The sequence below is a fragment of the Micromonospora lacuserhaii genome, from assembly GCF_036902735.1.
Lineage (GTDB): Bacteria > Actinomycetota > Actinomycetes > Mycobacteriales > Micromonosporaceae > Micromonospora.
In genome coordinates this window covers 55,714-111,031 of sequence record NZ_JBAKHO010000006.1, presented here as the reverse complement: position 1 = coordinate 111,031, position 55,318 = coordinate 55,714, and the positions used below count along the sequence as shown (strand labels likewise).

Below are 55,318 nucleotides of genomic sequence, written 5' to 3'. Positions count from 1 at the left end.
GCCGCAGCCGCGCCCGCACCGACATGCCGTCGTCGCCGCCGCCGCGGTCGACGCCGACCAGGCGTGCCGTCACGTCGGCCACCCGGATCGTCTCCCCGGTGCGGAGGGTCCGCTCGGTATCCCGCCCGTACGCCGCGGACCCGGCGACGCCCACCGCCACCAGGGCGATCCCGGCGTGCGCGACCAGCCCGGCCAGCCGGCTCGGTCGCCGGTGCGGTCCCGGCTGGCGCAGCCGATCGGGCACCTCGCGGGCCAGGCCGACGAGCACGAACGCGGCCGCGCCGAACGCGGTGAGCGCCGGCAGGCCGGGTCGGCTGAGCAGCCCCACCGCCGCCACGGTGGCCAGGGCGACGCCACCGGGCAGCACGAGTCGGCGCGCCGCCGCCGCCCGATCCCGGACCCGCAGCGCTGGGGTCATGCCCATCACCAGCAGCACCACCACCGCCAGCGGCACCGCCGTACGCTGGTAGTAGTCCGGTCCGACCGAGACGCGTGCCGCGCCGAGCGGGCCGGAGAGCAGCGGGAAGATCGTGCCGATCAGCACCGCCGCGGCGATCGTCACCAGGAGCACGCCGTTGATCAGCACCGCCGTTCCCCTGGACAGCACCGGTGGACGGGCGACCGGTCCGGGCGGCCGCCGTCCGGCCAGGACGGTCGCCCCGACGACCGCCAGCAGCACGAAGCCGAGCAGCATCGGGCCCAGCGGTGAGTCGGTGAAGCCGTGCACGCTGGACACCGCGCCGGACCGGGTGAGGAAGGTACCGAGCAGCACCAGCAGGAAGCTCGCGCAGGCCAGCGTGGTGGGCCAGCCGGCCCGTTCGGCGGCGCGTGCCAGGGTGGTGTGCAGGAACGCGGTGGCGGTCAGCCAGGGCAGCAGGGAGGCGTTCTCCACCGGGTCCCACGCCCAGTAGCCGCCCCAGCCCAGCACCGCGTACGACCACCACGCGCCCAGCCCGATGCCGGCGGTCAGCGCGGCCCAGGCCACCAGCGCCCACGGCCGGGCGGCCCGCAGCCAGCCGCGCCCGTCGGGCCCGGCCAGCGGCGCGGCCAGCGCGAAGGCGAACGGCACGACCAGGCCGATGTAGCCGGCGTAGAGCAGCGGCGGGTGCACCCCCATGGCCGGGTGCTGCTGCAGCAACGGGTTGGGCCCCGGGCCGTCGGCAGGTGTTGGGCTCACCACCCGGAACGGGTTCGCGGCGAAGCTGGACAGGGCGAAGAAGAACAACGTGACCACGCTGACGACGACCATCGCGTACCCGTGCAGCCGGGCCGGATACCTGCGCCGGGCCAGCAGCGCCGCGTACCCGGCGAGGACCAGCAGCCAGAGCAGCAGCGACCCGTCCAGCGCGGACCAGAGACTGGTGACCGTGTAGTACAGCGGCACCCGGCGTCCGCCGTTTTCCGCGACGAACCGGACGCTGAAGTCGTGCCGGACCAGGGCCGCCTCCAGTACGCCGCAGGCGAGAGCGGCGGTCGCCAGGGTCACGGCGGTGCCGAGGCGGGCGGGCCGGGCGGGCGCGGCGAACAGAGCCACCCGCAGCCAGAGCAGCGCGGTGAGGGTGGCACCGGCCAACCCGACCGTCAGGCTCACGGTGCCGAGGTCAGCGAGCATCGACCGGGCCCGGGGAGGTGGACGGGCGGTACTCGTTGCCGTGGCGGACCACGACGTGGTCCGAGCGGAACACGCCGTCCGCCGACAGGGTGCCCTCAACGACCGCCCCCTCGCCTTCCCGGAACGTCTCCGGGGGCACGCCGCGCTGCTCGACGGTGATCTCGTGACCGCCCTCGGCGAGGCGGAACATCACCAGTTCGCCGCTGCGGCGAAGCGACCCGGGCACCACGTCGCCGCCGAGGCGTATCCGCTCCCGGGTAGCGGCTGGGTCCGCGAGCACCTCGCCCGGCGTGCGGTAGTAGGTCAGGGTGTCGCGCAGCGCGCTCGTGACCAGCAGCGCGCCCACGGCGAGCAGCACGGCGACGACGGCGGCCCGGCCCGCCAGGCGACGGGTCATCCGATCCGGACCGGGACGCTGTCCGGCGCGGGGCGGGCCTGGGCGGCCAGCCGGCGTTCCAGCCGAACCACCCGGTGCAGCAGGACGCAGAGCGCGGCGAGCGTCGCCGCAGCCACGGCGAGCAGCAGCGCGAGACCCATCCGGGGATCGATCGGTGGGCGTTGCGGGGCAAGCACGGTGGCTTGCTGGTGCAGCGAGCGCCACCAAACCACGGAGAAGTGCACCACGGGAACGAGCAGGAAGCCGCCCGTACCGACGAGCGCCGCCGGTCGCGCCACCCGGTGGTCACCGCCGTTGCGCGCCCCGGCCCGCCCGCCCACCGCCGGCCGCAGGGCCAGGTAGCCGGCGTACGCGAGCAGCAGGAGGGCCGTGCTGACCAGCCGGGGATCCCAGGCCCACCAGGTTCCCCAGACCAGGTGCCCCCAGAGTGAACCCGTCGCGATCGCCACGGCGGTCAGGGCCACCCCGATCTCGGCGCCGGCGCGGGCGAACCGGTCCCAGCGCAGGTCGCCCCCGATGAGGTACGCGCCGCTGGCGGCCAGCACGACGGCGAACGCGGCGTAGGCCACCCAGGCGGCGGGAACGTGCAGGTACATCAGGCGCTGCGCCTGGCCCTGCACCTCGTCCGGGGGTGCCAGCCATCCGCCGGCCACCACCGCCGCTGCGGCGAGGCCGCCGGCGAACCAGGCCATCGTCCGGCGTCCGGCGGCCGCTTCGGCGGTGTCCGCGACGAGGTCCACGCTGGAGGCGCGCATGATCTTCCTGTCCAGGCCTGGGGCGCTTGTGGATGGAGTGGTATGCGCCTTCACCATAGAGACACCTGAAGGGCAGATCCGCATATTCACCAGAAACCGTCTGATAACCCCCAGAGGCCCCTAAGGTCGCTGATGGTGGACAGCACAGCGGAGACGACCTCGAGCGCGGCCGGGCGGCACCGCCGGCCGCGTCCGATGCTCACGGCGCTGTACGGCCTGCTCCTGCTCGCCGGGTGCGCCGGCGACACTCCGTCGGCGCTGAATCCCGCTGGGACCGGGGCGGCCGGGGTCGCGGGCCTCTGGTGGCTCTTGTTCTGGATCTCCACGGGGGTGTTCGTCGAGGTCATGGTGCTGCTGACCTGGGCGCTGGTCTTCCGGCGGGGCAACGCCCGGGTGCGGCACGGGCAACCCGTGCGCTTCGTCACGATCGCCGGTGCCGGGCTGCCTTTCGTCATCCTCGTCGCCGTCTACGCGGTAGGCCTGCGTGACCTCGCGGCGCTCGGTCACGGTCCCGGTCCGAACGCCCCCATCGTGGAGGTGACCGGCCACAAGTGGTGGTGGGAGGTGCGTTACCCGGGGGCGTCCGGCGCCACCGCCAACGAGGTCCACATCCCGGTGGGCGAGCGTGTCAGGGTGCGCCTGCGCACCGACGACGTGCTGCACAGCTTCTGGGTGCCGCAGCTCATGCCGAAAACGGATCTGATCGCCGGTGAGACCCGGGAGACCTGGTTGCAGGCGGAGCGCGCCGGCAGCTACCGGGGCCAGTGTGCCGAGTACTGCGGCACCCAGCACGCCCACATGGCCTTCCTGGTCGTCGCGCAACCCCGCGCCGACTTCGACGCGTGGCTGGCCCGCCTGAACGCCCCGGCGCGCGAGCCCCGGACCGAGGCCGAACGGCGCGGCCAGTTGGCGTTCACGCAGGGCACCTGCGCCGCCTGCCACGCGGTGCGGGGTACCAGCGCGCAGGGGCAGGTGGGGCCGGATCTGTCTAACCTCGGCTCCCGGTGGAGCATCGGCGCCGGGGCGGTGCCCAACACCGCCGGGCACCTCGGCGGCTGGATCGCCAACTCGCAGACCGTCAAGCCCGGCAACGCCATGCCCCCGCAGCCGGTCGACGCCACCCAGATGCCCGACCTCATCACCTATCTGCGATCGCTCGAGTAGGCGCGCTGATGTCCGCGACCATCACACCGCCGTCCGGCATCAGCCGCGAGGAGCTGACGCGGCTGACGGAACAGTGGGCCGAGCCCCCCTCGCTGCGGGCCTGGTTCAGCACCGTCGACCACAAGAGGATCGGCCGCCGCTACCTGGTCACCGCCGGGTTCTTCTTCGTCCTGGCCGGGCTCAGCGCACTGGTCATGCGGACCCAGCTCGCCCGACCCGAGGCGGGGGTCGTGTCGCCCCAGGAGTACAACCAGCTCTTCACCATGCACGGCACGGCCATGATCTTCCTGTTCGCCACGCCGATGCTGTTCGGCTTCGGCAACTTCCTCGTCCCGCTCATGATCGGCTCCCGGGACATGGCGTTCCCGAGGTTGAACGCGTTCGGCTACTGGGTCTTCCTCTTCGCCGGGCTGTTCATGTGGGCGAGTCTGCCGTTCGGTGCGGCGCCGAACAACGGCTGGTTCGCCTACGTGCCGCTCAGCGGAGAGCAGCACAACCCCGGCCTGCACATGGACGTCTACGCGCTCGGACTGCTCTTCCTCGGCATCTCCACCACCTCCGGGGCGATCAACTTCATCGTCACCTCCCTCAAGTTGCGCGCTTCCGGGATGTCGCTCAACCGGGTGCCGCTGTTCGTCTGGGCGATCGTGGCCACCGCATTCATGGTGATCTTCGCGCTGCCGGCGTTGAACCTGGACAACGCCATGCTCTTCCTCGACCGCCGGTTCGGCACCCACTTCTTCGACCCGGACGCCGGTGGGAACGTGCTGCTCTGGCAGCACCTGTTCTGGATCTTCGGACACCCCGATGTCTACATCATCGTGCTGCCCGCGCTGGGCATCGTCTCCGCGGTGCTGCCCGCGTTCACCCGCCGCGGCGTGGTCGGCTATCCGCTGATGGTGCTCTCCATCGTGGCCATCGCGATCATCTCGTTCGGGGTGTGGGTGCACCACATGTTCGCCACCGGACTGCCTCAGCTCTCGTACAGCTTCTTCAGCGCGGCCAGCACGATAATCACCATCCCGTCCGGGATCCAGATCTTCGCCTGGCTGGCCACCATGCTGCTCGGTCGGCTGGTCATCCGGGTGCCGCTGATGTTCGTCATCGGGTTTGTGGTGACCTTCGTGCTGGGCGGCTTCACCGGCGCGATGTTCGCGTTGACCGCGTTCGACCAGCAGGTCACCGACTCCTATTTCGTGGTGGCGCACTTCCACTACGTGCTGATCGGTGGGGCGGTCTTCCCGATGCTCGCGGGGATCTACTACTGGCTGCCCAAGATCACCGGCCGGATGTACCACGAGGGCCTGGGGCGCTGGGCGTTCTGGCTGGTCTTCGCTGGCATGCACGTCACGTTCTTCCCGATGCACCTCTACGGCCTGTTCGGCATGCCCCGGCGGGTCTACACCTACCGCAGCGAGCCGGGCTGGGACGGGTGGAACCTGGTCAGCACCGCCGGGTCGTACCTGCTCGCCGTCGGGCTGCTGCTTGTGCTCGTCGGCGTGGTGCACGCGGTACGCCGGGGCCGCCCGGCCCCGGCCGACCCGTGGGAGGGCGACAGCCTGGAGTGGTCGACCGTCTCGCCGCCCGAGCCGTACAACTTCCCGGTCCTGCCCCGGGTGTACAGCCTGCACCCGGCCTGGGACGAGCGGACCGCCGAGTCGACCGGCGTGGGCGCGACGGAGGACCGCATCCTCAGCGAAGGACGCCGCACGCTCTTCACCAGCGAGCTGGACGGCCGTCCCGAACGGGCGGTGGAGATGCCGGAGTCCACGCTCAAGCCGCTCCTGCTCGCCGGCGCGCTGTTGGTCTTCTTCACCGCCATGCTTCTGGCCTGGTATCCGGTCGCGGCCGTCGCCATGGTCGTGGTCGTGGCGACGATCGCGGTCTGGCTCTGGCCGCCCCGCCAACCCGAAGAGGAACCCGGGGTGGCGGCATGACCGAGCGGGGTGGGGTCCTGGCGGCGTCCACCAGCGCCGAGGCGCTGAGCACGGAGCTGCCGGTCGGCCGGTCGACCGGCTGGTGGGGCATGGTGATGCTGGTGGCCACCGAGGCCACCCTCTTCGCCTGCCTGCTCGGTAGCTACTTCTACCTCCGCTTCCAGTACGGCCCACAGTGGCCGCCGGACGGCATCCAGGACCCGGAGCTGCTCACGCCGCTGGTGATGACCGCCGTGCTGGTACCCAGCAGCCTTCCGGTGATCTGGGCGGAGCACGGCATCCGCCACGGCCAGCGGTGGCGGCTGCGCTGCGGACTGGCCACCACGCTGGCGCTCGGGATGACCTTCCTGGCCCTGCTGGGCACCGAGTACGCCGAGAAGCTGAAGCAGTTCACCATGACCACCGACGTGTACGGCTCGCTGTTCTACCTGATCACCGGCTTCCACGGGCTCCACGTGCTGGTCGGGCTGACCATGATCGGCTGGCTGCTCGCCGCCTCCCTGCACGGGGGCAGCTTCGGCGCCCAGCGGCACGAGCGGGTCCGCAACGCCGCAATCTACTGGCACTTCGTCGACCTGGTGTGGGTCGCCATCCTGTTCACCCTCTACCTCTCCCCGCGGCTGTGATGAACACCCGGCCCGGTCCGCACGCCCGGCTGGCCGGCGGCCTGCTGCTCTGGTACGGCGTGCTCGGTGGTGCCGTCGCCTGGGCGGTGCACCTGCTCGTCGGCTGGAGCCTGGACGAGCTCGTCTGTGCCGCCGGCTCCGAGCGGGTCTCCGCCGTACCGCTCTGGCAGGCCGTCGGCCTGGCGGTGGTGATCCCGGGCCTGGTCACGGTGGGGTCGCTGCTGGTGGCCGCGCTGGTCTGGCGACACACCGCGCGGGCACCGGCCACCGGCGCCGAGGATCCGGCGTTCGGCCGCTCCCGGATGCTCGCCGCCGTGGGCATCTGGGCCAACCTGCTGTTCCTGGCCATCATCGTGCTCGGCGGGGCCGCCGTGCTGGTGTTCCCACCATGTCAGGGCTGAGCGTCTACCGGGCCCACGGGCCCGGCCCGACCCCGGTGGCCGAGGGACTGCTGACCATGTTGGTGGTCGTCACGACCTGCCTGCTGGCGGCGGGATACGGGCGGGGCGTACAGGAGCTGTGGGTCCGTCGGGGTCCCGGTGAGGTCGTACCGGGCTGGCGGGTGGGCGCCTTCGCCGCGGGGCTGCTGGTGGTGCTCGCCGCGGACCAGGGCCCGCTGCACGAGATGGCCGAGGCCTCGTTCGCCGGGCACATGGCCCAGCACATGCTCCTCCTGCTGGTGGCGGGGCCGCTGCTGGCGGCGGGCGCGGCGGGGTTGCCGCTGAGCCTGGCCGCGCCGCCGCCGCTGCGCCGGCTGATCGCCCGGTGCCGGGTGGCGCCGCCGGTACGCCGGATGCGCCGGCCGACCGTGTCCGCCCTGCTGGCCGGAGCGGGGCAGACCGTCGGCCTCTGGTTCTGGCACCTGCCGGGGCCGTACGTCGCGGCGGTGGACCGTCTCGTGGCGCACGCGGCCGAGCATCTGTGGTTCCTGGCGGCGGCCTGGCTGTTCTGGGCGCCGGTGCTCGGCTCGGCACGGCACCGGGCGCCCGCGCCGGTGACCGTGCTGGTGCTGCTCGGCAGCATGCTGCCCGCCTCCGCCCTCGGCGCCGTACTCACCTTCGCCCCGGAACCGGTCTACCCCACCCGGATGTTCGACGCCTCGCCGCTCGCCGACCAGCAGCTCGCCGGCCTGGTGATGTGGGTGCCGATGGATCTGGTCGTGCTGGTCGTGGCGCTGACGGTGTTCCTGCGCTGGCTGCTGCGAATGGACCGGGACCGCCCCGACAGCCTGCGTCGGGGCCCGGTGCGCCCATGGACCGGCCCGGCGGCGGTCGAAGCCGGAACGGAAGGGAGGGTCCGATGAAGCTGTCCTGTCGGCTCTGGGCGCTCGGTGCGGCCCTGATCAGTCTGCCGGTCGTCGCGATCACCGGCTGCGCCTCGACGCCCGCACCGCCGCCCCCGGAGTCGCGGAGCGGGCGGCCCGACCGGGGCGCGGACCTGATTGCCCAGTACGGCTGCGGGTCGTGCCACACCATTCCCGGCGTCACCCGCGCCGACGGCCTGGTCGGCCCGCCCCTGACCCGCTTCGGCGCCCGCTCCTACATCGCCGGTGAGCTGCCGAACAACGCCGACAACCTGCGGCGCTGGATCTCCGACCCGCAGGGCGTGGAGCCGGGCACGGCGATGCCGAATCTGGGAGTCGACGCGATCGACGCGCAGGACATTGTTGCCTATCTCTACACCCTGGACTGACCGATGCGACAGCCACGAACGGCGACCCGCCTGCCCGCCCTGCACGCGCGCCGGGCCCTCGCGGTGGGACCCGTCCTGCTGCTCGCCGCCGGCCCGGTCGTGGTGGCGCCCGCGCCGACCCCGCAGGAGTCGGCGACCACGGCCGCCACCACGCCACCGCCCGGCTCGGGCGACCGGGGCAGGCAGCTCTACCTGGAGCACTGCGCGAGCTGTCATGGCGAGCAGGGACAGGGGTCGCAGCGGGGGCCTTCCTTGGTCGGCGTGGGTCCCGCCTCGACGGACTTCCAGCTCTCGACCGGCCGCATGCCCGTGTCCCAGGAGGTGCCGCAGGCCCGCCGCGGCGCACCCGTCTTCTCCGCCGATGACATCGCGGCCCTGGTCGGCCAGGTGGCCAGCTTCGGCGGGGGCGGGCCGCAGGTTCCGCGGGTCACGCCGGGGAACGTCGTCTCCGGCCGGGAGGTCTTCGCGGCGAACTGCGCCCCGTGCCACGGCGCCACCGGTGCCGGTGCGGTGCTGACCAGCGGCTGGATAGCCCCGCCGCTGTACGACGCCACGGCGACGCAGGTCGCCGAGGCGGTCCGGGTCGGCCCCGGGCTGATGCCGGTCTTCCCTGGTCAGGTCCTCAGCGACGCGCAGGTTAACGACCTGACCGGTTACGTGGAGCGGCTGCGCGGCGAGCGTCTGGACCGGGGCGGCAACCGGCTCGGGCGGCTCGGCCCGCTGGCCGAAGGGCTGGTGGCCTGGCTGGCGGTGTTGGGGCTGCTGGTGGCGGCCGCCCGGTGGCTGGGCCGGAGGGCGGGGGAGTGAGCGGCCGGCGTCCTTCGGCGGCCGAGCGGGCGGCAAGCCGTCGGATCATCACTGCATTCCTGGCCAGCGCGGTCGGGGCGGTGGGCTTCGCGGTGACGTACGGGCTGGGCGGGAACACCCGGTGGGAGGGGATCTGCCTGGCGGTGGCCTGCGCCGGCCTGGCTGTTGGTCTGGCGGTGTGGGGACGACGCCTCGTGCCGGTCGGCGGGTACGTCGAGGAGCACGAGGGCTTCGCCCCGCCCCCCGCGGAGCAGGCGATGACCGCGGCGGTGCTGACCGCGCCGGACAGCCCGGTGCGGCGGCGTGGCCTGCTCGCCGCCCTCGGACTGGCGTTGACCGCGCTCGGCGCCGCCGCGTTGTTCCCGCTGCGGTCCCTGCTGCCGTGGGACCGGGCCGACCCGGTGAAGGCGCTGAAGGACACCCCGTGGGGACCCGGCGTGCGGCTGGTCGACGGCGACGGACGCCCGCTGCGGCCCGAGGACGTGCCGGCGAACGCGATGGTCGGGGTGTTCCCGCAGGGCAACGCCGACGCCGGGGACGCCCCCGCCTTCGCGGTACGGCTGGAACCGGAACGCTTCACCCGGCCGCCCTCCGGCGGACACCTGGACGGCCTGGTCGTCTGGTCCCTGCTCTGCACGCATGCCGGCTGCCCGGTCCGGCTCTACCTCAAGGGCACCGGGCAGGTGCTCTGCCCCTGCCACCAGTCCTCGTTCGACCTGATGGCGAACGCCCGACCGGTGGCCGGCCCGGCCGCGCGGGCCCTGCCCGGCCTGCCCGTCGAGATCGGACCGGACGGCTTCCTCCGCGCCACCGGAGACTTCACCACACCGCCCGGCGCCGGCTTCTGGAGCCGGCCGTGATCACCGGCCGGCTGGCCCGCGCGCTGGACGACCGGCTGCGGCTCTCCCCGATCACCCGTCGGGCGCTGGCGAAGGTCTTCCCCGACCACTGGTCGTTCATGCTCGGCGAGATCGCGCTCTACTCGTTCCTCGCGCTGATCCTCACCGGCATCTACCTCACCTTCTTCTTCGACGCCAGCTCCGCCGACCGGGTCTACCACGGCGGGTACGCCCCGCTGGACGGCGCCACCACCTCCGCCGCATACGCCTCGACGGTCCGGTTGAGCTGGGACATCCGGGCCGGCCTGCTGATCCGGCAGACCCACCACTGGGCCGCGCTGGTCTTCGTCGCGGCGATCCTGCTGCATCTGACCCGGATCTTCTTCACCGGAGCGTTCCGCAAGCCGCGCGAGCTCAACTGGCTGATCGGCGTGACCATGCTGACCCTCGCGCTGGCCAACGGATTCACCGGCTACTCCATGCCGGACGACCTGATCTCGGGCATGGGACTGCGGATCATCGTGTCGGTGGTGGAGTCGATACCCCTGGTCGGAGCGTGGCTGGTGTCGCTGGGCCTCGGTGGGGAGTTCCCCTCCGACGTGATGATCCCCCGGCTGTTCATCAGCCACGTGCTGCTGGTGCCGGCGGTCCTGGTCGCCCTCGTGTCGCTGCACCTGGCCATCCTGGTGCGGCAGAAGCACAGCCAGTTCCCGGGCCCGGGGCGGACCGAGCACAACGTGGTCGGATCGCTGCTCTGGCCGAGCTACGCCCTGCGTTCCCTCGCCCTGTTCGCCTGGGTGCTGGCGGTGCTGTTCGCCCTGGGCGGCCTGGTGCAGATCAACCCGGTCTGGCTCTACGGTCCCTTCGAGCCGGCCCAGTCCACCTCACCGGCCCAGCCGGACTGGTACGTCGCCTGGGGCGACGGCGCGCTGCGACTGTTCCCGCCGTGGGAGTTCCGCATCGCCGGGCACCTCGTGCCGGTCCCGTTCTTGCCCGGCGTGGTGCTCGGCGGGATCACCTTCCTGGCCCTCTACGCCTGGCCGTTCGCCGAGCGGATACTTACACGGGACCGTCGGCAGCACCATCTGCTCGACCGGCCCCGCGACCATCCGGTCCGGTTGGCCGTCGGCGTCGGTGCGCTGACCTTCTACGTTGTGCTGACTGTCGCTGCGGGGGACGACATCCTCGCCCGGCTGCTGCGGGTGTCCGTCTACGACCTGCTGGCGCTGTTCCGGGTGCTGGCGCTCGTCCTGCCACTCCTGACCGGCGGGGTCGCATTCCTCGCGGCCCGGGCGCTGCGCCGGAGCGGATCCGGTGGCATCGGCGAACTCACCCGCGCCGACCTGGGGCGGGCCGGGGGGCGGGCGACGGGGGAGCCCGCAGACCGGAACGGCGCCGGCCTGCCGCTGACTCCGCCGCGGGACCGACCGGGTGAGCGGATCGAGCTGTGGCCGGACGGCGACGGGTGGCGCTGGCGTTATCGCGACGAGATGGGACCCGTGGTCATGTCCGCAAACCGGGCCGTGCGGTCGGAGGAGGAGGCGATCGAAGCTTCCCGGCTCGCGTACCCAGGGGTCGACCGGGTGGTGGTGCCCGGGCCGCCCCCGCCGTCGCCGCCCGGCCCGGTCCGCGCCGTTCTGCGCCGGTGGGGCCGCGCCGCGGCGGCGGGATCGCTGCTGGTCGCGGCCCTGGTGGACCGGCGGCGTGACCGCCGGCGCCCTGAGCGCACGGGACGCGATCCGTCGCCACCGCCGCAGGACCGGGAGCCGGCCGAATCCGGGCCGCCGGCCGAGGCCGCGGACGAGCCGTCGACACGGATCGGGCGGACATGAGACATCTGGTGTGCCAACCAACGGCGCTGCCCGACTCACCGTCGACGGCGCCCGCCCCAACCGGCGAGCGATCTCCCGCACGGACAGCCCCGCCGCCCGACCCAAACCGATCTCTTCCCGTTCCCCCGCCGACAACCGCCCCGCCACCAGCAACCACCTCCACCACATCAACGAAGGTGTTGCAACCAGCGGCTGAGCCCGCCGACCGAACGGGAAACTGTCCGAGATCCTTCAGGCTTTCACCGGCTGAGTCAGTCAGGCAGGTCCTCGGCGAGGAGGTCCATCAGGAGGGCGTCGTGCCAGCTGCCGTCCGCACCGCGTTCGTAGCGGCGCATGATGCCCACCGGCCGGAAACCGACCTTGGCGTACGCCCGGATCGCGGCGGTGTTCGCCGCGGCCGGGTCGATGGTGAGCCGGTGGTGGCCGTGCGCGGAGACCAGGTGCCGGGCCAGCGTGCGGATCGCGTCCCCGCCCAGCCCGGCGCCGTGCACCGCCGGGTCGAGGTAGATGTCCAGCGCGGCGTGCCGGTAGTCCGGGTCCGGCTCGGCGTAGTACTGCACCAGGCCGACGACCCGGCCGTCGTGCTCGATGGCGTACCCGGTGAGGTCGTCGTCGGCCAGCTCGGCGCGGACCGCGGCGACCAGGTCGTCGCCGCCGCGCCACCAGCGCCGTACCTCCGGTGTGGCCCGGATCGCCGCGAGGGCGGGCACATCCGCGTCCGTCACCGGTCGCAGCGTCACGCTCTGCCCCCGCAGCACCGGCTCAGCCCCGGATCTCGCCGTGCGCGACGCAGACCGCCGACCAGCCGACCGGGAGCACCTGCACCTTCATCCGACGGCGGCAGTGCGCGCAGTACCGCGGCGGCTCCAGCGCCCGCGCTGCCGCGCAACCCGGGTGCGGGACCGCCGTGGCGCTCTCGCCGCAGCGGTCGCACCAGGTCACCGTGGGCTCGACCAGTTCGGTCACCGTCTACCTCACAGGGTCGCGGAGAGGGCCTTGACCGGCATCTTCAGGTCGTCGAGCAGCTCCAGGTCGGCGGTCGCCGGCCGACCCAGGGTGGTCAGGTAGTTGCCGACGATGACCGCGTTGATCCCGCCGAGCAGCCCGTCGCGGGTGCCCAGGTCGCCCAGCGTGATCTCCCGGCCGCCCGCGTACCGGAGGATGGTGCGCGGCATGGCCAGCCGGAACGCGGCGATGGCCCGCAGCGCGTCCTTCCCCTCCACCACCGGGCGGTCACCCAGCGGGGTGCCCGGCCGGGGGTTGAGGAAGTTCAGCGGCACCTCGTGCGGGTCCAGCGCGGCGAGCTGGGCGGCGAACTCGGCGCGCTGCTCCACCGTCTCGCCCAGGCCGAGGATGCCGCCGCAGCAGACCTCCATGCCGGACTCGCGGACCATCTTCAGCGTCTCCCAGCGCTCCTCCCAGGAGTGCGTGGTGACCACGTTCGGGAAGTAGGAGCGGCAGGTCTCCAGGTTGTGGTTGTAGCGGTGCACGCCCATCTCGACCAGGTCGTCGACCTGCTCCTGGCTGAGCATGCCCAGCGACGCGGCGACCTGGATGTCGACCTCCGCCTTGATGGCGGCGACGCCCTCGCGCATCTGCTTCATCAGCCGGTCGTCCGGGCCGCGCACGGCGGCCACGATGCAGAACTCGGTCGCCCCGGTCGCGGCGGTCTGCTTCGCCGCCTCGACCAGGGAGGGGATGTCCAGCCAGACCGAGCGGACCGGGGAGGTGAACAGGCCGGACTGCGAGCAGAAGTGGCAGTCCTCCGGGCAGCCGCCGGTCTTGAGCGACACGATGCCCTCGACCTCGACCTCCGGGCCGCACCAGCGCATCCGTACCTCGTGGGCGAGCTGCAGGGCGGCGGGGACGTCTTCGTCGGGCAGGTTCAGCACGGCGAGGACACCGGCCTCGTCGAGGCCGACGCCGTTCTCCAGCACCTGGGTCCGGGCCTGGTCGAGGATCTCTGGCATGGCTCGTACCCTACAAGGCCCCTCGGCGCCGAGAAATGGCCGCTTCCCCGGGCTCCGGATGTCCGATGTCGGTCAGTTCGTCGGCCAGCAGCGCCCGCACCGGCGCATCCGTCGACCCGGCGAGCTGAACCGAGGTTGAGGTCAAGGCGAACCGAGTGGAACCGCCGGGCCCCGGCGGGCGGGTGGTAACTTCGCCCGGCGGAAGCGGTCGACGGCGGTGGGGAGTGACGGTGGCGGACTGGCTGGCGGCGCTCGACCGCCGCGCCGAGTTGCGGGCCAAGGCGGGACTCACCCGGACACTGCGCCCCCGCGCCGCCGGCGACGCCGTGGTCGACCTGGCCGGCAACGACTACCTGGGCCTGGCCACCCACCCCGAGGTCACCGCCGCCGCCGCGCGGGCACTGTCCGCGTACGGGCTGGGTGCCACCGGGTCGCGGCTGGTGCGCGGCTCCACCGACGCCCACCACGCCCTGGAGGACGCCCTGGCCGGTTGGCTCGGCGCCGACCGGGCACTGGTCTTCTCCTCCGGCTACCTGGCCAATCTGGCCGCCGTCCGCGGGCTCGTCCAGCCCCGCACCCTGCTCGTCTCCGACGCGCACAACCACGCCTCGCTGATCGACGGCTGCCGGATCTCCGGCGCGGAGACGGTGGTCACCCCGCACGCCGACGTCGACGCGGTGGCCGCCGCGCTGGCCGCCGCGCCCGGCCGCCCGGCGGTGGTGGTCACCGAGTCGGTCTTCTCCGTCGACGGGGACCTCGCCCCGCTGGCCGCGCTGCACGCGGTGGCCCGCCGGCACGGCGCGCTGCTGCTGGTCGACGACGCGCACGCGCTCGGCGTCACCGGTCCGGCCGGCGCCGGCGGGGTCGCCGCCGCGGGGCTGGCCGGCGAGCCGGACGTGGTGGTCACCGCCACCCTCTCCAAGGCGCTCGGTGGCGCCGGCGGGGTGGTCGCCGGGCCGGCCGAGTTCGTCCGGCACCTGATCGAGACGGGTCGGACCTTCATCTTCGACACCGCGCCGCCGCCCGCGGTCGTCGCCGGCGTGCACGCCGCCGTCGAGCTGGCCCGGGCCGGCGACGACCTGCGCGCCGAGCTGGCCGACCGGGCCGCGTCGGCGGTGCGCCGGCTGACCGCCGCCGGGCTGACCGTCTCCGCCCCCGACGCCGCCGTGGTGTCGGTGACCGCCCCCGGCCCGGAGGCGGCCACCACCTGGGCCGCCGACTGCCGGGACCGCGGCGTCGCGGTCGGCTGCTTCCGCCCGCCGTCCACCCCGGACAGCCGATCCCGGCTGCGACTGACGATCTCCGCCGGGGTGCCGCGGGCCGACTTCGACCGCGCCCTGGAGGTCATCGTGGAGTGTGCGCCTTGACCAGCCCATGGAAGGGGGCGGTGCTGGTCACCGGCACCGACACGGAGGTCGGCAAGACGGTGGTCACCGCTGCCATCGCGGCCGCCGCGCAGGCCGCCGGCCTGCGGGTGGCGGTGATCAAACCAGGGCAGACGGGTACGGCCTCCGGCGAGCCCGGCGACGTCGACTCGGTGACCCGGCTGGCCGCCCCGCTGACCGGCCGGACCCTGGCCAGCTATCCGGACCCGCTCGCCCCGCTCGCCGCGGCCCGGGTCGCCGAGCTGGAACCGCTGGAGCTCTACACCGCGGTCGACGCGATCCGGGCCGAGGTCGACAAGCACGACCTGGTGCTGATCGAGGGGGCCGGCGGGCTGCTCGTACCGATGGGGCTGCGCCCGTCCGGCGAGCCGTGGACGGTGGCCGACCTGGCGGTCTCCCTGGACGCCCCGGCGGTGGTGGTGGCCCGCGCCGGGCTCGGCACGCTCAACCACACCGCGCTGACCCTGGAGGCCCTGGAGCGACGGGCGGTCCCCGCCGGGGTGGTGATCGGCGCCTGGCCGACGGAGCCGGAGCTGGTGCACTGGACCAACCTGACCGACCTGGTACCCGACCTGCTCGGCGCGCTGCCGATGGGCGCGGGCGCGATGGACCCAGGGGTCTTCCGGCGTTCCGCCCCCGGCTGGCTCACCCCGGCCCTCCACGGGGTGCTCGACGACTGGCGGGCCTGGGCCGAGGAGATCAGCTGAACACCTGAGGGTCGTCGTTGCCCCGGTCGCCTCTCTGGCAGCTCAGGGCCGACGGACCACGAACGCGTCCGGCATCCGGAAGGTGAGGTTGTCCGGGCACCACGGCGCGCGGACCACCGTCACCCCGTCCAGCAGTGCCGCGACCTCGGCGACCACCACCGCCGCCTCCATCCGGGCCAGCTGCGCGCCGACGCAGCGGTGCGCCCCGGCCCCGAAGGCCAGGTGCCGGCGCGAGCCGCGCTGACCGGGGAGGAACCCGGAAGGCTCCGCCACCACCTCGGGGTCGCGTCCGGCGCGGGCCAGCCAGAGCACCACGCTGGTCCCCGCCGCCACCGCCGTCCCGCCGAGCGTGGTGTCGGCCGCGGCCACCCGCCGCCAGGTCACGATCGGCGGCTCCAGCCGCAGTCCCTCCTCGACCACGTCGGCGACCGCCACCCTGCCGTCCCGCAGCCCGGCGCGGACCGTCGGCTCGCCGGCCAGCCGGTGCAGCAGCAGGGTGAGGAACTGCGAGGTGGTCTCCTGGCCGGCGACCAGCAGGAAGAAGAGCGCGCCGACCACCACGTCGGGGGAGTGGCCGGCGGCCCGGAGCCGGGCGGCGAGCCCGCCGCCGGTGGCGGCGAAGTCCCGCAGCACGGTGTGGAACCGGCCCACCTCGGCGGCCAGGGCGAGCTGCCGGTCGGCGTCCAGCGGGGCCCAGAACAGCTCCAGCGCGGCCCGGGCGAAATCCTTCACCGCCTCGACCGGGGCGTCCGGCAGGTCGACCAGCCGGGCCAGCACCAGCAGCGGCAGGTCGGCGGCGAGCGCGGCGTACAGGTCGACCGGTTCCCCGGCGGCCAACGCGGTATCCAGCCGGGCCACCCGCCGCCGGACCAGGTCGGTCAGCCAGGGCCGCTGCGCGTCCACCCGGGCCGGGTGCAGCGCCTCGGCGACGATTTCCCGGATCGCCGGGTGGCTCGCCCCGGAGTTGTTGGCAAGCGTCGGCGGCAGCCGGAACCGGTGCCGGGCGAGGATCCGCAGCGCCGCCACCGGGACCGGGGTCACCGCGTCCAGGGCGTTGTCGGGCAGCCAGGTCACCGGTTCGGCGAGGACCTGCCGGACCAGCGCGTGCCGGGTCACCACCAGGTGCGCGACGCCCACGTGGTCGACGACCGTCGCCACGTCGGGCCAGGGCGCGTCGACGGACTCCCAGCCCCGGAACAGCACGCCGACACGCTAGCGGGCGGCTCCCGGCGGTGTCGGGTCCAGCTCCCAGACGGTGGTGCGCTTCACCCGTACGCTCTCCAGCGCCTCCGGCACCGGCACGTCGTACGCGGCCAGCTCGCGGAACCGCTCGCGGGGCAGGAACGCCCGCCCGGGGTCGCCGACCAGCACCCGGGCCCCTTCGGTGCGGGCCGCCCGGAGCAGGAAACGCAGCATCCGCTTCGCCATCGCCTCGCTGTAGAAGACGTCCCCGGCGAGCACCACGTCCGCGCCTCCGGCGTCGCCGTCCAGGATGTCGCCGAGTTCGGCGTCGACGCGTACCCCGTTGGCGTCGGCGTTCAGCGCGACCGCCGCGACCGCCCGGTCGTCCACCTCGACGGCGCGCACGGACGCCGCGCCGGCCTTCGCGGCGGCGATGGCCACCAGGCCGGAGCCGGCGGCCAGGTCGAGCACCCGGCGGCCGGCGACCAGCTCGGGGTGGTCGGTGACGTAGCGGGCCAGGCTCTGCCCGCCGGCCCAGGCGAAGGCCCAGAACGGCGGGGGCTGGGCGCTGCGGAACTCGCCCTCGGTCAGCTCCCACAGCCCGATCGGCTCGTCGGCCTGGTGCAGCCGCACCTCGGGAACGAAGGGCACCGGGGCGAGCCGGGCGTGCAGCCGGACGAAGGCCGCGGAAAGGTCGGACACCCTGGAATTGTGCCCCGGCCGGCTTTCCGGGCGTGTCGCGGGGCGACGGTGACCGGTTCACCACAGCCGGTGATAACGCGCCCCGGATGTGGCGGTCGGTGCGAACACGCCCGTCTACCGGCTTCCCCGGCCCGCTCATAGCGTGGCGAGTGGACCGGACCCACGAAAGGACGAGGCGGTGATGACGGTGTGGCGCAACGCGCTGCGGGTCGGGGTGGTGCTGGCCTGCCTGTCGGCGACGGGGCTGGCGGCGCCGACGCCGGCGTCGGCCGCGCCCGGGTTCGCCACCGAGCTGAGCGGCCTGCCCGACGAGTTCAGCGCGGATGACCAGGTGCGCACGGTCTCCGCGGTGGTCCGCCGCGACGGCGGCGGTTGCCTCAAGGTGCGCTGGTCGATGGTGCTCAGCGTGCAGGGCGGCCTGCGGCTGGACCAGGTGAAGATGGACCGGGTGGAGGACTCCGGCTCCTTCCCGCTGGAGATCAGGACCGACGGGGACGTGGCCCGGCTGACCGACCGGGAGCTCGACCCGGGCACGCTCTGCCCGGACCGTACGGTCACCGCTCGCTACCAGGTGGCCTTCGCGGAGGACGTCACCGAGGGGCAGCTCACCCTCGCCGCCGAGGCGTACGACGAGGGTCTGCGCCTGCTCGCCCGGCAGACCGCCACCCGGGAGGTGGTCGGCGCGGCAACCGCCCCGACGGCCGAGCCGACGGTGCCGGCCGAGCCGACGGTGCCCGCCGAGCCGACCGTGCCCGCCACCGAGGACGCCGAGCCGACCGAGGCGGCGGTCGCCGACGTGCCGCCGCCCGCCGCCGCGAACCGGGCGCAGACCGGCCCCGGCGGCTTCGGGCTGGTACAGGCGGCCTTCCTCCTCGGTGGGCTGCTGCTCTTCCTCGGCGTCGGCCTGCTGATGCGGCTGCGGCAGCTCACCCGCGCCGCCGGCGCGGCCGACGGTGGCACCGGAGGCCGGCCCTTCGAGCGGCAGCCCGGGCGCTGGACGCCGGCCCGTCGCTGATCGGGGGCCGCCGGGGGCCGGGCATCGCCCGACCCCCGGCGGGCATCACTTCGAGAACACCTGGAACTCGGCGACCCGGACCTGGTCGCGCGCCGGGCTGGCGGTCGCGCAGTCGGTCGTGGTGGCCGGGTCGTCGTCCTGCTCCCCGGCGTACGCGGGCCCGCCCGTGCACTGGCTGGCCAGCACCTCCAGCTTCACGTGGGTGGCGAGGGTGGTCGGCACCCGGAACGAGCGCAGGTTGATGTCCCGGGTGTAGGCCCGGTACTTCCCACCGGGGAACGCGTCGGCGTCGCTGGTGTAGATCCGCTGCCAGCGGGCCGGGTCGGCACAGTCGGTGGTGGTCGCGTCGCAGGTCGACACGGCGAACGCGCGCAGCGCGCTCAACGCGTTCTGCCCGCCCGCGTCGGCGTCCCCGACGATCGCCGGGCGGAGCATGGCGCTGACGTTCACCCGCTTGACCACCTGGGCCGCGTCCCCGGGCAGCGCCACGGTGACCTGCCTGCCGGCGACGCCGTCCAGCGAGGCCCAGTTGGTGGCCTCGGTGTCGTCGCCGATCCGGTCCAGGTTCACCCCGTCTCCGGTGATCACCGCGCCGGAGGTGGTGGACGCCAGGTTGCGGCTCAGCCGCAGGTCGACGTACCCCTCCTGGCCGGCCTGGGCGACCACGCTGAGCCGCTGGTGGCCGAAGCCGGGCGCGACCGCCAGCAGCTGGTACGTCCCGGCGACCGCCTCGAAGGTGTCCGGCAGCGGGGTGGCCGGATCGGTGTCGGCGATCGGGGTGGCCCGGGCCTCGTAGTCGCCGACGTACACCCGGACCGGCGCGTCGGCGCTGTCGCCCTTGGCCCGCAGGGTGAGGGTGGCGTTGCCGCCGGCAGGGCTGGCGAAGCTCGGCGTCGGGTCGCTGTCGGCGGCGCCGACGGTGGCGGCGTCCCGGCCCATGCCGGAGCGGGCGAACTCGGCCCAGATCAGCTCCTGGTCGGCCCCGCCGAAGCGGAGCAGGTCGGCGGTGAGCAGGTTGTCCCGCATGTCGAGCATGCTGACCTGGCTGGCGGCCTGGAGCAGGAACGAGTCGAAGACCAGCTGCGCCCAGCGCCGGTTGCCCGGGCACTGGTCCGCGGTGACCTTCCCCTGCGCGCAGTCGAGCTGCCGCTGCCCGGTGCCGAGGCCGTACCGCTTCACCATGGCGGCCCGGATCCGGTGGTTGGTGGCGCTCCAGATCTCGCCGTCGGCGTGCACGGCCGGGCCGGCGGTGTTGTAGCCGACGTCGGAGTAGTTCAGCGGGCTGCGGCTCATGTCGTGGTTGCGGATGCCGCTGACCAGGTTGCCGGTGACGTACCCGCCGGTGACGAAGGGCGTCTCGCCGGGGGCGCGCAGACCGTGCTCGTACAGGTACTCCGCGGCGAGCAGGTCGCTCCACGACTCGCCCATCGCGCCGCCCTGGAGGCCGCTGATGCCGGTGTCCGGCCCGGCGATCATCCGGTTGGTGATCGCGTGGGTGTACTCGTGCCCGATCACCGTCATGTCGTAGTCGCCGTCGACGCACGGCGGGTACGGCCCGCCGGCCTGCGGCTGCCACAGGTACATGTTGGTGCTCGGCGGGAGGCCGTCGCGGGGCGTGCCCTGGTTGGCGTTGTTCCGGTTGCCGCTCAGCGCGCCCTGCTGGGCCCGGCCCTGCTCGGCGTCACCGCCCAGGCCGGCCGCGCCGACGTTGACCGCCTGCAGGTTCCAGGTGGCCTCGGTGAAGCCGAGGTGCCAGGCCCAGTCGTGCATCCGGTTGTGCATCGCGAAGAGGTTCGCGATGGCCGCGTCGGCGTCGTTGCGCTGCGCCGACGTGAACGCCGCCGGGTTGCAGCGGGACTGGTGCCACTGGTCGGTGAAGGGGTACTCGTAGCGGCGCTCGGGGCTGGCCGGGGCCGGCAGCAGCGGGCTGCCCGCGCCCCAGGAGACCACCGTGTTGGCCGAGTTGCCCCGGGAGGTGCCGGTCGGCGTGCCGGTGGTCAGGTCGACGTCCCAGGGCTGGCCGCTCGCCGGGTCGCGGAACGCGGCGGCGCAGCCCGGCGCGGGGTCGCCGCACCAGCGCACCCGGGGGTCCTGCCCCGCGGCGAGGTCCTGCGGTGGGGTGGCCGGGTAGACCGCCCAGCTCGGGTTGTCGGAGTCGAAGTCGACCAGGTCCTCGCGGACCAGGACGCCGCCGGTGATCCCGTCGACGTACGTGGTGACGGCGGCCGGGTGGTCGGTGGCCTTCCCGATCAGGGTCACCTCGTACGCGGCCCGGTTGCCGTCGGTGGGGGTGGGCACGGCGACCTGCCGGACGCTGTGGCTGGCCACCCCCTCGGCGGTCAGCCCGGCGTCGGCGAGCGCGGCGGCGTACGCCTGCTCGCCGGTGAGCGTGGCCGGGGCGGGCGTCGTGTCGTCGCGGGTCAGCGAGGAGCTGACCGAGACCACGGTGCCGTCGACGACCGCCACGGTGACCAGGCCGTCGTATCCGGCGGGGAGGTCGCCGAGGCGTTGCCGGAGGGTGACCACCGCGCCCGGGCCGATCGGCCGGACCAGCAGCCGGTCCATCGCGGCGACCGTGTCGGCGTCGAGGCCGAACAGGTCGCGGTTGTCGGCGAGGTAGCGCCGGGCGGCGGCCTCCGGATCGGCCGGCAGGCCGGTGGCGAGGGGCGTGCGGGCCGGGCCGAGCGCCTGCGGGGTGCCGAGCCGGTTCCACCGGACGTCGGCGTCGGCGCGCCGGGCGAGCCCCCGCTGGCGGGCGTCGGGTGCGGCCGTACCGGTGCGGTTGTCGACGTCGGCGGAGGCGTGGCTGTCGTCGCCGAACGCGCCGGAGCGGCCCGGTGTCGCGGCCGCTGCGTCGCCCGGTGCGGCCGTGGCGGTGCCGGCCGGCAGCAGGGCGGCGACCACGGCGGCGGTCGCCAGTACGGGAACGAGCCGGCGTCGGCGCCGGCTCGTCGTTGGTGTCCACTCCGGTATGGGCACGGGACCTCCTCGTGGGAGCGGGGGCCGACGCGGCGCCGGCCCGGCGCGTGCGCGGTTACGCATGCGCATCTGTGGATACCAGGCGAACCGGGCCGGGGCAAGGTCGTCGATGACGTTGGGTGCCGCCCGGGCGCTGCCCGGATCCACCGACGCGGGAGCGGGGGCCGGGCAGGCGCGCCGGCTCGCGGCGACTTCGGTGGACCGCCGTCGGCTGGCGGGTGGCTCGCCTAGGCTCGGGGGCGGCGCGGTCCGGTCCCGCCGCAGCTCATCCTCGGCCGGGGGGCGAGCCTGGCGCGTCGGTGCTGCCGGCGCCGGCCATGCGTCGGGAGTGCCAGCCGCCTGTCCCGTCGTGGATGCGGAGGACGCGGGGTGGACGAGGCGACGTTCCGGGCGCCGCTCTGGGCCTGGGCGGTGGTCGGCGCGGTCATCGCCGTCATGCTGGCGGTCGACGTCCTCTTGCACCGCGACAACCACGTGATCGAGCTGCGGGAGGCGCTGGTCTGGAGCGCCGTCTGGATCACCGCCGGGCTCAGCTTCGGCCTGCTGATCTGGTTCTGGCGCGGCAGCGAGCCGGCGGTGGCGTACTTCTCCGGCTACCTGTTGGAGAAGGCCCTCTCCGTCGACAACGTCTTCGTCTTCGCGCTGCTGTTCGGCTATTTCCGGGTACCCGCCGCGTACCAGCACAAGGTGCTCTTCTGGGGGGTGGTCGGGGCGCTCGCGTTCCGGTTGGGCTTCATCTTCGTCGGAGCGGAGCTGCTGAACCGGTTGGCCTGGGCCGGCTTCGTGCTCGCCGCGTTCCTGATCTGGACCGGGTGGCGCCTGGCGGTACGGGGCGAACCGGACGTCGACCCCGACCACAACGTCGCGGTCCGGCTCTTCCGCCGGATGGTGCCGACCGAGTCCCGTTTCCACGGCGGCCAGTTCGCCGTCCGGGTCCACGGCCGGCGCCGGGCCACCCTGCTGCTGGTCGCGCTGATCGCGATCGAGGCCACCGACGTGGTCTTCGCGATCGACTCGGTGGCGGCGATCCTGGCCATCACCACCGACACGTTCCTGGTGTGGACGGCGACCGCCTTCGCCGTGCTGGGGCTGCGCAGCCTCTACTTCTGTCTGGCCGGGCTGCTGCGGCACTTCGGCTACCTGCGGTACGGGCTGGCGGTGCTGCTCGCCTTCGCCGGGATGAAGCTGATCGTGGCCGAGACCCCGGTGGGCAAGCTGCCGGTCTGGCTCACCCTCGCCGTGGTGGTGCTGACCCTCTCGGTCTCGATCGGCTGGAGCATGCTGGCCGCCCGTCGGGAACGCGATCGGGCCAGCCGCGGCTGACAGCGTTCATGCGCCGGCAGGCGGGGTCACTCGTGGCGGATTTCGCTTTACAAAATCTGCCCTCTTGTAAATCAACGTGACCGGTGCCACAGTCGACGGCAGACCCGTGAGATCGGAGGTCGACGATGGCCGTCAGCACCGGCGCCAGCACCGTCGCCTGGCGCGACACCCGCAAGCCGCTCTGGCCGCTGGCCCTGCTCGTCCCGGTGCTGCCCTTCCTGGGCTGGCTCGGCTGGCGGAGCACCGGCGGCGCCTGGGCCTGGTGGCTCACCCCGGCGGTGGTCTTCGGGCTCATCCCGACGATCGACCTGCTCATCGGCGACGACCGGCGCAACCCGCCGGACGAGGCGGTGCCGGGCCTGCAGGCCGACGGCTACTACCGCTGGCTCACCTACCTCTACCTGCCCGCCCAGTACGCCGCCCTGGTGCTCTGCTGCGCCGTCTGGGCCCGCGGCGAGCTCTCCTGGCTCGGCGCGGCCGGCCTGGTCGCCACGGTCGGCGTGGTCAACGGCATCGCCATCAACACCGCCCACGAGCTGGGGCACAAGCGGGAGACCGCAGAACGCTGGCTCTCCAAGATCGCCCTGGCGCCCACCGGCTACGGGCACTTCTACGTCGAGCACAACCGGGGCCACCACACCCGGGTCGCCACCCCGGAGGACCCGGCCAGCTCCCGGCTGGGGGAGAGCTTCTGGGCCTTCTGGCCGCGTACCGTCCTGGGCAGCCTGCGGTCGGCCTGGCGGCTGGAGACCAGCCGGTTCCGGCTGCGCGGCCGCAACCCCTGGACCCATCGCAACGACATCCTCAACGCCTGGGCGATGACGGTGCTGCTGTTCGGGGTGCTGGCCGTCGTCTTCGGCCCGGGGGTGCTGCTGTTCCTGGTGCTCCAGGCGGTGGTCGGCTTCTCCCTGCTGGAGGTGGTCAACTACCTGGAGCACTACGGGCTGGCCCGGCAGCGCACCGCCGCCGGCCGCTACGAGAAGGTCGACCCGCGGCACAGCTGGAACAGCGACCGGACGGTGACCAACGTCTTCCTGTTCCAGCTCCAGCGGCACAGCGACCACCACGCCAACCCGCTGCGCCGCTACCAGACCCTGCGCAGCTTCGACATGTCGCCCCGGCTGCCGGCCGGCTACGCCACCATGGTCGTCGCCGCGCTGGTGCCGCCGCTCTGGTGGCGGGTGATGGACCACCGGGTGCTCGCCCACTACGGCGGCGAGCTCGAGCTGGCCAACGTCCACCCGCCGGCCCTGCGCCGGCTGCGGGAGCGTCGGCGCCCCGCGGCCTCCGGTCAGGGGTACGCCCACTGAGCCACACCCCCGGCGCCGGCCGGACGCCGTCCCCCCGCGGGTCCGGCCGGCGCCCCCGTGGGTCGGTCAGTCCGGTGGCGTCCAGTCCGGGTCGCGGCCGAAGGCGGCGATGAGCTGGTCCTGCGCGTCGGCGTCGGCGGGCAGGTCGACGCCGGGGCGGACCAGCTGCGCCCGCCGGTAGTCGGAACTCCGCCCGGCGAACCACTGCGCGCAGGTGGCGACCGCCTCCGGGTCGAGCCGCGGGTCGGCGCCGATCGCCACCGCCAGGTCCCATCCGTGTACGAGGTGCTCGGCGACGAGCTGCTGGAGGTACTCCCCGGCCGGGGTCTCGCCGGTGGAGAGGTGGACCGTCCGGTCGAGCGCGCCGGGGTGGGTGGCGGCGACCTCGGCCTGGGATGCCGCCTGCCGGGCGGTGCCGATCGGGTCGTCGCCGAGCTGGTCGCCGTCGAACCGGTCACCCACCTCGTCGAGGGTCCGCCCGGCCAGCAGCGGCACCGTCCAGCGGTCCTCGCCCACCACATGGTTGACGAGCGTGCGGACGTCCCAGCCGGGGCAGGGCGTCGGGTCGTCCCACTGCCCCGGGGCCACCTGGTCCACCCGGTCGATGAACTCGGCCAGCGCGCGTCGGTAGCTCTCCACCAGCTCCATGCCCCGATCCTCCCGGCCCGCCACCCCACCCCGCCCCGCCGATGCGCGCACTTGCACGGAAAGTGTGGCTTCCCCCGGCGGGACGGCCACTCTTTGCGGGAAAGTGCTCCGCCGGAAAGGGGTGGGGGTCAGTCGAGTTGGGTGGGGTCCAGGGCTAGTTCGCGGGCGGCGGTCAGGCGGACCCATTCGGCGCACTGGCGGCGGGAGATCACCCGGTCGTGCACCGCGAGCTGGACGGCCAGGCCGTCCATCACGGCGTTGATCCGCCAGGCGGCGCCGGCCGGGTCGGCGCAGTCGAAGGTGCCCTCGGCCACCCCGTCGGCGATCACCGTGGTCAGGTCCTGCCGCCAGCGCAGGTCCAGCCGGCGGGAGACCTTCTCCAGCTCGGGGGTGCGCAGCGACTCCGACCAGCCGTCGATCCACATCGACCAGGAGATCGAGCGGCCGGCCGGGGTGTAGAGTCGCAGGATCCGCCGCAGCTTCGTCAGCGGCGCCGCGGCGGACCGGGTCACCGCGTCCAGCCGGGCCAGATCCTGCTCCGCCGCGTACGCGAAGGCCTGCGCGAGCAGCCGTTCCTTGGTGGCGAAGTGGTAGAAGACCAGCGCCTGGCTCACCCCGGCGGCCTCTGCCACGTCGGCCGTGCGGGTGTTGGCAAGTCCACGTTCGACGATCACGTCACAGGCCGTTCGCAACAGGGAATCCAGGCGCACAGCGGCGGCACGTCTCGTCACGCCGTTACCGTAACCTATCCGTTTGAGCACAGGGAGTTACCGTCACCGTCGGTTCGCCCGGGCAAACAGTCGGAACTCGGACAGCTGTCGACCGGCGCGTCGGGTCGCCCCGGCCATCGACGGCGCTCGCCACCGCGAAGGCTCCCCACCCAGTCTCCTAGGAAGCTTTAGGGGTGTGGGCGGGCGCCTCTCCGCCCGTCTCCGGCGCGCCGGAAACACCCCCGATTTGGCATCCCTCCGGCGACTCGGCTAAAGTTCTCATCCGTCACCGGGAACGTCCGGAGACAAGCGGACGTAGCGCAGCTGGTAGCGCATCACCTTGCCAAGGTGAGGGTCGCGGGTTCGAATCCCGTCGTCCGCTCGGAGCTGCCGCCACGCACGACGGGGGCAACCTCGGTGGGGTGGCCGAGAGGCGAGGCAACGGCCTGCAAAGCCGTGTACGCGGGTTCAAATCCCGTCCCCACCTCGGTAACAAAGGCGCGGGCGATTGGCGCAGTGGGAGCGCGCTTCCTTGACACGGAAGAGGTCACTGGTTCAAACCCAGTATCGCCCACCAGCGAAAAGGCTCGTCACCGACAGGTGACGAGCCTTTTCCGTGTCCCGTTCGTCCGGGCCCCGCGGGGCGCCACCCGCTCAGAGCGGCGGGGCCACGTCCCGGCGCTCCTCGACCCGTCGGTACTCGACCGGCTCGGTCGTGGTGACGACCTGCCGGCGGCGACCCCAGACCAGCGTGGTCATCACCAGGCCCAGCACGCCGGCCGCCATCAGGATCCAGCCGACCACGTCGAGGTTCACGCCGCCGACGCTGGCGTCGAGCGCGAAGGTGAGGATCGCGCCGACCGCGATCAGGAAGATGCTCGTTCCGATACCCACGACAGCCTCCTTAAGGGGGGATGTGGTGCGCTGTCGACGGAGTCAGTACCCCATCGGTGAACAGCGCAATCACCTCGCCGGGCCAGCGCCGGAGGGGCGGCGCCGGCCACGATCTTGTCGTCGGGTAGAGTTCAACCCGTCGCCGGGGAAACCGGGCGGCACGCGGACGTAGCGCAGCTGGTAGCGCATCACCTTGCCAAGGTGAGGGTCGCGGGTTCGAATCCCGTCGTCCGCTCGCGATCACGGGCGATTGGCGCAGTGGGAGCGCGCTTCCTTGACACGGAAGAGGTCACTGGTTCAAACCCAGTATCGCCCACCAGGCGCTGCACGAAGGCCCCGGCTCCGACGAGCCGGGGCCTTCGTCATGTCCGCGCTCACCTTCCGACCCTGGGTACGCCGCCGGCCGGCACCCGGGGCGGGGTGCCGGCCAGCGTGTCACGGGTCAGCTGTTCCAGTGCGCGGCGACCATGTCGGCGGCCTGCTGCTCCCACTGCGCGTAGTGGTCCGGGTAGGCCGAGACCTGCACGGTCTGGGCGGCCTCGGTCAGCGGCATGTCCTGCCAGCCGTCGACCTGCTTCAGGCCCTTGAGGAACGCCATCGTCGAGTACCCGGGGTCGGTGATCTGCTCGACCGTGCCCCAACCCGAGCTCGGACGCTGCTGGAACAGGCCCTGCGAGTCGTGGTCGTTGCGGTCACCCAGGTGCCCCAGGTTCTCCAGCTTCGACTCCTGGAGGCTGGTCGCGAGGGCCACCACGGCGGCCCGCTCGTCCATGCCGGACTTCTTGGTCGCGGCGATGATCGCCTTGACGTTGCCGGTCTGCTCGTCGCCCAGCTCGATCCGCGACTGCGCGCCCTGCACGCCGTGCGGGATCAGCTTGGCCCGGTCCACGGCCGGCTTGTCGGCCTGGACCACCGCGACGTCCTTCGCCTCGACCGGGGCGGTCGCGGCGGTCGTGCCGTGGTTCAGCGGGCCGGCGGCGAGGCCACCGGCGAAGGCGAGACCAGCGATACCGAGCACGCTCTTGCGCAGCATGGTGTTCATGGGTGGCTCCATTCGGGGGTCGACCCGCACGCCTGGGGGGACCGGCGCGGGGCAAGCACCACGAGAAGGCGCTCAGAAGGCAAAGGGGAAAGTCTTCGTCCGGGCGGCTTCGCGAGCGGGGGACTCGCGGCGCCGGGACCATGTGTAACGACCGCCGGCCCGCCGTCATTCCGGGGGTTCGTCGTCCATCGGCCAGGCAGCGGGGGCTGCTGCTGCGGTCGTACAGAGGGTGTAACGACCTGGGCTCGCCCGCCATTCCGGGCCGGGGGTGCCGCCGGTCACGGGGCACCCGGGACGTGCCGTGCCGGAACCGGACAGGCGGCGCAGGCGTGCCCAAGACAGCTGATTCGGGGACGTCCGGGAGGCTTTCTGCCGAGGGCAGATCCGCTGCCGGTGAACAGGAGTACCGGCCCGGTCCACCGCCCGGCAGGCTGGGACGTATGAGACTGCTGGTGCTGGGTGGGACGGGGTTCGTCGGCGGGGCGATCGTGGCCGAGGCGGTACGACGGGGCTGGCCGGTGACGGTGTTCAACCGGGGAGTGCACGGGGAGGTGCCGACGGGCGTACGCCGGTTGCGGGGTGACCGCACGGCGCCGGACGGGCTGGCGGCGCTGGCCGGCGGGGCATGGGACCTGGTGGTGGACACCTGGGACGGCGCGCCCCGGGCGGTGCGGGACGCGGCGCGGGTGCTGGCCGACTCCGTCGGGCACTACGCCTACGTCTCGAGCGGCTCGGTCTACGCCGCGCCGGTCGAGCCGGGCTCGGCCGAGGACGCGCCGGTCGTCGAGGCGGCCGCGGACGCGGTCGACGGGGACTACGCGCAGCTCAAGGCCGGTGGGGAGCGGGCCGCGGTGGAGGTCCTGGGTGACCGGGCGCTGCTGGCCCGGGCCGGGCTGATCCTCGGGCCGGGGGAGGACATCGGGCGGCTGCCCTGGTGGCTGAACCGGATCGCCCGGGGTGGCGCGGTGCTGGCGCCGGGGCCCCGCGACCTGCCGGTGCAGTACGTCGACGTGCGGGACCTGGCGATCTGGCTGCTGGACCGGGGCGCGGAGGGGATCGGCGGGGCGTACAACGTGGTGGGCCGCACCGGGCACACGACGATGGGGGAACTGCTCGACGCGGCCGTCGCGGCGACCGGGTCGGACGCGGTGCTGCACTGGACGGACCCGGAGCCGATCCTGGCCGCCGGCGTGGAGCCCTGGAACGACCTGCCGATCTGGATCCCGCGCGGACACGAGTACCGCTGGTTGCAGGAGCGCGACGTGGAGCGGGCGTACGCGGCGGGGCTGGTCTGCCGCCCGGTGGCCGAGACGGTCGCCGACACCTGGCGTTGGCTGCGCGAGGTGGGCGGGGTGCCACCGCGCGCCGGTCGGCCGGCGCGGGCGCCGGTCGGCCTGGACCCGGAACGGGAGGCGGCGCTCCTGGCCGCGAGCGCTGCGCCGCGGCCCTGAACCCCAGCAGAGGCGGAGCGGGGCCGGATCACCCGGCCCCGCCGCACCCACCTCGGTCGTCTCCCGCGCCCACGCTCAGGCCGGCACCACCGGCAGGTCGAGCAGCTCGTCGACCGAGCGTCGCGGGGTGGCCATGCCGGGCTGGCCATACCCGATCCGCATCACCATCTGCGGCGTGCCGAACCGGCCCAGCGACAGCCGCAGCGCCTCCCGCGCCCCCGGCACCTCGATGGGCTGGGAGATCATCGACACGCTCAGCCCGGCGTCGGTGGCGGTGAGCAGCACCCGCTGAAGGGCCTGGCCGGCAATGATCTGGTCGGTGGCGGTGTTCCCCGCCGACCCGAGCACCGCGACCAGCGGCTCCGGCTCGAAGTCGCGTCCCGGGGCCCGGTTGCGCCCGCCGAAGCCGCGCTGCGGGAGCAGGTCCTGCGGTTCGCTCTGCGGCCCACCGGCGGCGGTCGGCACCCCGTCCGGGGAGGGCTCCGAGCGGATCCACGCGGCCCGCTCCGCCACGTACGCCGGTTCCCGTTCGAGCACCCGGTGGGCGCTGCGGGCGATCTCGGCGAAGGCGTTGACGGCGCTGGTGCCAATCAGCAGCTCCAGCCAGCACTGCTCGGCGCGGGCCGCCTCACCCAGTCGCCAGCGGGCGTCGGCGGGCACCGGGTCCGGCCAGAACGGGGCCCGGTTGCTGAACCGGCGCGGGATGGCCGCGTACAGGCTCTGTTCGGCGGGGGTCGCGCGGCGTGGCAGGTCCGGCACCAGCCGGGCCACCACGTCCGGCTCCGCCGGGTACGGCCGCAGCCGCACCGTCGCCGGCGTGCCGGCCACCGCGAGCGCCAGCCGCAGGTTGAACAGGGCCGCGCCGCAGGAGAGCCGGGCGCCCCAGCCGCTCGGGTCGGTGGCGGGCAGCCGCCGCGCCGGGTCGACCGAGAGCTCGATCCCGCCGTCGCGCAGCCGGAAGCGCCACGGCTGGGTGTTGTGCAGGGAGGGCGCGCGCACGGCATCCGCGACAGCGGCCCGTAGCTGCGCGACGGTGAAGCCGGTGTCCATGGTCATGCTCCTTCCGTGGCAGGTCGTACCGCCTCCCGATGGGTCCGTCTACACGGTCCGTCACCGGCGGGGGGCGCGGGCAGGGCCGGACGTCCCGTCCCGGCCGGGGCCCCCGGCCCGCCGCGGCGCCCCACGGTAGGGACCTTCGGCCCGTGTAGTGGACGGCCCGGGCGGGTAGAAACGAGGGATGATTCGGGTGTTCCTCCTCGACGACCATGAGGTCGTCCGTCGTGGCCTTGCCGACCTGCTGCAGAGCAGCGGTGACATTGAAGTGGTCGGTGAGTCCGGCTCCGCGCAGGAGGCGGCCCGCCGTATTCCCGCCCTCCGGCCGGACGTGGCGATCCTCGACGCCCGGCTGCCCGACGGCAACGGCATCGACGTGTGTCGCGACGTCCGGGCCGTGGACTCGTCGATCAAGGGACTGATCCTCACCTCGTACGAGGACGACGAGGCGCTCTTCGCCGCGATCATGGCGGGGGCGGCCGGGTACGTGCTCAAGCAGATCCGCGGCACCGACCTGGTCGACGCCGTACGTCGGGTGGCGGCCGGTCAGTCGCTGCTCGACCCGGCGATCACCACCCGGGTGCTGGAGCGCATCCGCAGCGGCGTCGAGCAGCCCCGCGAGCTGAAGACGCTCACCGAGCAGGAGCGCCGGATCCTGGAGTACGTGGCCGAGGGGCTGACCAACCGGGAGATCGCCGGCAAGATGTTCCTCGCCGAGAAGACGGTGAAGAACTACGTCTCCAGCGTGCTGGCCAAGCTGGGCCTGGAGCGGCGTACCCAGGCCGCCGTGCTGGCCACCCGGCTGCTCGGCAAGACCCACTGACCGCCGGCGCGGCCGGGCCGGCCCGCCCGGGCAGAGCTCCGGCCCGCCCGGAGACGGCCCGCCCGAACGGCGCTCCGACGACTGCGCTCAGTCGCGCAGCGGCACGCACCAGGACAGCTCGGTGCCGTGCGGATGCACCGGGCGTACCTCGAACTCGCCGCCGTGCCGCTCGGCCCGCTCCCGCAGGTTGACCAGGCCGCCCCGGGCCGCGGCCGGGTCGCAACCCTTGCCGTCGTCGGTGACGGTGACCTCGACCCGACCGGCGTCCACCCGGACGGCGACCGCGACCCGGCTGGCCTCGGCGTGCCGGACCGCGTTGGAGAGCGTCTCCCGCAGCACCGCGGTCAGGTCCGGCCGGACCGCGTCGGGTACCGCGCTGTCGATCGGCCCGTCCAGCTCCACGGCGGGTCGGAAGCCCAGCGACGCGGCGGCCACGTCGACCGCCTCCCGGATCTCGGTGCGCAGCGCCGCGCTCATCGGGGTACGCAGCTCGAAGATGGTGCGCCGGATGTCGCGAATGGTGGCGTCCAGGTCGTCGACGGCCGCGTTGATCCGCTTGGCCACCTCGGGCCGGGCGTTCATCGCGCCGCTCTGCAGTTGCAGGCCGGTGGCGAAGAGCCGCTGGATCACCACGTCGTGCAGGTCGCGGGCGATCCGCTCGCGGTCCTCCAGCACCACCAGCAGCTCGCGTTCCTCCTGGCCGCGGGCCCGTTCCATGGCCAGCGCCGCCTGGCCGGCGAAGCTGCCCAGCAGCTTCACGTCGTCGTCGGCGGTCCGCGCCGCGTCCGGCCGGTGGGCGATCACCAGCACACCGTGCAGGGTGGCCGCCGCGGCGAGCGGCGAGACCACCGCCGGGCCGGCGACCACCGGCACCGGCCACGGGGCCGCCTCGGCCAGGTTCTCCACCCGCTCGTGCCGGTGCTCGATGACCGGGCCGGCGAAGCTCGTCTCCCCGGCCGGCAGCACCGCGCCGACCAGCTCCTGGGCGGCGTCGTCGGCGGAGTCGACCACCTCGACGGTGAACTGGCCGGCGTCCTCGTCGTAGAGCAGCACCAGGGCCAGCTCCGCCTCGGCGACCTCCCGGGCCCGACGGGCCACCAGGGCCAGCGCGTCGGTGCGGCGGACCTCGCCGAGCAGCACCGAGGTGATCTCGGCGGTGGCCGCCAGCCAGCGCTCCCGCCGGTGGGCCAGCGCGTAGAGCCGGGCGTTCTCGATCGCCACACCGGCCGCGGCGGCCAGCGCGACCACGATCTCCTCGTCGTCCTCGCTGAACTCGGCCGCGCCCTGCTTCTCCGCGAGGTAGAGGTTGCCGAAGACCTGGTCGCGGATGCGCACCGGCACGCCGAGGAAGCTGTGCATCGGCGGGTGGTGCGGCGGGAAGCCGTACGACTTGGGGTGCTGGGTGATGTCCGGCATGCGTACCGGGCGGGGCTCGTCGATGAGCAGGCCGAGCACACCCCGCCCGTGCGGCAGGTCGCCGATCTTCGCGTGCAACTCCGGGCTGATGCCGTGGATGATGAAGTCGTGCAGCATCCGGTCGGACCCGATCACGCCGAGGGCGCCGTACTGGGCCCCGACCAGTTCGCACGCCGCCTGCACGATTCGTTGCAGGGTGCTGCGCAGGTCGAGGTCGGAGCCGATGCCGACCACCGCGTCGAGCAGGGCGCGCAGCCGCTCCCGGCTGGTCACCACCTCGCCGACCCGGTCCAGCATCTCCTGGAGCAGCTCGTCGAGCCGAACCCGGGACAGCGGGCTCAGCCCGAGCGAGGGCAGGTGGTCGTTGCGGGGGTTCGGTGCGCTGGGAGCCACGCAGGCGATGCTATCGCCCGGTGACCGCCCGGCACGAGCCCGTCACGGGCGCTCGTCGCGTACCGCCGAGGTGTCCACCACCTGGGCGACGTCGAGCCGCGGCGTGTGCGGCGGGCCGGCGTGCGTCGGGTCCGCGAGCCCCAGCCGCATCGAGAGGTACGGAAAGCCCAGGTCCGAGAGGATGTGGCGGATTGCCTGCCGGGTGCCGTCGACCTCCACCACGCCGCTGAGCGGCAACAGGGACACCCCGAGCCGGGTCGCGGTGAGCCAGGCGGCGGAGAGCCCCTCACCGGCGCGCAGCCAGCTGTCCGGCTCGTCCTCGGCGCCCCAGAGGATCGCGTAGGCGGCCGCCCGGTCGTGCCCGGGGCCGACCGGCAGGGTGCCCGGGCGGCCGAAGTCGCGGCCCGGGACGGTGGTCTGCGGGGCCTGTTCGGGCAGCACCTCCGGCGGCAGCCCGGTGCCCGTCCCGGCCCGGCTCGTCCAGTACGCCAGCTCCTGCAGCAGTTCCGGATTGCCCGCCTCGACCGCGGCGGCCTGCTGGGCGGCGCTGGCGAGCTGGATCTTCTGGGTGTCGTCGAGAATCTGAAGGTTCACGCCCTCGCGGTTGGCCGCCCGGTCGATCTCGTCGAGCGCGGTGTCGGGGATCGGCTCGTCGCTGACCGGCCGCCGGTCGGTGTGGCGCACCTGCATGCACTGCACCAGGTGCATGGCGTTCGGGTCCGCCCCGGTGTGCGTGAAGTTGGTCAACCGGGCCAGCAGGTCCGGTCGGGCCGGGTCGGGCATGCGCTCCACCAGCGCCGTCCAGCCCTCGGCGGCCAGCGCCACCCGGGCGTGGTGCAGCGCGGCGCCACAGCTGATCGCCAGCAGCCGGCCCTCCGGGTCCATGGCGCTGAGCCGGCGGTCCTGGACCACCCGCAGCTCGAGTGCGTCGGGCAGGACCTTCCAGCGCCACGGCTGGGTGTTGTGCACCGAGGGGGCGTGGCCGGCCATCCCGGCGGCCTCCGCGAGCGCGGTGGTCAGCGGGCGGTCCGTAGCCGGCGTCTCGTGGCTCATCGTCACGACCTTTCCGTTTCTCCCCATCGTGCCGCACCCCGACGGTCCCGGGGCGGGGATGCGGCTCCCATCCTTCTGCATTGCCCGGTGCGACGCACGGTACGCAGGTCCCGTCGCGTGAGCCCTTCGGCCCGCCCGATTCCTCCGGATCCGCCGCACCTGTCGTCCGCCGCTGGGACGATCCGCAGGTGGGGCGGGAGCAGCGGGAGTGCGTTCCGGAGCGGCCGGTCGGCCGACGCCGGGTCGACTGGCGGGAGTGGGCGCCGCTGACCCTGCTGACCCTGGCGGTGCTGCTCGGGGCGGCGCTGTGGTCCGCCGGCCGGCGCGGCGCCGCCGACCTGGTCTGGACGGCGGTGACCCTGGTCGCCCTGCTCCCGGCAACCTGGGCGGTGCTGCGGCAGCTCTGGCGCCGGCAGTTCGGGGTGGACGTCATCGCGGTGCTGGCGTTGGCCGGGGCGCTCGTCGTGCGCGAGTACCTGGCCGGCGCGGTGATCGCGGTGATGGTGGCGACCGGCCGGGCGCTGGAGACGTACGCCCAGCGGCGGGCCACCCGCGACCTGCGGGCGCTGCTCGAACGCGCGCCCCGGCAGGCCCGCCGGCGGACGGCGGACGGCCGGATCGAGGTGGTGCCGCTGGACCGGGTCGCGGCCGGCGACCGACTGCTGGTCGGACCCGGTGACGTGGTGCCGGTGGACGGGACGCTCGACGCCGCCGCCACCCTCGACGAGTCGGCGGTGACCGGCGAGTCGCAGCTGGTCGACCGGGCCGCCGGTGAGCAGGTGGCCAGCGGCGTGGTGAACTCCGGCGCGGCGGTCGGGCTGCGGGCCACCCGCAACGCGGCGGAGAGCACGTACGCGGGGATCGTCCGGCTGGCCGAGGAGGCGACCGCCCGCAAGGCGCCGATGGTCCGGCTCGCCGACCGCTACGCGGCGGCGTTCGTGCCGTTCACCCTGCTGCTGGCGGGGCTGGCCTGGCTGCTGTCCGGGCAGTTCGTCCGGGCGGTGGCGGTGCTGGTGGTGGCCACCCCGTGCCCGCTGCTGCTGGCCACCCCGATCGCGATCGTGTCGGGGCTGTCCCGGGTGGCCCGGCGTGGGGTGCTGGTCCGCGACGGTGGTTCGCTGGAGCTGCTGGGCCGGGCCCGGACCCTGCTGGTCGACAAGACCGGGACACTCACCGCCGGCAAGCCGCGGGCGGCCGAGACGGTGGTGGCCCCCGGCGGGGACCGGGACGAGGTGCTGCGGCTGGCCGCGTCGGTCGAGCAGCTCTCCCCGCACGTGCTGGCCGTCGCGCTGGTCCGCCAGGCCCGCGAGCGTGGGCTGGCGCTGGCCGAGCCGTCGGACGTCACCGAGGAGCCCGGGCGCGGGGTCGACGGGCGGGTCGACGGCCGCCGGGTACGGGTCGGTCAGCTCGCCGGGGAGCCGCCCGAGTGGGCGCGGCTGGCCCGGGAACGCGCCGAACTCGCCGGCTGGTCCACGGTCTGGGTGAGCGACGAGCACGGTCCGCTGGGCGCGATCCTGCTGGAGGACCCGGTCCGCCCCGACGCCCGGCGCACGGTGCGGCGGCTGCGCGAGGCGGGGCTGCAACGGCTGGTGATGCTCACCGGGGACCGGCCCCGCACCGCCGACCAGGTGGCCCGGGCGGTCGGGGTGGACGAGGCGCTGGCCCAGTGCTCCCCGGAGGAGAAGGTGGCCCGGGTGAAGGCCGAGTCGGCCCGGGCGATCACCGTGATGGTCGGTGACGGGGTCAACGACGCCCCGGCGCTCGCCGAGGCGCACGTCGGGGTGGCGATGGGCGCCACCGGGGCGACCGCCTCGGCGGACGTGGCCGACGCGGTGCTCACCGTGGACCGGCTGGACCGGCTCGCCGACGCGGTGGAGATCGCCCGGCACGCCCGCCGGATCGCGGTGCAGAGCGCCAGCGTCGGGATGGGGCTGGCCGTGCTGGCGATGCTGGTCGCCGCGGCCGGCCGGCTGCCGCCGGTCGGCGGCGCCTTCCTCCAGGAGGGCATCGACGTCCTGGTGATCCTCAACGCGCTGCGCGCCCTGACCGGCGGGCTGCGCCGCCGGGACGTCCCACCGGGCACCCAGGAACTGCTCGACCGGTACGCCGGCCAGCACGCCGGGGTGCGCGACGTGCTGGCCCGGGTACGCGACACCGCCGACCTGGTCGCCACCCGCCCGGACGCCCCGGAGTGCCTGCCGGCGCTGCGGGAGACCCACCGGCGGCTCACCGACGAGGTGCTGCCGCACGAGAGCGCCGAGGAACGGCAGCTCTATCCGGCGCTGGCCGGCCCGCTGGGCAGCGAGGAGGCGACGTCCACGATGAGCCGGGGGCACCTGGAGATCCGCCGGCTGGTCGACCGGATCGGCGGGCACCTGACCCAGACCGCGGACGGGCGGATCCGCCCCGACCAGGTGCCGGACCTGCTGGCCAGCCTGTACGGCCTGGACGCGGTGCTCCGGCTGCACCTGGCCCAGGAGGAGGAGGACTACTTCTCCCTGAACCCGGCCGAGGGCACCCCGGGCGACGGACGTTGACCGCTCGCGGCCCGGTCAGCGTTCCCGGGCCACCGCCACCGGACAGTGGGCGTGCTGGATGAGCTGCTGGCCGACCGAGCCGAGCAGCATCCCCCGCAGCCCGCCCCGGCCCCGGCTGCCGACCACCACGAGCTGGGCGTCCCGGCTCGCCTCGACCAGGGTGGCGGCCGGTTGGCCGGGCGTGACGTCCACGGTGACCGGCAGCTCCGGGAAGGTCTCCCGCCACTGGGCGAGCGCCTGCTCGACCGCGGACCGCTCCTCGGCGGCGGTCGCCTCGGCGTCGTAGTCCGACGGCCGCCACCGGTCGCTTGGCGGCTCGAAGACCCGGACCACCCGCAGCGGCACCTCCCGCTGGACGGCGCGCTCCACCGCGAAGCCCAACGCCACCCGGGCCGGGTCGGAGCCGTCGAAGCCGACCACCACCGGGCCGGCCGCCCCGGCCTGCGCCTCCCGGACGACCACCACGGGGCAGTGCGCGTGCGCGCTCACCGCCACCGCGGTGGAGCCGGCGAGCAGCCCGCCGAAGCCGCCGTGGCCCCGGCTACCCAGCACCAGCAGGCTCGCCTCGGCGGACCGTTCCTCCAGCACCAGGGCGGGCGGGCCGTCGAAGACCTCCCCGTGCACCGTGATCCCCGGCCGCGCCGCCGAGGCGTCCGTCGCCGCCTTGCCGACCAGCTCCTCCACCTGCCGGCGGGCCGTCTCATCCGGCCAGATCCCGGGCGCCACCCCGGGGCCGATCCAGCCGGCCACGGTCAACCACTCGAAGACGTACGCCAGGCGGACCGGCCGGCCGCTGCGCTCCGCCTCGGCGAGCGCCCAGTCCAGGGCCACCGTCGCGTCGGCGGAGCCGTCGTAGCCGACCAGGATCTCGCCGGCGGCCGGATCGTCGCTCTGCCGTCCGCCGCGACCGGCGGGCGTGCTCACTGCCCGCTCCGCACTGCGGGGTCGGTCTCCCGGATCCACCGCCACTCGGCGACCCGGGGGTCGTCCTCGCCGTGCGCGCGGGTGTAGTCGCGGCACGCCTGCCGGGCGTCGATCATCTCCTGGCGCAGGTGGGCGGCGCGCGAGGCTAGCCCGGGCACCCGGTCGATGACGTCGATGACCAGGTGGAACCGGTCCAGGTCGTTGAGCATCACCATGTCGAACGGCGTGGTGGTGGTGCCCTCCTCCTTGTAGCCGCGCACGTGCAGGTTGTCGTGGTTGGTGCGCCGGTAGGTGAGCCGGTGGATCAGCCACGGGTAGCCGTGGTACGCGAAGATGATCTGCTTGTCGCGGGTGAAGATGGTGTCGAACTCGTTGTCCGGCAGGCCGTGCGGGTGCTCCGACGGCGGCTGGAGGCGCATCAGGTCGACCACGTTGACCACCCGCACCTTCAGCTCGGGCAGGTGCTTGCGGAGCAGGTCGGCCGCGGCGAGGGTCTCCAGCGTGGGCACGTCGCCGGCGCAGGCGAGCACCACGTCCGGTTCCTGGCCGTCGTCGCTGCTGGCCCAGTCCCAGATGCCCAGGCCGCGCCGGCAGTGCTGGACCGCCTCGTCCATGGCGAGCCAGTTCGGCGCCGGCTGCTTGCCGGCCACCACCACGTTGATGTAGTGCCGGCTGCGCAGGCAGTGGTCCATGGTGGAGAGCAGCGTGTTCGCGTCCGGCGGCAGGTAGACCCGGACCACCTCGGCCTTCTTGTTCATCACGTGGTCGATGAAGCCGGGGTCCTGGTGGGAGAAGCCGTTGTGGTCCTGCCGCCAGACGTGGCTGGAGAGCAGGTAGTTCAGCGAGGCGAGCGGCTGCCGCCAGGGGATGGCCCGGGTCACCTTCAGCCACTTCGCGTGCTGGTTGACCATCGAGTCGACGATGTGGATGAAGGCCTCGTAGCTGGTGAAGATGCCGTGCCGGCCGGTGAGCAGGTAGCCCTCCAGCCAACCCTCGCAGAGATGCTCGGAGAGCACCTCCATCACCCGGCCGTCGGGGGAGAGGTGGTCGTCGCCGGGCACCGTGCCGCCGACGAACGCCCGGTCGGTGACCTCGAAGGCCGCGCCGAGCCGGTTGGAGGCCACCTCGTCTGGGCCGAAGAGGCGGAACGTCTGCGGGTTGGCGGTGATCACGTCGCGGATCCATTTGCCCAGCTCGCCGGTGGCCCCGACGGCGGGCTCACCCGGCTGCTTCACGTCGACCCCGTACTGGCGGAAGTCCGGCAGGTGCAGGTCGCGCAGCACCGTGCCGCCGTTGGTGACCGGGTTGGCGCTCATCCGCCGCTCACCCCTGGGCGGCAGCGAGGACAGCTCGGCGACCGGGGCGCCGGTGGCGTCGAAGAGCTCCTCCGGCCGGTAGCTGCGCAGCCAGCGCTCCAGTTCGGCCAGGTGCTCCGGGTTCTTTCGCACCTCGTCGATGGGCACCTGGTGCGCGCGGTAGGTCCCCTCGACCTGCTTGCCGTCGACCTGGGCGGGGCCGGTCCAGCCCTTCGGCGTACGCAGGATGATCATTGGCCAGCGGGGGCGCTCGACGGGGCCGCCGGAGCGGGCCCGGCGCTGGATCTCGGCGATCTCGTCGCAGGCCCGGTCCAGGGTGGCGGCCAGGAGCTGGTGCACCTTCTCCGGCTCGTCGCCCGCGACGATGTACGGCTGGTAGCCGTAGCCGCGCATCTGGGCGAGCAGGTCGTCGGTGGGGATCCGGTCCAGCACGGTCGGGTTGGCGATCTTGTACCCGTTGAGGTGCAGGATGGGCAGCACCGCGCCGTCGCGGGCCGGGTTGAGGAAGACATTGGACAGCCAACTGCCGGCCAGCGGGCCGGTCTCCGCCTCACCGTCGCCGATCACGCAGGCGACCAGCAGGTCCGGGTTGTCGAACGCGGCGCCGTAGGCGTGGCTCAGGGCGTACCCCAGCTCGCCGCCCTCGTGGATCGAACCCGGCACCTCCGGGGCCACGTGACTCGGGATGCCGCCGGGGAAGGAGAACTGCCGGAACAGCCGGGCCATGCCCGTCTCGTCCCGACCGATCGAGTGGTAGAGCTCGCTGTAGGTGCCCTCCAGCCAGGTGTTCGCCACCAGGGCCGGGCCGCCGTGGCCGGGGCCGGTGACGAACATGGCGGACAGGTCGCGGTTGACGATGACCCGGTTGAGGTGCGCGTAGAGCAGGTTCAGGCCGGGGCTGGTGCCCCAGTGGCCGAGCAGCCGCGGCTTGACGTGCTCGGGGGTCAGCGGTTCACGCAGCAGCGGGTTGTCGAGCAGGTAGATCTGCCCGACGGTGAGGTAGTTCGCCGCCCGCCAGTAGGCGTCCAGCCGGCGCAGCTCGTCATCGGTCAGGGGGCTGTGCAGGTCGAGAGCGGTGTCCATGCTGCAAAAGCCTCTCGCGGGTCGGGGAGTTCTGCACCCGGAAGCGCGATTTCGTCCCGGGCCGGTCCAGCTTCGCGTCCCGGGCCGGGCGCCGATCAGGGCCGTAGGTCCCGGGCCGTGAGGGCGTCATGCCCCGCCCGGCGCGGCGGAGACCAATCCACGAGCGACGATGACCGGTGCCGGCGAGTGGTAGAGCAGGGTCTGGCTGACCTCGCCGAGCATCCCGCGCCACGGCTCGTCGCCGCGCGCGCCGACCATCGCGACCTGGGCGGACCGGGACTGCTCGACCAGCACCGTGCCGGGGTCGCCGCGGACGGTGTGGCACTCCGCCGCCACCGACCGGTACGCCCGTCCGGCCCGGGCCACCGCCTCGGCGAGCAGCGCGTCCACGTCGCCGTCCGGGCGGCCCGGCTCGGTCACCCACACCGCGATGATCCGGGCCTGCCGCCGGGAGGCGCAGTCGAAGGCGAAGTCCAGCGCCGCCCGCGCGCTCTCCGACCCGTCCACCCCGACCAGCACCGGGCCGGGCGGCGGTGGCTCGGGGCGGGCGACCAGGACCGGGCAGCCGGCCCGGGCGGCGAGCTGCACCGCGAGCGCGTCGGACGGTACGCACTCCTGGCAGCCGGCCATCCCGCCGTCGCCGATCGCCACCAGGAAGGCCGTCTCGGAACGGCGGATGAGCGCCGTGAGCGGGCTGCCCTCGACGATCTCGCCGCGGACCGACACCCCCGGGTCGACCTCGTTGGCCACGGCCGCGGCGCGGGAGATCAGCTCGTCGGCCTCGGCCCGCGCCCCGGCCACCGAGGGCGCGGTCAGCGCGGCCTCCCAGTTGAACGCGTGCAGCAGGGCCAGCTCCCGGCCGTGTTCGGCGGCCTCCCGGGCGGCGGCCCGGACCACCTCCAGGTCCTGGAGCGATGGGCCGACGCCGACGACCACCGGCGCGCCGGCGGATCCGGTCATCCGGCTCACCTCCCGGGCGCTCCGCACGGTACGGCCACGCCGTCCCCACCGACGCTAGTCGCGACGGCGGGACGGCGGGGTCGGATCGGGCGAGCCCGGCTCAGCGGAACTGGAACCGGTTGACCGCGTCGAAGACCCGGGCGCCGAGCAGCCGGCGGGTGTGCACCATCGCCCAGGCGGCGGCGGTGACCACGTAACGGGTGCGCGGGCGACCGGCGGTCACCGCCCGCTCGATCACCGCGGCCACCGTCTCCGGCGTCGCCGCGAGCATCCGGTTCGAGTAGGACTCGGCCATCGCCGCGTCGACCGAGGCGACCATCTTCCGGTACGGCCCGGCCGGGTCCGCGCCGGCGCCGAGCGACTCGGCGGCCACCGCCCCGAAACCGGTGCGGATCAGGCCCGGCTCGACGATCGTCACGTCGATGCCGAACGGCCGCACCTCCTGCCGCAGCGCGTCGGAGATCGCCTCGACCGCGTACTTGCTGGCGTGGTAGTAGCCGCCGCCGGGGAAGACCAGCCGGCCGCCCATCGAGCTGATGTTGACGATCCGGCCCCGGCCGGCCCGGCGCATCCCGGGCAGCACCAGCTGGGTGAGTCGGCTGAGACCGAAGACGTTGGTCTCGAACTGGGCCCGGACCCGGTCCATCGGGGCCTCCTCGATCGGGCCGTACTCGCCGTAGCCGGCGTTGTTGATCAGCACGTCGACCTGGCCGTGCTCGGCCCCGATCACGGCGACGGCGGCGCGCATCGAGGTCTCGTCGGTGACGTCGAGGGGAAGCAGCCGGGCGCCGGCGTCGGCGAGGTCGGCGATCGCCTCGACCTTGCGGGCGGTGGCGTAGACGGTGAGCTCCGGCCGGCGGGCGAGCTGGCGCGCGGTGGCGCGGCCGATGCCGGAGGAGGTGCCGGTGATCAGGACGGTCGTCATGACGGGGCTCCAGGGTGGGTGAGTCCGGCGACGACCAGCGCGACGCCGTCGCGCAGCCGCTGCCGGGGCAGGTCGGGGTCGGTGAGGTCGGCTTCCAGGCCGCGGGTCAGCGCGACCAGCACGTCGGCGACCGCGCGGGCCCGGGGCCCGGCGATGTCGGCGAGGACGCCGACCACCACGTCGGTCAGCTCCCGGGTGTACGCCTCGACGAGGTCGCCGGTGAGCTTGGTGCTGGTGTCGAGCAGCTCGGCGGCGTGCCGACTCTCCCGGTGCAGCCGCAGGGTCAGTTCGAGCTTCGCGCCGAGCACGGCGTGCAGGCGCTGGGTGGGCGACGCTCCCGGGTCGGTCGCGGCGGCCCGGGCCTGGTCGAGGGACTCGGCGAAGAGCCGCTCGGCGAGCCGTCGGTAGGCGTCGTCCTTGTTGCGGACGTACTGGTAGACGGCGGGGCGCGACATGCCGGCCGCGGCGGCGATGTCGTCCATCGTCGTGCGGCGCACCCCGTGCCGGGTGAAGCACTCGTAGGCGGCGGCGAGGATGGCGTCCAGCCGTTCGTTCGACATGCTGACAATATTTGCACACTTTGTCAGCGCGTCAAGGGTGTTCGCCGTCACTGAGGTCGTGCCGGTGCCGTGTGCGTCAGGGCGTGGCGGGATGCACCCGCAGCACGGCGGCGGTGGCGTTGTCGTCGCCGCCGTGGTCCAGGCTGGCGGCGAGCACCTGCCGGACCGCCCGGGCCGGGTCGCGGCCGGCCAGGGTCTCCCGCAGCAGGTGGTAGTCGACCTGGTCGCTCACCCCGTCGGTGCAGAGCAGCCAGGTGTCGCCGGGGCGCAACGGGACGGCGGCAATGTCCGGATCCGGGGAGTCGGGATGGCCGACGTAGCGCAGGAGCTGGTAGCGGGCCTGGTCGGCGGCGGGGGAGTTCGCCGGGTACCAGCCGTGCAGCAGCCCGAGCCAGGCGGCGGTGTGGTCGACGGTGGTCAGTTCGAGCACGCCGCCGCGCAGCCGGTACGCCCGCGAGTCGCCGAGCTGGACGATCCAGGCCTGTTCGCCGTCCGGCTCGACCAGCAGGGCGTCAGCGTGCAGCCGGTCAGCTCGGCCAGCCGGGCGCCGGCGGTGCGTACCCGGGACCGGGCCTCGGCCACCGCGGCGCGCAGCCGGCGCGGCCCGACGGCCGGCCAGTCGGCCCGGACCGCCTCGACCATCGTGCGCATCGTGGTGGTGCCGGCCACCCGGCTGCCCTCGCCGGCGCCCATCCCGTCGGCGACCGCGACGAACGGCAGCTCCGGGTCGACGTGCAGCACGTCGTAGTTCTCCGGGTAGCGGTGGCCGACCACGCTCCCGCCCACGGCCTCCAGGGTCACGGGTCCGGCCGTGACGCGGCATTCGACCAGGTCGGGGCGGTTGCCGGTGGGACGTCGGAGCACCAGCGGACGGTAGCACCGGGGAGCTTCCCCGCCCCGATGTCCGGTGTCGTGTTCCCGTCTGGGGGCTCCGGAACCGGGTGGGGACCCAAAGAGCTCCGGTGACACGTCTTAGTAGTAGTGGCGGCCGGATTCGACTGGGGGACGAGTGAAGCGAGACGAGGAGTTCTCCGCGTATGCGGGCGCGCGGTGGACGGCTCTCGTTCGTTCCGCTGTTCTCCTGGGATGCACCGTGCAGGATGCCGAAGACCTGGCCCAGACAGCACTCATGCGCTGCTACGTGTCGTGGGCCAAGGTCACGACGGCAGATGATCGGGATGCTTACGTGTACCGGATTCTGGTGAACGCCTATCACGACAGTCGTCGACGAAGGTGGTGGGGGGAGAAGCCTGCTTCCGTCCTGCCCGAACAGGTCGAGGCGGATGCCACCACCCGGGTGGACGCCGCGGACGCGTTGGGCCGTGCGCTCGCATGCCTGAGCAAGGCCAACCGCGAGGTTGTCGTTCTCCGGTACTACGCACATCTCAAGGATCAGCAGATCGCCGAAGCGCTCAACATCGCCCCCGGCACCGTAAAGAGCAGGTTGTCCCGCGCCCTGACGCAACTGTCCACCGACGCCAACCTTTCCGACCTACGCGGGGGGAGCCACGCATGAATGACGAGGAAGCCCGCCGGATGCTCGAACGGCTCGCAGACCGGGTACCCGTCGGTCCCGCGCCGGTAGACGACCTGGTCCGCGCGGGGAAGTCCGCACAGCGCAGGAAGCGCTACGTCAGTCTCTTCGGTGCTGCCGCAGCGATAGCCCTGCTGCTTGGCGGTGGCGTTGTTGCCCAGGAGTTCATAGGCGAAGGCGCGCCTTCTGTGAACGACTCTGCCAACGGGCCGTTCGTGACGCCTCCATCGCCAACTGCCGCGACGAGCCTGGACAACCCGACAAGGGAACTATCTGGACCGCTGGAGGGTAATGCTGCGGCAAGCTGTGCGGAGATGCCCACCCCGCAGGCCATTGCCAATCGGGCGTTCGCGTTCGACGGTGTCGTGGTCAAAATCGGCCCGGCTCAATCCAACCGTTCCGGCTTGGGCTACCTGGACCTCGTAGGGGTCACCTTCGCAGTTGGCGAGTGGTTCTCCGCTGGTACGGCAACAAATGTCACGGTAGATATGGGTCCGCCCGTGGCCAGGACACACGACGTCACTGCAGAGGTCTTCAGTTCGTACGCAATTGGGTCGCGGTTGCTTGTCAGTGGTGAGCCTCGTTGGGGAGGATCCCCACTCGATCACGCCATCGCTTGGGGTTGCGGCTTCACCCGCTACTACGACCAACAAACGGCTGAGTCCTGGCGGCGGTCCGCTACGACCGAGAAGCCCTCTGCACGTACGTCCAGGCCGACTCGTAGCAGCGTGCTGTCACGTTGAAAGCCTGCCACCTGTCGGTCTCTATGGCTCGCGGCGAGACGGCGAGCGTCAAAGCCATCTCACCACGCCGCCCCGGTATCGGCATGGCCGTCATAACGCGGGTGGTTCACCGATCTCGGCATGAGTGCGGCGCCGATCGTGTCAACGAGGGTTGACAGCCGCCTCTCGTCAACGTAGGTTGACACCATGAGTCAGGCGACGGAACTCGCGGCGGCCGCCGGCAGCACCGACCCCCGGGTCGGCCTGCGTGCGGTCCTCGCCCTGCGCCGGCTCCTCGAACGGCTCGAGGTGGTCCAGGTGGACAACGCCCGTCGACAGGGCTGGTCCTGGCAGGAGATCGCCGACGCGCTCGAGGTCAGCCGGCAGGCGGTCCACAAGAAGCACGCCGGGCGACCGGCGGTCCGAGGCACCTGGGAGGCGTGATGTTCGAACGGTTCACCGACCGGTCCCGCACGGTCGTCCGACGGGCGGTCGAGGAGTCCCGGGCCGAGGGGCGACGCCCCGTCGGCACGGAGCACCTGCTGCTCGGCGTCCTCGCCGACGCCGACAACCTGGCCGTGCGGGTGCTCGCCGACGCCGGGGTGCGCGCCGACGACCTGCGCGCCGCCGTCGCCCGGCACACCGCCCGCGGCGACACCGGCCTCGGCGAGGCGGACGCCGCCGCGCTGCGCGAGATCGGCATCGACCTGGCGGCCATCGTCGCCCGGATCGAGGAGTCCTTCGGCCCGGACGCGCTGCGCGAGGCGGTCCCGCCGCCGCGCCGCCGGTGGGGCCGCCGGCGCCCCGACGACGGGCGGTTCTCGCCCCGGGCGAAGAAGGTGCTGGAGCTGTCGCTGCGCGAGGCGATCCGGCTGCGCCACCATCACATCGGCACCGAGCACATCCTGCTCGGGCTGCTCCGGGAGGGCGGCGGGCTCGGCGCGCTGGTCCTGACCGAGGCCGGCGTGGACCTCGACGACCTGCGGCGCCGGGTCGAGGTCGCGCTGCGGACGGCGGCCTGAGGCGTGGACGACGCGCAGCGGTGAACGGGCCAACCGGTGACGGCCGCGTTGAAACCTCTTTGCGGCACAGGCAACCTTCCGCCATGTCGGCTCGCTGAGCGCCCGAATCTGCTGCACACTTGCGCCGTGGATGGTGGAGAGCAGAAGCGCCCGGTGACCGCTGGTGAGGCCGCGCCGCGCTCCGCGGTGGTGGTGAACCCCGTGAAGGTGACCGATCTCGACGACTTCCGGCGGACCGTGAACGAGGCCCTCGCCGCCGCCGGCTGGCCCGAGCCGGCCTGGCACGAGACCACCGTCGAGGATCCCGGCCGTGGGCAGACCGAGCAGGCCGTCGCCGACGGCGCCGAGGTCGTCTTCGCCTGCGGGGGCGACGGCACCGTGATGGCCTGCGTCAGCGCCCTGGCCGGCACCGACACCGCGCTGGCCGTGCTGCCCCAGGGCACCGGCAACCTGCTCGCCGCCAACCTCGGCCTCTCCAACGACCTGGCCGCCGGCCTCCAGGTCGCCGTCGAGCGCGGCATGCGCCGGCTGGACGTCGGCGCGGTGGGCGACCAGTGCTTCGCGGTGATGGCCGGGATGGGCTTCGACGCGCAGATGCTCGACTCCACCTCCGAGACGACCAAGAAGCGGATCGGCTGGCCGGCGTACATCGTGGGGGCCGCCAAGCACCTGCGGGACCGGCCGATGCGGGTCACCATCGCCATCGACGACCAGCCGCCGCGCCGCCGTCGCGCCCAGTCCGTGCTGGTCGCCAACGTCGGCCGGTTGCAGGGCGGGGTGCGGCTGCTCACCGACGCCGAGCCCGACGACGGCTGGCTGGACGTGGCCGTGCTCACCCCCCGTACCCTGCGGCACTGGCTGGCGATGGGCTGGGCGCTGATGCGCCGGCGCGGCAGCGTGCCCCGGATGGAGGTGTTCCGGGCCCGCACCGTCGAGATCACCAGCAACCGGGCGCAGCCCCGCCAGCTCGACGGCGACCTGATCGACCCGGGTCGCAGCCTGAAGGCCGAGATCAGGCCCGAGTCGCTCTGGCTCTGCGTGCCGCGTCCCGAGCGGGACCCGGATCTGGCGTACGACGCCAGCGCCGCGGCGAAGCGCGGTGAGCGACTGGTCGAGGAGGCCCGCCGTGAGTAGCACCAAGCTGGTCCCCGAGACCCGGCTGATGGCGCAGGACGAGCTCTCCGCCGACGACGCCTGGCGCACCCTGCGCCGGCAGGGCGGCTGGTGCCTGCTGCGGGACGCCTTCATCCGGTTCCGCTACGGCGACGGGTTCAGCCACTCCCGGGCGTTCGCCCTGCAACTCTGCCTCGCCGTGGTGCCGTTCATGATCGCGCTGACCGGTCTGATCACCGACCTCGGCGTGGAGGAGGGCGGCCAGGTGGTCGCCGACACCGTGCTGGCCCTCACCCCCGGCCAGAGCGAGCAGATGGTGCAGGAGCTGCTCGGCGACGGGGAGCGCACCGAACGCGCCGGTGAGCTGGCGCTGACCCTCGGCCTGCTCACCGGGCTGATCGCGCTCACCACCACCATGGCCCAGATCGAACGCGGCGCGAACCGGATCTACGGGGTCGAACGGGACCGCCCGGCCCTGGCCAAGTACGTCCGGGCCGCGATCCTCGCGGTGACCGCCGGCGTACCGGCACTGCTCGGCTTCCTGATCCTGGTCGGCGGCGGGGCGATGGGCGACTCCGTGCAGCGGCACTACGAGTGGGGCGGGTTCGCCAACGGGGCCTGGGACGTCATCCGGTGGCCGTTGAGCCTCGGGCTGACCGTGCTCGCCGTGGCGGTGCTGTTCCGGCGCGCGCCCCGCCGCCAGCAGCCGGGGCTGTCCTGGCTCCTGTTCGGCGCCGGCATCGCCACCGTCCTGTGGTGGCTGGCCAGCCTGGCGCTCGCCGCGTACGTCAAGCTCAGCGGCGGTTTCGGGCAGACCTACGGCGCGCTGACCGGGATGATGGCCCTGCTGCTCTGGGCCAACCTGACCGGGATGGCGCTCTTCGGCGGGCTGGCCTTCGCCGCCCAACTGGAGGCGATGCGGATCGGGGTGCAGGAGCCGGCCAAGCCGGACCTGTGGGAGCCCGAGGCGGAGCGGCAGGAGACGTTGGACACCGGGGAGATGACCTCGCTCTGACCCGACGCGCGGCAGCCCGGTGTACGCGCGACGCCGATCGGGTACAGCGCCTCGCCAGAGGACAAGGGAGGTGCGGAGTGACCGCGGTCAAGGAGACTACGGCCCGACGGCCGCTCGGCCATTTCGCCGAACGAAGCATCGCCGGGCTGCTGGTGATCGCCGGCGCGGGCGTCGCGTTCGGGCTGCTGTTGATGCTGGTCCGGTTCAAGTGGGGCCCGCTCTACCGCGCCGACCACGAGGCGGCGGAGTGGTTCAACGGGCTGATCGCCCCGCACCACGCGCTGGTCACCGTGCTCCAGGCGATCACCGACCTGGGTGGGCGGCCGGTGCTGATCTGGCTGGTCACGATCGCCGTGGTCGGCCTGCTGATCCGCCGCCAGTCCCGGCTGGCGGTCTACCTGATCATCACCGGGGTGGGCGGGCTCATCCTCGACCCGTCGCTCAAGGCCATCGTCGGCCGGCTGCGCCCGGTGGTCGACGTGCCCGTCGCCAGCGCCCCGGGCAACAGCTTCCCCAGCGGGCACGCGCTCGGCTCGTTCGTCGCGTACGGGGCGCTGCTGCTGGTCTTCCTGCCGGCCATGGCGCCGCGCTGGCGCAAGCCGGCGATCGGGATCGTCGCCTTCCTGGTGGTGCTGGTCGGGCTGACCCGGATCGCGCTGGGCGTGCACTTCGTCTCCGACGTGCTCGCCGGCTGGCTGCTCGGGGCGGCGTGGCTCGGCGTCACCGCGTACGCCTTCCGGCTCTGGCGGCGCGAGCGCGGCCGCCCGGTGCCGCCGCTGTCCGAGGGGCTGGAGCCGGAGGCCGGCGAGGAGATCAGCCCGGCCCCGGACGAGGAGCACGTGCTGGCCCACCCCCGCTCGGCCGTCGCCGAGCTGCTGGTCGGCTGGGTGCTGGTCTTCGGCGCGCTCTACGCCTTCGGCATGTACGTCAGCTACCACGCCAAGGGCACCGTCTTCGACACCCTGGACACGGACGTGCCGCGGTGGTTCGCCGACCGGCACACCGACACCCTCACCGACCTGAGCTGGTGGTGGAGCAAGTTCGGCGACACCCACGCGATCCTGCTGGTCTCGCTGGTCTTCTGCCCGCTGGTGCTGGCGATCTGGCGGCGCTGGCGCCCGGTGCTCTTCGTGGTGCTGGCCATGTTCGGCGAGTTGAGCCTCTTCCTGGCCTCGGCCCGCGCGGTCGAGCGGCCCCGCCCGCAGGTGGAGAACCTGGACGGGCAGATGCCCACCTCGTCCTTCCCGTCCGGGCACATCGCGGCGACCATCTGCCTCTGGTCGGCGATCGCCATCATCGTGTTCGCCCGGACCGACCGCTGGTGGCGGTGGCTCTTCGTGGCGATGGCGGTGATCATGCCGGTCGGGGTGGCGGTCTCCCGGATGTACCGCGGCATGCACCACCCCACCGACTTCATGGGCGCGATCCTGCTCAGCGCGCTCTGGATCGGGTTGCTCTACTGGGTGGTCCGCCCCAACGCCGACGTGCACGCGGGCAACCGGCCGTCGATCGAGTCGGAACAGGTCGGCGAGCTCGACGACGAACTGGCCAAGGCCGCCCGGCCGGAGTGACGTACCGCCGATGCTGCGGGTGATGACCTGGAACATCCGGACCGGTGGCCGGGACCGCACCGGCCCCGGCCGGCTGGACCGGGTGGTCCGGGTCGTGACCGCCCAGGCGCCGGACGTGCTGGCCCTGCAGGAGCTGCGCGGCTTCGACCGCGGCGGCCTGCTGGCCGAGGTGGCGGGCCAGGTGGGGATGATCCCCCACCTGGCCCGTTCCTGGTTCGGGCAGCCGGTGGCGGTGCTGGTCCGCCCGCCGTGGCGCACCCTGGCGGCGGGGCCGCTGCGCCGCCCGTTCCACCACGCGGCGCAGCGGGTGCTGCTGGCCACCGACGTCGGGCCGCTGACGGTGCTCAGCGCGCACCTGGACCCGTACACCGGGGTGCGGCGGCTGCTGGAGGCCGGCTGGCTGGCGGCGGCGACCCGACGGGGGGAGCTGGCCCTGCTCGCCGGTGACCTGAACACCCTGGAACCGGGCGCCGACCACACCGAGCGGGTCGCCCGGCTGCCGGCGGCGTACCGGCGGCGGCACCTGCGCCGCGACGGGCGCACGGTGGAGACCCGGGCGGTGGGTGGGCTGCTCGCGGCCGGTCTGGTCGACCTGTGGGCGGCGACGGGCGCGCCCCCGGACGAGGGGCTGACCGCGCCCACCGAGCACGGCGGTGGCGCGGAGTTCTCCGGGATGCGACTGGACTACGTCTTCGGCACCCCGGCGCTCGCGGCCCGGCTGCGGTCCTGCCGGGTGGTGCGCGGCGGCGAGACCGAGTACGCCTCCGACCACTACCCGGTCGTCGCCGAGCTGGACCTGGATCCCGCCTGAACGGCCGTGCAACCGGACCGGGTCCCGGCGCCATCCGTACGGTGAGACGCCGACGTCCGGGACGGGGAGTGGTCGATGCACGCCACACAGCGGCAGGAGTACGTGGAGTTCGTGACGGCGGTGACGCCGAAGCTGCGGCGGACCGCGTACCTGCTGACCGGGGGTGACGCGCACCGGGCCGACGACGTCGTGCAGCAGACCCTCACCCACCTCTACGTGAAGTGGGGACGGGCGCGGGGCGCCGACGACCTCGGCGCGTACGTGCACCGGATGCTGGTCAACGCGTTCCGGCAGGAGCGGCGCTCCCGGTGGTTCGGCGTCCAGTTGTTCGACCGGGCACCGGAACCGGTGCCGCGGGGCGCGCCGCCGGGGCCGGGCGACGGCGTGGCCGACGCGGTGTCGTTGCGGGCCGCGCTGGCGGCGGTGCCGCCCGGACAGCGGCTGGTGCTGGTGCTGCGGTTCTACGCCGACCTGAGCGTGGAGCAGACCGCCGAGGTGCTGCACTGCTCGACCGGGAACGTGAAGAGCCAGACCGCCCGGGGGCTCGCCGCGCTGCGCCGGGAACTGCCGCTGGGCGAGACGACGGGGGTGACCCGATGAACGGCACCGAGGAGACCCTGGTCCGGGGCATGCTGCACCGTGCCACGGCCGACCTGTCCCCGGGGGAGTTGACCCCGGACCGGCTGGTGGCCGTGGGGGAGCGGGCGGTGCGACGGCGCCGGCGGCGGACGGTGGGATCGGCGGCGGTGACGGTCCTGGCGCTGCTGGGGGTCACCGTCCTGCTCGGCGTAGGGCCGGCCGGATCTCCGGCCGACCGGGTCGGCCCGCCCACGGCGAGCCCGACGCCGGGGTGGCCGACTGAGGCGCCGACGTCGTTCGCTCCGGAGCGGCGCGTCCTCCGGCTCGGCTGGCAGCCCGACGGTCTGACCGACGAGGGGTTCAGCGGTCGAAGGTCCGGCCAGGAGATCTACCTCGCCTCCGGCACCGGCCCGGCCGCCCGACAGGTCGTGGTGAAGGTCGGTGCGCGCGGGAATGAAGACCTGCTCAACCTGCTCCTGGGGCAGCGGGAGTCCAGCCGCGAGTCGGGGCAGGCGATCGGCGTGCCGACCGATCCGGTGCGGGGCCACGACGCGTGGATGTACACCAGCCCGTCGGGCTACGACGTCAGCCTCTCCTGGCAGTACGCCCCGGACGGCTGGGTCGTCGTCTCCGCGCGGGACGCCGAGCGTCCCGCCGAGGTGGCCCGGCGGGTGGCCGAGGAACTGCGCTGGGAATCGACGCCGGTCACGGTGCCGTTGGCGCCGATCCCGGCACCACCGGGCGCCCAGCTCCGGGGCGTGTCCGTCGACTTCCGGTCCGGCCGGTGGAACGGGGTCCACCTCAACTACGCAGCCGGCGCGACGGACGACGACGGCTTCTCCGTCGCGGTCCGTCGGGACAGGCTGGGAAGAAGAGGCACGGCCACGACCGAGGCCGGACGGTCGGCCTGGGTCGTCAACCTGAGCGACCACAGCATCGGCGTCTACCAGGTAGGTGAGCTGTCGGCTGCCTGTTCGCCCTGCTACGCGGAGGCGGTGGTCAGCTCGCCCGGCGGCCTGGCCGTGCTCGGCGGTCGTGCCGCCGCCCTGCGGTTCGCCGCCTCGGTCCGGCTGGTCGACGACCCGGACGACCGGAAGGGCTGGCGCCCGCTGTGAGCGCCCGGCGACCGGCCCTGCACTGGGCCGGCCGCCGCGCCCCGGGCCGCCGCCTTTGCCTCGGGCCGGCCGCCCCGCTCAGAGGACCAGGTTGAGCAGGACGGTCAGCACGACCGAGGCGAGGATCGAGAAGAGGATCATCAGGAGGCAGCCGAGGCCGCCGCCGAGCGGTCGCACTTCCGTGTTGCCGATGCGCATGGGTTCACCTTGTCAAAGTCGGGGCGAGCAGGGTGCGGATCGCGTCGGCCACCTGCGCCGGCGCGGTGGTGACCACGTTGTGCGCGGCGCCCGGCACGGTGACCAGCCGGGCGTCCGGCACCAGCCGGGCCACCTCGGCACGCCAGCGGGCCGGGACGACGGTGTCCTTCGCTCCGGCCACCACCAGGGTGGGGACGGTGATCCGGACCAGGTCCTCCTCGACCGGGTGGTGCACGGAGTGCGAGACGGTGGCGGCGACCCGCCAGGGGCGGGCGTCCCAGACGTCTCGGAGCAGGACCGGTGCCTGCAAGGGGGCCTCGCGCACCGTGTCGACCAGCCAGCGGCCGACCAGTCCGCGCCGGGACCGGGCGGTCGGGTCGCTGGTCGGGCCGGCGAGCACCAGCGCGCCGACCAGCTCCGGATGGTCAGCGGCCAGCGAGGCGGCCACCTCGGCGCCGTACGAGTGGCCGAGCAGGCAGATCGGCGGCAGCCCGTACGCGGCCAGGCAGGCGGCCAGCCAGTCGGCGTGCTCCCGCGCGTCGTACGCCCGGCCGGGGCGGTCGCTGAGGCCGAAGCCGGGCAGGTCCGGCACGTACACCGGATGGGTCGCCGACAGCGCGACGGCCAGCGGGGTGAGGTAGCGGTGCGAGACGGCCAGCCCGTGCACCAGCACCACCGGTGGGGCGCCGGTGCCCGGGTCGGCGCTCCGGCGGGTGTGTGTGCGTACCCCGTCGACCAGCCGGAACTCGCTGATCAAGCCGGCGGCCGGGCGGGGCGCGGCGAGTGCGGTGCGCAGCTCGGCCCGGCCGAAGCGGCCGGGTCGGGTGAGCGGCGGCCGGTCCCGCCCCGGTCCGGTCGGCGGGGCGGCCGGGGTCGACCGGGTGAGGCTCACAGCTCGCGGAGCCGGGGGAGCAGCTGCTCCTGGGCCCAGTCCAGGAACATCGGCTGGGTCTCCCCGCCGACCTGCACGATCGCCACGTGGGTGAAGCCGGCGTCGACGAACTTCTTGAACGCCTCGACGTGCTTGTCGACGTCCGGGCCGCAGGGGATGCCCTCGGCGACGTCCTCCTCGCGGACGAACTGGGTGGCGGCGGCGAAGGCATCCGGGTCGGGCAGGTCGGCGTTGACCTTCCAGCCCATGCCGAACCAGCGGAACTGGTCGTGCACGAGCTTGCGCGCCTCGGCCTCGTCCGGGCCGTAGCAGATGGCCACCTGGCCGTAGCGGGGGCGACCGATGCCGCCCGCGTCGTCGTACAGCTCCATGATGTGCGGGTCCGGCTCGGTGGCGACGATGCCGTCGGCGTACTCGGCGGCCAGCGCGGCGGACGACGGCCCGGAGGCGGCGACGGCTATCGGGACGGGCCGGTCCGGCCGGTCCCAGAGGTACGCGTCGGGCACGTCGAAGTGGTTGCCGGAGAAGGTCAGCGTCTCGCCGTTGAGCAGCGGGCGGATGATCTGGAGCGCCTCCTCGAACATCTCGTGCCGCTGCTGCACGTGTGGCCAGCCGCCGATCACGTGCTCGTTGAGGTTCTCGCCGGCGCCGAGGCCGAGGGTGAACCGGCCGTCGGAGAGCGCGCCCATGGTGCTGGCCTTCTGCGCCACCACGGCCGGGTGGTAGCGGCGGATCGGGCAGGTCACGAAGGACATCAGCTCGGCCCGGCTGGTGGCGTGGGCGACGGCGCCGAGCACCGACCAGGCGTACGGGGCGTGGCCCTGGGAGTCCAGCCACGGGTAGTAGTGGTCGGAGATGACCAGCTGGTCGAAGCCGGCCGCCTCGGCCCGTACCGCATAGTCGACCAGCTGTTTCGGGCCGGCCTGCTCGCACATCAGGGTGTAGCCGACGGTGACCATTGGTTTCTCCTTCGGTCTGACGGATCGTCCTCCGATACCCCGGGGGGCGCGGGTCAACCGCCGTCGTCCGGTACGGGCGCGAGCCCGATCCGGGCCCTTGACGTGCGCTCGGCACCGGTCTAGGGTCCGGGCTTAACCGGTTCAGGCCGGTGGCGTTCACATCCTGTGGTGGGGATGATCGCCCCTGCGGCGGCCCACGGTCGGCGTGGGCCGCCGCAGGCCGTCCCGCCGGATGAGCGGGGAACTTAACCGGTTGCCTTCCAGGTCCCATCGGCCTAGGCTGATGCCTGCGCTGCCACGGAGCCGGGCGGCGGCTGTCGGGCTGCAGCCGCGCGCCACACCGTCGCCACCATCGCCGATCCCGCCAGGGCACGGGGTCGAATCGTCCCTGAGGAAAAGCCCATGAAGAAGCGACTCTCCGTCGCCGGCGTCGCCCTGCTCACCGTCCTCGCCGCCGTCTTCGCCTTCGGCCAGCCGGCCCACGCCGCGGCCGGCTTCTCGGTCGCCAACGGCAGGCTCTACGACGCCAACGGCACCGAGTTCGTGATGCGCGGCGTCAACCACGCGCACACCTGGTACCCGCAGCAGACCAGTTCCTTCGCCAACATCAAGGCCCTCGGCGCCAACACCGTCCGGGTGGTCCTCGCCAGCGGCGACCGCTGGACGAAGAACAGCGCCGCCGACGTCGCCAACGTCATCTCGCTCTGCAAGGCCAACCGGCTCATCTGCGTGCTGGAGGTGCACGACACCACCGGCTACGGCGAGGACGGCGCGGCAACCACCCTGAACCGGGCCGTCGACTACTGGCTGAGCATCGCCAGCACCCTCGCCGGCCAGGAGAAGTACGTCATCGTCAACATCGGCAACGAGCCGTACGGCAACCAGGGCTACGGCTCCTGGGCCACCGACACTGCGAACGCGGTCAAGCGGCTGCGCTCGGGCGGCATCGCGCACACCATCATGGTCGACGCCCCGAACTGGGGTCAGGACTGGTCGTTCACCATGCGCGACAACGCCGGCACGGTCTTCAACGCCGATCCCGCGAAGAACACCGTCTTCGACATCCACATGTACGGCGTCTTCGACACCGCCGCCGAGATCACCGACTACCTGGGCCGTTTCCGCAGCGCCGGGCTGCCCATCGTGGTCGGTGAGTTCGGCTTCAACCACTCGGACGGCAACCCGGACGAGGACACCATCATGGCCTACAGCCAGGCCAACGGGATCGGCTACCTGGGCTGGTCGTGGAGCGGCAACGGGGGCGGCGTCGAGTACCTCGACATGGCCACCGCCTTCGACCCCAACCGGCTGACCAGCTGGGGCCAGCGGATCTTCAACGGCGCCAACGGCATCAGGGCGACCGCGAGGGAGGCGTCGGTCTACTCCGGCACCACCCCGACCACGCCGCCGACCAGCCCCAGCCCGACCACGCCCCCGACGACCACGCCGCCGCCGAGCGGCGGCTGCACGGCCAGCTACACGATCGTGAACTCGTGGCAGGGCGGCTTCCAGGGTGAGATCAAGGTGACCGCGGGTTCGGCGGCCGTCAACGGCTGGTCGACGACGTGGACCTTCACCGGTGGCCAGACGATCAGCCAGTCCTGGAGCACGACGCTGAGCAACAGCGGGTCCACGTACACCGGCCGCAACGTCGACTACAACGGCCGGCTCGGCGCCGGCGCCAGCACCACCTTTGGCTTCATCGCCAGCTGGAACGGGACCAACGCGATCCCCGCGGTGAGCTGCACCGCGAGCTGAGGCCCGT

52 protein-coding genes, 5 tRNA genes and 4 pseudogenes (1 of these 61 cut by a window edge) are annotated in these 55,318 nt (G+C 73.6%); 35 read left to right on the top strand and 26 right to left on the bottom strand.

Annotated elements, in window-relative coordinates; translation table 11 throughout:
* The 3 genes in view from V6U81_RS06310 to ccsA are tightly spaced (at most 10 nt apart) and all read right to left on the bottom strand, a layout consistent with a single transcriptional unit that may run on beyond the window.
* Positions 1-1,591, bottom strand: the 5' portion of a protein-coding gene (locus tag V6U81_RS06310) for a heme lyase CcmF/NrfE family subunit (RefSeq protein WP_334485382.1). It extends 329 nt beyond the left edge of the window; only the first 1,591 of its 1,920 coding nucleotides appear in the window; the start codon lies at positions 1,589-1,591; the stop codon falls past the left edge of the window.
* Positions 1,592-1,601: 10 nt separating this feature from the next.
* Entirely contained in the window at positions 1,602-2,009 is a 408-nt protein-coding gene (locus V6U81_RS06305; RefSeq protein WP_334485380.1) for a cytochrome c maturation protein CcmE, read from the bottom strand.
* Positions 2,006-2,764, bottom strand: a complete 759-nt coding sequence (gene ccsA / locus V6U81_RS06300) for a cytochrome c biogenesis protein CcsA (RefSeq protein ID WP_334485378.1) — start codon at positions 2,762-2,764, stop codon at positions 2,006-2,008. The genes V6U81_RS06305 and ccsA overlap by 4 nt, the downstream gene beginning before the upstream one ends.
* A gap of 132 nt (positions 2,765-2,896) precedes the next feature.
* Between ccsA and V6U81_RS06295 the strand changes: the two genes are divergently transcribed.
* Genes V6U81_RS06295 through qcrB form a run of 9 tightly spaced genes read left to right on the top strand, consistent with a single transcriptional unit; the run spans position 2,897 to position 11,661 of the window.
* Complete coding sequence (locus V6U81_RS06295; protein WP_334485376.1) at positions 2,897-3,928, top strand: cytochrome c oxidase subunit II; 1,032 nt, start codon at positions 2,897-2,899, stop codon at positions 3,926-3,928.
* A gap of 8 nt (positions 3,929-3,936) precedes the next feature.
* On the top strand, positions 3,937-5,865 hold the full coding sequence (ctaD, locus tag V6U81_RS06290; protein WP_334485375.1) for a cytochrome c oxidase subunit I: 1,929 nt from the start codon (positions 3,937-3,939) through the stop codon (positions 5,863-5,865).
* Entirely contained in the window at positions 5,862-6,491 is a 630-nt protein-coding gene (locus V6U81_RS06285; protein WP_334485373.1) for a cytochrome c oxidase subunit 3, read from the top strand. Before ctaD ends, V6U81_RS06285 begins: the two co-directional genes overlap by 4 nt.
* The gene (locus tag V6U81_RS06280; RefSeq protein ID WP_334485371.1) at positions 6,491-6,892 is read left to right on the top strand and encodes a hypothetical protein; all 402 of its coding nucleotides are present in this window, start codon (positions 6,491-6,493) and stop codon (positions 6,890-6,892) included. The genes V6U81_RS06285 and V6U81_RS06280 overlap by 1 nt, the downstream gene beginning before the upstream one ends.
* Positions 6,880-7,794, top strand: a complete 915-nt coding sequence (locus V6U81_RS06275) for a cytochrome c oxidase assembly protein (protein ID WP_334485369.1) — start codon at positions 6,880-6,882, stop codon at positions 7,792-7,794. The genes V6U81_RS06280 and V6U81_RS06275 overlap by 13 nt, the downstream gene beginning before the upstream one ends.
* Complete coding sequence (locus V6U81_RS06270) at positions 7,791-8,183, top strand: c-type cytochrome (RefSeq protein WP_334485367.1); 393 nt, start codon at positions 7,791-7,793, stop codon at positions 8,181-8,183. Before V6U81_RS06275 ends, V6U81_RS06270 begins: the two co-directional genes overlap by 4 nt.
* A gap of 3 nt (positions 8,184-8,186) precedes the next feature.
* The gene (qcrC, locus tag V6U81_RS06265) at positions 8,187-8,990 is read left to right on the top strand and encodes a cytochrome bc1 complex diheme cytochrome c subunit (protein WP_334485365.1); all 804 of its coding nucleotides are present in this window, start codon (positions 8,187-8,189) and stop codon (positions 8,988-8,990) included.
* Entirely contained in the window at positions 8,987-9,850 is an 864-nt protein-coding gene (locus tag V6U81_RS06260) for a ubiquinol-cytochrome c reductase iron-sulfur subunit (RefSeq protein ID WP_334485363.1), read from the top strand. The genes qcrC and V6U81_RS06260 overlap by 4 nt, the downstream gene beginning before the upstream one ends.
* Positions 9,847-11,661, top strand: a complete 1,815-nt coding sequence (gene qcrB / locus V6U81_RS06255) for a cytochrome bc1 complex cytochrome b subunit (protein ID WP_334485361.1) — start codon at positions 9,847-9,849, stop codon at positions 11,659-11,661. The genes V6U81_RS06260 and qcrB overlap by 4 nt, the downstream gene beginning before the upstream one ends.
* Before the next feature lie 30 nt (positions 11,662-11,691).
* Here qcrB and V6U81_RS06250 read toward each other — a convergent pair.
* The 4 genes and pseudogenes from V6U81_RS06250 to bioB all read right to left on the bottom strand — a co-directional run.
* A pseudogene (locus V6U81_RS06250) lies at positions 11,692-11,808 on the bottom strand (helix-turn-helix domain-containing protein); the annotation flags it as partial.
* Positions 11,809-11,912: 104 nt separating this feature from the next.
* Complete coding sequence (locus V6U81_RS06245) at positions 11,913-12,419, bottom strand: GNAT family N-acetyltransferase (RefSeq protein ID WP_334485359.1); 507 nt, start codon at positions 12,417-12,419, stop codon at positions 11,913-11,915.
* Between the two features lie 4 nt (positions 12,420-12,423).
* Positions 12,424-12,627 carry a biotin synthase auxiliary protein BsaP gene (gene bsaP, locus V6U81_RS06240; RefSeq protein ID WP_334485357.1) on the bottom strand — a complete coding sequence of 68 codons (204 nt, stop codon included), beginning with the start codon at positions 12,625-12,627 and terminating at the stop codon, positions 12,424-12,426.
* Positions 12,628-12,635: 8 nt separating this feature from the next.
* Entirely contained in the window at positions 12,636-13,631 is a 996-nt protein-coding gene (gene bioB / locus V6U81_RS06235; protein WP_334485355.1) for a biotin synthase BioB, read from the bottom strand.
* A 230-nt stretch (positions 13,632-13,861) separates the two neighbouring features.
* Between bioB and V6U81_RS06230 the strand changes: the two genes are divergently transcribed.
* Both V6U81_RS06230 and bioD read left to right on the top strand, forming a co-directional pair.
* Positions 13,862-14,998 (top strand): 8-amino-7-oxononanoate synthase, encoded by a 1,137-nt coding sequence (locus V6U81_RS06230; protein ID WP_334485353.1) that lies wholly within the window; start codon positions 13,862-13,864, stop codon positions 14,996-14,998.
* A gap of 20 nt (positions 14,999-15,018) precedes the next feature.
* Positions 15,019-15,723: a dethiobiotin synthase gene (gene bioD, locus V6U81_RS06225; protein WP_334485557.1), complete on the top strand. Its 705-nt coding sequence runs from the start codon at positions 15,019-15,021 to the stop codon at positions 15,721-15,723.
* Between the two features lie 42 nt (positions 15,724-15,765).
* Here the strand turns inward: bioD and V6U81_RS06220 are convergent, their stop codons facing one another.
* Both V6U81_RS06220 and V6U81_RS06215 read right to left on the bottom strand, forming a co-directional pair.
* Positions 15,766-16,926, bottom strand: a complete 1,161-nt coding sequence (locus V6U81_RS06220; protein WP_334485351.1) for a cytochrome P450 — start codon at positions 16,924-16,926, stop codon at positions 15,766-15,768.
* Positions 16,927-16,935: 9 nt separating this feature from the next.
* A complete protein-coding gene (locus V6U81_RS06215) occupies positions 16,936-17,607 on the bottom strand; it encodes a class I SAM-dependent methyltransferase (protein ID WP_334485349.1) in 672 nt (223 codons plus the stop codon).
* 181 nt (positions 17,608-17,788) lie between these two features.
* Between V6U81_RS06215 and V6U81_RS06210 the strand changes: the two genes are divergently transcribed.
* Complete coding sequence (locus tag V6U81_RS06210) at positions 17,789-18,622, top strand: hypothetical protein (RefSeq protein ID WP_334485555.1); 834 nt, start codon at positions 17,789-17,791, stop codon at positions 18,620-18,622.
* A 45-nt stretch (positions 18,623-18,667) separates the two neighbouring features.
* Here the strand turns inward: V6U81_RS06210 and V6U81_RS06205 are convergent, their stop codons facing one another.
* Positions 18,668-21,601: a M36 family metallopeptidase gene (locus V6U81_RS06205; RefSeq protein ID WP_334485347.1), complete on the bottom strand. Its 2,934-nt coding sequence runs from the start codon at positions 21,599-21,601 to the stop codon at positions 18,668-18,670.
* Between the two features lie 369 nt (positions 21,602-21,970).
* Here V6U81_RS06205 and V6U81_RS06200 point away from each other — a divergent pair, with 369 nt between their 5' ends.
* On the top strand, positions 21,971-22,924 hold the full coding sequence (locus V6U81_RS06200; protein ID WP_334485345.1) for a TerC family protein: 954 nt from the start codon (positions 21,971-21,973) through the stop codon (positions 22,922-22,924).
* Between the two features lie 125 nt (positions 22,925-23,049).
* The gene (locus V6U81_RS06195) at positions 23,050-24,234 is read left to right on the top strand and encodes an alkane 1-monooxygenase (protein ID WP_334485343.1); all 1,185 of its coding nucleotides are present in this window, start codon (positions 23,050-23,052) and stop codon (positions 24,232-24,234) included.
* 66 nt (positions 24,235-24,300) lie between these two features.
* Here the strand turns inward: V6U81_RS06195 and V6U81_RS06190 are convergent, their stop codons facing one another.
* Together V6U81_RS06190 and V6U81_RS06185 are read right to left on the bottom strand one after the other, a co-directional pair.
* Positions 24,301-24,882 (bottom strand): TIGR03086 family metal-binding protein, encoded by a 582-nt coding sequence (locus V6U81_RS06190; RefSeq protein WP_334485341.1) that lies wholly within the window; start codon positions 24,880-24,882, stop codon positions 24,301-24,303.
* A 128-nt stretch (positions 24,883-25,010) separates the two neighbouring features.
* A complete protein-coding gene (locus tag V6U81_RS06185) occupies positions 25,011-25,613 on the bottom strand; it encodes a TetR/AcrR family transcriptional regulator (RefSeq protein ID WP_334485339.1) in 603 nt (200 codons plus the stop codon).
* A gap of 288 nt (positions 25,614-25,901) precedes the next feature.
* Here V6U81_RS06185 and V6U81_RS06180 point away from each other — a divergent pair.
* The 3 genes from V6U81_RS06180 (at position 25,902) to V6U81_RS06170 (ending at position 26,169) form a co-directional block, all read left to right on the top strand.
* Positions 25,902-25,974 (top strand) — tRNA-Gly (locus V6U81_RS06180).
* Between the two features lie 34 nt (positions 25,975-26,008).
* Positions 26,009-26,079 (top strand) — tRNA-Cys (locus tag V6U81_RS06175).
* A 15-nt stretch (positions 26,080-26,094) separates the two neighbouring features.
* Positions 26,095-26,169, top strand: a tRNA-Val gene (locus V6U81_RS06170).
* 77 nt (positions 26,170-26,246) lie between these two features.
* Here V6U81_RS06170 and V6U81_RS06165 read toward each other — a convergent pair.
* Entirely contained in the window at positions 26,247-26,486 is a 240-nt protein-coding gene (locus tag V6U81_RS06165; RefSeq protein WP_334485337.1) for a DUF6458 family protein, read from the bottom strand.
* Between the two features lie 162 nt (positions 26,487-26,648).
* On the opposite strand from V6U81_RS06165, the gene V6U81_RS06160 reads away from it, so the two are divergent.
* Together V6U81_RS06160 and V6U81_RS06155 are read left to right on the top strand one after the other, a co-directional pair.
* Positions 26,649-26,721: transfer RNA gene (locus V6U81_RS06160), tRNA-Gly, on the top strand.
* 9 nt (positions 26,722-26,730) lie between these two features.
* A tRNA-Val gene (locus tag V6U81_RS06155) sits at positions 26,731-26,805 on the top strand.
* Between the two features lie 123 nt (positions 26,806-26,928).
* On the opposite strand, the gene V6U81_RS06150 is transcribed toward V6U81_RS06155, so the two are convergent.
* A complete protein-coding gene (locus V6U81_RS06150) occupies positions 26,929-27,528 on the bottom strand; it encodes a hypothetical protein (protein WP_334485335.1) in 600 nt (199 codons plus the stop codon).
* Positions 27,529-27,968: 440 nt separating this feature from the next.
* Between V6U81_RS06150 and V6U81_RS06145 the strand changes: the two genes are divergently transcribed.
* On the top strand, positions 27,969-28,979 hold the full coding sequence (locus V6U81_RS06145) for an NAD-dependent epimerase/dehydratase family protein (RefSeq protein WP_334485333.1): 1,011 nt from the start codon (positions 27,969-27,971) through the stop codon (positions 28,977-28,979).
* A 75-nt stretch (positions 28,980-29,054) separates the two neighbouring features.
* Here the strand turns inward: V6U81_RS06145 and V6U81_RS06140 are convergent, their stop codons facing one another.
* Positions 29,055-30,029 carry an Acg family FMN-binding oxidoreductase gene (locus tag V6U81_RS06140; RefSeq protein WP_334485553.1) on the bottom strand — a complete coding sequence of 325 codons (975 nt, stop codon included), beginning with the start codon at positions 30,027-30,029 and terminating at the stop codon, positions 29,055-29,057.
* 187 nt (positions 30,030-30,216) lie between these two features.
* On the opposite strand from V6U81_RS06140, the gene V6U81_RS06135 reads away from it, so the two are divergent.
* Entirely contained in the window at positions 30,217-30,855 is a 639-nt protein-coding gene (locus V6U81_RS06135; RefSeq protein WP_334485331.1) for a response regulator, read from the top strand.
* Positions 30,856-30,942: 87 nt separating this feature from the next.
* Here V6U81_RS06135 and V6U81_RS06130 read toward each other — a convergent pair whose 3' ends face one another.
* On the bottom strand, positions 30,943-32,568 hold the full coding sequence (locus V6U81_RS06130) for a sensor histidine kinase (RefSeq protein ID WP_420883985.1): 1,626 nt from the start codon (positions 32,566-32,568) through the stop codon (positions 30,943-30,945).
* Between the two features lie 138 nt (positions 32,569-32,706).
* The gene (locus V6U81_RS06125) at positions 32,707-33,717 is read right to left on the bottom strand and encodes an Acg family FMN-binding oxidoreductase (RefSeq protein WP_420883982.1); all 1,011 of its coding nucleotides are present in this window, start codon (positions 33,715-33,717) and stop codon (positions 32,707-32,709) included.
* A gap of 188 nt (positions 33,718-33,905) precedes the next feature.
* Here V6U81_RS06125 and V6U81_RS06120 point away from each other — a divergent pair.
* A pseudogene (locus tag V6U81_RS06120) lies at positions 33,906-35,768 on the top strand (heavy metal translocating P-type ATPase); the annotation flags it as partial.
* Positions 35,751-36,254 (top strand): hemerythrin domain-containing protein, encoded by a 504-nt coding sequence (locus V6U81_RS06115; RefSeq protein ID WP_420883984.1) that lies wholly within the window; start codon positions 35,751-35,753, stop codon positions 36,252-36,254. The pseudogene V6U81_RS06120 and the gene V6U81_RS06115, both read left to right, overlap by 18 nt.
* Before the next feature lie 15 nt (positions 36,255-36,269).
* Here the strand turns inward: V6U81_RS06115 and V6U81_RS06110 are convergent, their stop codons facing one another.
* The 7 genes from V6U81_RS06110 to V6U81_RS06080 all read right to left on the bottom strand — a co-directional run bounded on the left by V6U81_RS06110 (position 36,270) and on the right by V6U81_RS06080 (position 42,886).
* Positions 36,270-37,178, bottom strand: coding sequence for a universal stress protein (locus tag V6U81_RS06110; RefSeq protein ID WP_334485330.1), 909 nt, complete (start codon positions 37,176-37,178; stop codon positions 36,270-36,272).
* On the bottom strand, positions 37,175-39,577 hold the full coding sequence (locus V6U81_RS06105; RefSeq protein WP_334485328.1) for a phosphoketolase family protein: 2,403 nt from the start codon (positions 39,575-39,577) through the stop codon (positions 37,175-37,177). The genes V6U81_RS06110 and V6U81_RS06105 overlap by 4 nt, the downstream gene beginning before the upstream one ends.
* 126 nt (positions 39,578-39,703) lie before the next feature.
* Positions 39,704-40,537, bottom strand: coding sequence for a universal stress protein (locus V6U81_RS06100; RefSeq protein WP_334485327.1), 834 nt, complete (start codon positions 40,535-40,537; stop codon positions 39,704-39,706).
* 100 nt (positions 40,538-40,637) lie between these two features.
* Positions 40,638-41,462 (bottom strand): oxidoreductase, encoded by an 825-nt coding sequence (locus V6U81_RS06095; protein ID WP_334485325.1) that lies wholly within the window; start codon positions 41,460-41,462, stop codon positions 40,638-40,640.
* Positions 41,459-42,022 (bottom strand): TetR/AcrR family transcriptional regulator, encoded by a 564-nt coding sequence (locus V6U81_RS06090; protein WP_334485324.1) that lies wholly within the window; start codon positions 42,020-42,022, stop codon positions 41,459-41,461. Before V6U81_RS06090 ends, V6U81_RS06095 begins: the two co-directional genes overlap by 4 nt.
* A gap of 76 nt (positions 42,023-42,098) precedes the next feature.
* Positions 42,099-42,452: a PP2C family protein-serine/threonine phosphatase gene (locus V6U81_RS06085; RefSeq protein ID WP_334485323.1), complete on the bottom strand. Its 354-nt coding sequence runs from the start codon at positions 42,450-42,452 to the stop codon at positions 42,099-42,101.
* Positions 42,440-42,886: a hypothetical protein gene (locus tag V6U81_RS06080; protein WP_334485321.1), complete on the bottom strand. Its 447-nt coding sequence runs from the start codon at positions 42,884-42,886 to the stop codon at positions 42,440-42,442. Before V6U81_RS06080 ends, V6U81_RS06085 begins: the two co-directional genes overlap by 13 nt.
* Positions 42,887-43,031: 145 nt before the next feature.
* Between V6U81_RS06080 and V6U81_RS06075 the strand changes: the two genes are divergently transcribed.
* The 11 genes and pseudogenes from V6U81_RS06075 (at position 43,032) to V6U81_RS06030 (ending at position 51,504) form a co-directional block, all read left to right on the top strand.
* Positions 43,032-43,538, top strand: a complete 507-nt coding sequence (locus tag V6U81_RS06075; protein WP_334485319.1) for a SigE family RNA polymerase sigma factor — start codon at positions 43,032-43,034, stop codon at positions 43,536-43,538.
* Entirely contained in the window at positions 43,535-44,299 is a 765-nt protein-coding gene (locus V6U81_RS06070; protein ID WP_334485317.1) for a hypothetical protein, read from the top strand. The genes V6U81_RS06075 and V6U81_RS06070 overlap by 4 nt, the downstream gene beginning before the upstream one ends.
* Before the next feature lie 186 nt (positions 44,300-44,485).
* Entirely contained in the window at positions 44,486-44,722 is a 237-nt protein-coding gene (locus V6U81_RS06065) for an HTH domain-containing protein (protein ID WP_334485315.1), read from the top strand.
* A pseudogene (locus V6U81_RS29305) lies at positions 44,722-44,937 on the top strand (Clp protease N-terminal domain-containing protein); the annotation flags it as partial. The gene V6U81_RS06065 and the pseudogene V6U81_RS29305, both read left to right, overlap by 1 nt.
* Positions 44,938-45,096: 159 nt before the next feature.
* Positions 45,097-45,300: pseudogene (locus V6U81_RS29300) on the top strand (Clp protease N-terminal domain-containing protein); the annotation flags it as partial.
* A 126-nt stretch (positions 45,301-45,426) separates the two neighbouring features.
* Positions 45,427-46,434: a diacylglycerol/lipid kinase family protein gene (locus V6U81_RS06055; protein WP_334485310.1), complete on the top strand. Its 1,008-nt coding sequence runs from the start codon at positions 45,427-45,429 to the stop codon at positions 46,432-46,434.
* A complete protein-coding gene (locus V6U81_RS06050; protein ID WP_334485308.1) occupies positions 46,427-47,428 on the top strand; it encodes a YihY/virulence factor BrkB family protein in 1,002 nt (333 codons plus the stop codon). Before V6U81_RS06055 ends, V6U81_RS06050 begins: the two co-directional genes overlap by 8 nt.
* Before the next feature lie 77 nt (positions 47,429-47,505).
* Positions 47,506-48,999 (top strand): phosphatase PAP2 family protein, encoded by a 1,494-nt coding sequence (locus tag V6U81_RS06045; RefSeq protein WP_334485306.1) that lies wholly within the window; start codon positions 47,506-47,508, stop codon positions 48,997-48,999.
* A gap of 10 nt (positions 49,000-49,009) precedes the next feature.
* Positions 49,010-49,810 (top strand): endonuclease/exonuclease/phosphatase family protein, encoded by an 801-nt coding sequence (locus V6U81_RS06040; protein ID WP_334485304.1) that lies wholly within the window; start codon positions 49,010-49,012, stop codon positions 49,808-49,810.
* Between the two features lie 75 nt (positions 49,811-49,885).
* Positions 49,886-50,410 carry a SigE family RNA polymerase sigma factor gene (locus V6U81_RS06035; protein WP_334485302.1) on the top strand — a complete coding sequence of 175 codons (525 nt, stop codon included), beginning with the start codon at positions 49,886-49,888 and terminating at the stop codon, positions 50,408-50,410.
* Complete coding sequence (locus tag V6U81_RS06030; RefSeq protein ID WP_334485300.1) at positions 50,407-51,504, top strand: hypothetical protein; 1,098 nt, start codon at positions 50,407-50,409, stop codon at positions 51,502-51,504. The genes V6U81_RS06035 and V6U81_RS06030 overlap by 4 nt, the downstream gene beginning before the upstream one ends.
* A gap of 202 nt (positions 51,505-51,706) precedes the next feature.
* Here the strand turns inward: V6U81_RS06030 and V6U81_RS06025 are convergent, their stop codons facing one another.
* On the bottom strand, positions 51,707-52,594 hold the full coding sequence (locus V6U81_RS06025; protein WP_334485298.1) for an alpha/beta fold hydrolase: 888 nt from the start codon (positions 52,592-52,594) through the stop codon (positions 51,707-51,709).
* Positions 52,591-53,553 carry a TIGR03557 family F420-dependent LLM class oxidoreductase gene (locus V6U81_RS06020; RefSeq protein ID WP_334485296.1) on the bottom strand — a complete coding sequence of 321 codons (963 nt, stop codon included), beginning with the start codon at positions 53,551-53,553 and terminating at the stop codon, positions 52,591-52,593. Before V6U81_RS06020 ends, V6U81_RS06025 begins: the two co-directional genes overlap by 4 nt.
* Before the next feature lie 402 nt (positions 53,554-53,955).
* Here V6U81_RS06020 and V6U81_RS06015 point away from each other — a divergent pair, with 402 nt between their 5' ends.
* Complete coding sequence (locus V6U81_RS06015) at positions 53,956-55,311, top strand: cellulase family glycosylhydrolase (protein WP_334485294.1); 1,356 nt, start codon at positions 53,956-53,958, stop codon at positions 55,309-55,311.
* Positions 55,312-55,318 lie beyond the last annotated feature (7 nt).

What these genes read in the sequence shown, in the direction of transcription:
- V6U81_RS06145 (WP_334485333.1), top strand. Translation starts at nt 27,969, where the DNA reads ATGAGACTGCTGGTGCTGGGTGGGACGGGGTTCGTCGGCGGGGCGATC.
- V6U81_RS06065 (WP_334485315.1), top strand. Translation starts at nt 44,486, where the DNA reads ATGAGTCAGGCGACGGAACTCGCGGCGGCCGCCGGCAGCACCGACCCC.
- V6U81_RS06305 (WP_334485380.1), bottom strand. Translation starts at nt 2,009, where the DNA reads ATGACCCGTCGCCTGGCGGGCCGGGCCGCCGTCGTCGCCGTGCTGCTC.
- V6U81_RS06015 (WP_334485294.1), top strand. Translation starts at nt 53,956, where the DNA reads ATGAAGAAGCGACTCTCCGTCGCCGGCGTCGCCCTGCTCACCGTCCTC.
- V6U81_RS06130 (WP_420883985.1), bottom strand. Translation starts at nt 32,568, where the DNA reads ATGCTGGACCGGGTCGGCGAGGTGGTGACCAGCCGGGAGCGGCTGCGC.
- qcrC (WP_334485365.1), top strand. Translation starts at nt 8,187, where the DNA reads ATGCGACAGCCACGAACGGCGACCCGCCTGCCCGCCCTGCACGCGCGC.
- ccsA (WP_334485378.1), bottom strand. Translation starts at nt 2,764, where the DNA reads ATGCGCGCCTCCAGCGTGGACCTCGTCGCGGACACCGCCGAAGCGGCC.
- V6U81_RS06295 (WP_334485376.1), top strand. Translation starts at nt 2,897, where the DNA reads ATGGTGGACAGCACAGCGGAGACGACCTCGAGCGCGGCCGGGCGGCAC.
- V6U81_RS06070 (WP_334485317.1), top strand. Translation starts at nt 43,535, where the DNA reads ATGAATGACGAGGAAGCCCGCCGGATGCTCGAACGGCTCGCAGACCGG.
- V6U81_RS06020 (WP_334485296.1), bottom strand. Translation starts at nt 53,553, where the DNA reads ATGGTCACCGTCGGCTACACCCTGATGTGCGAGCAGGCCGGCCCGAAA.
- V6U81_RS06030 (WP_334485300.1), top strand. Translation starts at nt 50,407, where the DNA reads ATGAACGGCACCGAGGAGACCCTGGTCCGGGGCATGCTGCACCGTGCC.
- V6U81_RS06095 (WP_334485325.1), bottom strand. Translation starts at nt 41,462, where the DNA reads ATGACGACCGTCCTGATCACCGGCACCTCCTCCGGCATCGGCCGCGCC.
- V6U81_RS06035 (WP_334485302.1), top strand. Translation starts at nt 49,886, where the DNA reads ATGCACGCCACACAGCGGCAGGAGTACGTGGAGTTCGTGACGGCGGTG.
- V6U81_RS06040 (WP_334485304.1), top strand. Translation starts at nt 49,010, where the DNA reads ATGCTGCGGGTGATGACCTGGAACATCCGGACCGGTGGCCGGGACCGC.
- V6U81_RS06140 (WP_334485553.1), bottom strand. Translation starts at nt 30,029, where the DNA reads ATGGACACCGGCTTCACCGTCGCGCAGCTACGGGCCGCTGTCGCGGAT.
- V6U81_RS06210 (WP_334485555.1), top strand. Translation starts at nt 17,789, where the DNA reads ATGACGGTGTGGCGCAACGCGCTGCGGGTCGGGGTGGTGCTGGCCTGC.
- V6U81_RS06190 (WP_334485341.1), bottom strand. Translation starts at nt 24,882, where the DNA reads ATGGAGCTGGTGGAGAGCTACCGACGCGCGCTGGCCGAGTTCATCGAC.
- V6U81_RS06195 (WP_334485343.1), top strand. Translation starts at nt 23,050, where the DNA reads ATGGCCGTCAGCACCGGCGCCAGCACCGTCGCCTGGCGCGACACCCGC.
- ctaD (WP_334485375.1), top strand. Translation starts at nt 3,937, where the DNA reads ATGTCCGCGACCATCACACCGCCGTCCGGCATCAGCCGCGAGGAGCTG.
- V6U81_RS06090 (WP_334485324.1), bottom strand. Translation starts at nt 42,022, where the DNA reads ATGTCGAACGAACGGCTGGACGCCATCCTCGCCGCCGCCTACGAGTGC.
- V6U81_RS06135 (WP_334485331.1), top strand. Translation starts at nt 30,217, where the DNA reads ATGATTCGGGTGTTCCTCCTCGACGACCATGAGGTCGTCCGTCGTGGC.
- bioB (WP_334485355.1), bottom strand. Translation starts at nt 13,631, where the DNA reads ATGCCAGAGATCCTCGACCAGGCCCGGACCCAGGTGCTGGAGAACGGC.
- V6U81_RS06285 (WP_334485373.1), top strand. Translation starts at nt 5,862, where the DNA reads ATGACCGAGCGGGGTGGGGTCCTGGCGGCGTCCACCAGCGCCGAGGCG.
- V6U81_RS06275 (WP_334485369.1), top strand. Translation starts at nt 6,880, where the DNA reads ATGTCAGGGCTGAGCGTCTACCGGGCCCACGGGCCCGGCCCGACCCCG.
- V6U81_RS06280 (WP_334485371.1), top strand. Translation starts at nt 6,491, where the DNA reads ATGAACACCCGGCCCGGTCCGCACGCCCGGCTGGCCGGCGGCCTGCTG.
- V6U81_RS06105 (WP_334485328.1), bottom strand. Translation starts at nt 39,577, where the DNA reads ATGGACACCGCTCTCGACCTGCACAGCCCCCTGACCGATGACGAGCTG.
- V6U81_RS06125 (WP_420883982.1), bottom strand. Translation starts at nt 33,717, where the DNA reads ATGAGCCACGAGACGCCGGCTACGGACCGCCCGCTGACCACCGCGCTC.
- V6U81_RS06270 (WP_334485367.1), top strand. Translation starts at nt 7,791, where the DNA reads ATGAAGCTGTCCTGTCGGCTCTGGGCGCTCGGTGCGGCCCTGATCAGT.
- V6U81_RS06100 (WP_334485327.1), bottom strand. Translation starts at nt 40,537, where the DNA reads ATGACCGGATCCGCCGGCGCGCCGGTGGTCGTCGGCGTCGGCCCATCG.
- V6U81_RS06150 (WP_334485335.1), bottom strand. Translation starts at nt 27,528, where the DNA reads ATGAACACCATGCTGCGCAAGAGCGTGCTCGGTATCGCTGGTCTCGCC.